Source organism: Brochothrix campestris FSL F6-1037, assembly GCF_000525915.1.
Classification (GTDB): Bacteria; Bacillota; Bacilli; order Lactobacillales; family Listeriaceae; genus Brochothrix; species Brochothrix campestris.
This window is the reverse complement of the sequence record NZ_AODH01000036.1, coordinates 1-50518: the sequence shown is the minus strand read 5'-3', so window position 1 is coordinate 50518 and position 50518 is coordinate 1. Positions and strand designations below refer to the sequence as shown.

Below are 50518 nucleotides of genomic sequence, written 5' to 3'. Positions count from 1 at the left end.
GATAACGCTGTAGCGGAAGCAACATTCAAAGTGTTTAAAACAGAATTCGCAAACCAAGCTCACTTTTCCAATCTTAATCAGCTGGAACTTGAATTAAATGATTACGTTCATTGGTTTAACAACATCCGTATTCATGGAACATTGGGTTATTTAACGCCTACCGAATTTAAATTACAGCCCTTATAATTTTTGTTCAATTTACTGTTGCCATTCCAAATTACCTATAGTATGTGTACTAGATGACGGTGTTAGTTTTCCTGCCAATTTAAATAATTGTATAGTAGATTCATGGTATGCAAATGGAGTACATGGTAGTACTTGTGAGCATGGGACAAAAGTTGCGAGTAGGGTTATATTTGGCGATAAATTAGATAAGCAAGAAAACACTGATGTACATCAATATATATTAACTCAAACAAAATAAAAATGATTAATGCTGAAGGTGTCAGATATATAAAAGAAAACATCAATCGGACAGCGAATGGACAACGGGTGGACAGTGAACGGACAACTACAAAAAGCATTGAAGACAACGCTAGCGAATTATTCGGAGAAGACAAAGAAAAAATCCGGACAGAAGACGGACAAGTATCGGACAGCGAGCGGACAACTTTTTTTATCAAACAGATTGAACAAAAAGATGTACAGATTCAGTTGCTACAACAAAGTATTGAAAAAAAATCAAAATCTATTAGATCAACAACAACGTCTAGCCTTACAAGATAAAAAGCTACTGGAAGAATATAAAGCTGAGATAAATGAGCTGAAATCTCTTAAAGCGCCGGAAGATGATATGAAACAAGAGAAAGAAGGAATACTAAAAGAAGAAGTTGAAAGGCTTAAAAAACAATTAAATGATTTAGAAGAACAAAAGTTGGAAACAGAGGAACAAGAAGAATTTAAACCACTACCTAAAAAATGGTGGCAACTATGGAAATGAGGGAGATACAATGGGGCATTCTGAACAAATGATTGAAAATCAATTCATTCAAATTTTAAGTGAAAAAGAGAACCAGTGGACTTATCGACCAGATCTTAAAACAGAAGACGCTTTATGGCAAAATTTTAGAGGTCATTTAAACAGAATTAATTTATCGTTATTAGAAGATAAATTATTAACAGATAAAGAATTTAACCAAGTGAAAGTAGAGTTTTCACGTTTAACTGGTACACCATTTTTAGCGTCCCAACGGCCCATTACTTCATTCTTATACGACTAAAAATGCCATGGATGATGGGGCTGTTTTAGGGTTTCAAGTAGAATATCATTTCATTGCTATGATGGAACAGTTAGGATATTACATTAACTTACATATGTAAAACGCTATTAGGGGTGATATTATGTCAAGTATATTGGTTTTAGAAGATGATGTAAATGTAAATCGAGGAATAACATTTTCTTTGGAGAAATCTGGAAATATTGTTTTTTCTGCTGAAACAATACAAGCTGCAAAAAGTGTAGCTGTTGTTAATAAAATTGATCTCGTTATTTGTGATATGAATCTTCCGGACGGAAATGGGCTTGATTTTATAAAGTGGATGAGGCAGCAAAATAAGGCATATATTATTTGTCTTACTGCATTAGACCAAGAGATAAGTCAGGTAATGGGGTATGAAGCGGGTGCTGATGATTATATCACGAAACCTTTCAGCCTATCCGTACTGCTTCTAAAAATTGAAGCCTATTTCAATCGTATCAAAAGCAGTAATGAAGAAAATGAAATAATATCAAGGGACATTCGAGTGCTTCCAAGAGAGATGAAAGTTCTGGTCAAAGGCAAGGAAGTGGTATTGACGAAGAACGAATGGAAGATGCTTACTTTATTTTTGAAATATCCAAAACAGGTTCTTTCTAAAAAGCAGATATTAGAAAATATATTTGATATTGATGGAGAATTTGTAGATGAGAATACAGTTGCCGTGAATGTGCGGAGGCTTCGTGAAAAAATTGAAGAAGATCCAGCAAAGCCAGTGTATTTGAAAAACATACGGGGACTTGGTTATGTATGGAATCAGGAAGTGGGTTAATCTGGTGGCAAGAGGAAAACGAAAGAAACAACAAATCCTACAGCTAATAAGCATAGTCATGTTTGCATATATTTTTAGCAACTGTTTGACAACATGGGTATATTACCAGAATTACAATAACAGCATGAACATCTTGGCAGAGATCGCTACTAAATCTGGGCAAGATGGAGTTGATATTGTGATAGATATTCTAAAAGATAACAATTTAGATTCGATAGAACAAGGAAAACAGTTGCTGGAGAAGTATGGTTATTTGAAGAATGTTGAGAATGTTTTATATCAACAGTTCTTACAGAACATAGCGGTAACAGCGGGTGGCACATTCTTTTTGTTTGTCATACTTTTTTCTTTGTTATGGCTTTGGCAAAGAATGATCCTACAAAAGGATAAAGCCAGATTTTTGCAAATAGAAAACACACTTGTGAATTTTCGAGAAAACAATTATGAAGTAAAACTGGAACTAGACGATGACGATGAAGATGAGCAGGAAAAAATCAAATATCAATTGGATGTACTTGGACATTATATGAAGTTGCTGAAAGAAGAAGCGCGATTGGAAAAGGAAGGAACGAAAGAGCTGGTTTCTGATATATCGCATCAATTAAAAACCCCCGTCGCAGCATTAGATGCCTGTTTTAGTGTATTGCTTCGAGATAATCTAAGTGAAGAAGAACAAAAAGAGTTTCGAATAAGGTGTAGAAATGCATTAGACGGTTTGGAAGTACTGCTGCAATCATTATTGCAGATTTCAAAAATGGAAGTAGGATTAATTCAAATTGATAAAAAAAAGCTTCCTCTTTTAGAAACAATAATTACTGCTGTGAATCGTGTCTATCCGAATGCAATAGAGAAGGACATTGAGCTAGTTTTTGACTTTGATGAAACATTAGAAAACTATGAGATTATGCAAGATAAAAAATGGTTGAGTGAAGCACTTATCAACATTTTGGATAATGCTATTAAGTACAGCCCGACTCATTCCGAAATAGCGATTCGATTACAAAAAAGAACTGGGATTGTACGTATTGAGATTGAAGACCAAGGGATTGGTATACCGAAGGAAGAATATCATAAGGTATTTCAACGCTTTTTCAGAGGCTCCCTGCCAGAAGTAAAAGAAGAAAGTGGTTCTGGGATTGGATTGTTTCTTTCAAGAGAAATTATCGAGCAACATCATGGGACGATAACAGTGTCCTCTAATTTCGACATGGAAGTTGGATTTAATCATAGACATGGCAGTAAGTTTGTTATTCAACTGCTAGAGAAAAAGTAGAAGTCTTACGAAACCGTAAGACTTCTACTTTTTTTGAAAGTGAAATGAAAGATTCACTTGATAAGATAGGAGCAAAATTAGAACATGGAGGACTGTTAAATGAGTGTCATATTAGAAACAAATCAACTTAGTAAGTTTTATGGAACAAATAAAAATCAAGTGAAGGCAGTAAATAATGTAAGCACTAAGATTAATCGGGGGGAATTTGTTGCCATTGTAGGTAAATCTGGCTCTGGCAAAAGCACACTACTCCATATGCTTGGGGGACTTGATATGCCAACGGAAGGCAAAGTTCTATTATCGGGAAACGATATGTATCAGATGAGCGAGGATCAACTGGCAATTTTTCGTAGAAGAAAAATCGGCTTTATTTTTCAAGCATATAATTTGGTTTCAGCCATCAATGTTTGGGAAAATATCGTGTTACCTTTAGGGCTGGATGGAAAAAAAGTCGATGAAGTATATGCAAATGACATCATTACCACACTAGGTATTGAGAATCGGATCCATAACCTCCCGAATACATTATCTGGTGGACAGCAGCAGCGAGTCGCAATCGCAAGAGCCTTAATCACAAAACCAGAAATACTTTTTGCAGATGAACCAACCGGTAATCTTGATTCAAAAACAAGCGACGAAGTAATTGGCCTGCTAAAAATGACGGCAAAAAAATATGGTCAGACCATCGTGATGATTACACATGATGATGAAATTGCACAGGTAGCAGACCGTATCTTAATCATTGAAGATGGACAAGTGGTGGATTTCCGATGAATACAATTACTAAAATCGCATTCAACAATAACAAGCGGAATAAAACGAGAAGTATCCTTATCATATTTGCTATTTGTTTAACGACAATGCTACTTACTATTATCAGCACTATTGGAAATGGCGTTATTAACCTACAAAAAGAAAATGCAGCGGACAGATATGGAAGAAATTATGGACTGTTCTTATCTGTAGATGATACGCAGTTACAGGAAATCGAACGACGAGCTGAAATAGATACGGTCGGGCTGATGTCTACAGCAGGTATCTTAAAAGGGAATGAGAAAGGCGCATTTGTTAGTGCAGACGAGCATGTCCGAGAAATGCTACCTTACAATCAAGAATATTTACTTTCGGAAGGATCCTATCCAAAGAGTCCACAGGATATTGCTGCAAGTAAAGCTTTCTTTAAGTCGCAAGGCTATGAGCATGTGAAAATTGGAGATAGTATTCGTCTTGAATATCGTTCTGGAATGAACGAGGAATATAGTAAGCAAGATTTTGTAGTTAGTGGCATTCTATTTGATCGAGAGGCATATAAAGCTAAGTCTTCCTATATAGTATTCACTTCTTCCGATTTTTATGATAGTCAATTTGTAGAAAACGAGCGAGCATACAATGTCTATTTTACATTGAATGATTCTGTCCATGTTTCTATGAATAACATTGATTCAGTGCTTACGAACATTGCAGATTCTTCCGGAATTGATAGCAAAAACCTGATTGTAAATGATTATTTCTTGTCTTGGACACTAGAGCCGAGCTATGAAATGATTGCGGTATGTGGCATTCTAATCTTAGGGATTGTGCTGTTTTCGGTTGTTGTTATCTATAATATTTTTCAAGTGGGTATCGCTCAAAAGATACAGGAATACGGAAAAATCAAAGCCTTAGGTGCAACAAAAAAGCAGATGAAACAGTTGATTTTTCGAGAAGGTATGATTCTTTCAGTGCTTTCAATACCTATTGGATGGGTACTTGGATTTTTTATGGCAAAAGTAAGCTTTGGTTGGTTAATCGAACAAGGGAATATGGCATCTATTGGAATACCAAATAGTCAGGTACCATTATTTTCAGCCACATTGATGCTAGTTAGTATTCTGATTTCATTGCTAACAGTGATATTAGCACTTCGAAAGCCGATGAAAATTGTTTTTTAAAATATCTCCTATTGAAGCAACACGATATTTGGAAAACTCAACAAAAAAGAACCATGGAATGCGGAAAGGCCAAAAAAAATATATCTGTATTCTCTTTGGCAATGGCAAATGTAGTTGGTAATAAGAAAAGAACAATCGGAACGATTCTTACAATGGGTCTTGCTTGTGTATTATTTGTGATTATCGCAAACTTTGTAGGAAATATCGATACGGAATACGAAGCAAGAAAAGGCATGAATCACGGGCAATTTGAATTGAAGCTTGATTATTCTTATGAGTGGGATGAAGCTTATCCAGAAAATAATCTGGATTCGATTCTTAAAAAGAATCCATTGAATGACACACTTATTGCAGAAATTGAGCGTATACCAGGCGTTAATAAAGTGCTAACGAGAGAAATTGCTGTTGCAAAAATAAATGGTTCAAAGCAGGTCGTCTCGATTGTGAATAAAGAAGATTTTGAAAAGATGCGATATGAAGGCGACCTTGGCCCAATGGATTATAACGAGGCTGTAAGAAATGGAGATGTTTTCTTCGGTTGGTCTATGTGGATGGCGTCAGATGGCTATTCATTGAATGATCCGATGACTTTTGAATTAGATAATGGGACAGAAGAATTTACTTATAAAGGAAATATTGATGGTGCATTTACAAGTGCGGATACCTATCTTGTCATCCCAGAGGAGGTCTATCAAGCGATGCAGCCAGAAGGGGTATCCTATGGCTATATCTGGATTGATACGGACGAAGGCGATGTAGCTTCGGTGGAGCAAAATGTAAGAAACCTAATTGCAGATACATCTTATGTCAAGTTTAAAACTTACCATGATGAATTGCAGACAGCTGAATTCGCAAGTACCATGATGAAGTTGGGAAGTTATTTATTTATGGCAATTGCAGGCTTGATTGGATTTATGAATCTTGCCAATACAATGATTATAAATATCATAACAAAAAGACAAGAATATGGCGTATTGCAAGCTGTTGGAATGACGAACAAGCAATTAAATATTGGCTTGCAGCTACAAGGCTTGATTTTCACACTAGGAACAATATTCGTCTCTCTTGTTGTAGGATTACCGATTGGATATCTACTCTTTTCTTATGCGAAGGTGAATGGCGTATTTGGAATGAATGTTTACCATATTCCATTTATACCTATTCTGGCGATGATTTTGGTGGTTAGTTTCTTGCAGATTGTACTATCTTTTGTTTTAAGTCATAATCTGAAAAAAGCAACTTTGGTTGAAAGAATCCGTTATCAAGGTTAATAGATGTAATTTTCAAATAGGAATTAAAGAAAAATTCATTATAAGCAAAATTTAGCCGACATACTAATATGTTCCCGAAAATGGGAAGATTGATAAAAAGACCCTCGATTTGTTCCTACGAACGTTCGAGGGCATTTAATATACATGCAATTTACTCGTGCCATGTTTAAGTTGCTATAAAGCTAACATTAAAATAAGAGCGAAATAGAAAAAATGGCGAACCTTCACGGTACGCACGACGAATGGCCGGCTGACTGAATTTTTCAGTTAGAGATATTAATTGGAGGAAATTTGAAGCTTTCACATGTGAATTCTTTGAAAAACAAGGATATTATATTGAAATTGATGACGGAATTGATGCAAGAGTTTGGTTGAAAGAGAATGAATAGTCTGGACCACCAACTATTCTTATTCAATGTAAGAGGTATAAAACAAAAATTGAAAAGATGGTGGTAAAATCTCTTTGGGCGGATATTCAAGAGTACGGTGCAGAATCTGGACTTATCGTTACAATAAGTTCCCTGTCTCCGGGTGCTGAAAAGGTATGTACAGCAAGAAATTATCCTATTCCTCAAGCAAATAGGGAAACACTAAAACAATGGGTTAATGTTATGAGAACTCCATATAAGGGTGTTTTCACGGCAGAATAACTTACATATATTCTTAAAAAAATTAAGCGATTTTGCTGAAGATTGAATCACAGATTATGATCAATCTTTTTTATAAAAATTGTACAATGGTTCACAAAGAAAGAAACCGTTTTGATCAAACTTTTTTCAAAACGGTTTCTTTTAATTTTAGGAGAAATATGGGTTTTGTGAGGTATCTTTGATCAAACTTTATTCCAAACCGACATCAACAGTGTATAAATTGGAAACATCGTGCTCGCGACTATTTCCCGTTGCTGACATGTTTTCTGAAATGTGAAAGATTCTGCGTGGAATTAACTGAAGAAACGAAAGCATCTTACAACCGGTTAGAATTAATGAAATTGGAACGGGCGAAATTGCCGAAGTTCTAGTTGAAAGTGAATGAAGCTCAATCACTTCAAAATTTTTAAGGATACACAAAAAAACGATCCCCCTGTCTGTCATAAGCAGGGGGATCGTTTTTTTATTTAGTCAAGAACGCAATGACTCAAAAAAAATGGGATGAAGTAGTTTGGTCAAATAGGCATCAAGCACCTGTGGTTGTTCTTGCTTACCGTTTTTGAGCCAATAGACGAGGATTGAACCAATCGTATGGGCATAGACTGGAAAAACAATCTCGAGCGGTACAGGAAAAACTTCGACATCGATGAGAAATTGCAGGTCAGCTCCTAAAATTTGTTCGACGACCGTGCCGACCAGCTGATTGAAGTGGCTATCGTCTTGGTTATTCAAGGCAATCTGCCACAATAAATCATAATTTTGCTGTTGCGCAAACATTTGAAACGGCTGTAGCAGTCGCTTTTTTCGTTGGTCAATTGTAATGGCATCGGTTAATGATATCTCAGCAAAAAAGAGGTCGTATTTATCGGTGTAGTAGTGATAAAAAGTGGAACGATGAACCATCGCTCGTTCGCAAATTTGTTTAACAGACACTTCCGCAAACCGTTTATTTTCAGTTTTTATTAACGTTAAGAGGCTATCATATAAAAGTTTTTTGGTGCGACGTACGCGTAAATCGGGCAAAAATACCACCCTCCTTTCGGCTAAAGTTACTTCGATTGTAACCCGGAAGGCGACAGATATGCAACTGTGTCGGATAACTATACAGTAGTGCGAAATTGACTGTTTTATTCTAACTAGTATTTTCATATAATACAAAGATACTATTAAATAACGAGAGGAACGTGTCACATGCAAGCAGCACAACAAAGCAGTAAATGGTCACCGATTGAATTGAAGAAGAAACAGCGTACCGGCATATTAGTGGCCCTCATTATTGGGGCCTTTGTCGCAATGCTCAATGAGACATTACTCGCGAATGCCTTAAACGTCTTAATGGGCGAATTTAAAGTAGAGGCGACAACGATTCAATGGTTGTCAACTGCCTATATGCTCGTCGTGGGGATATTAGTGCCGATTACGGCGATTTTACAAAAATGGTGGACGACCCGCCAAATGTTCTTAACAGCGATGATTGTGTTCTTTGTCGGAACAGTAATTGCGGCCTTTTCACCAACGTTTGGCTTGTTACTCGTTGGTCGGATTGTGCAAGCGCTCGGAACAGGCTTGATTTTGCCATTGATGATGAATACCATCCTCATTATTTATCCACCCGAAAAACGCGGGGCCGTGATGGGAATTATGGGACTTGTCATCATCTTTGCACCAGCGATTGGTCCGACCATCTCAGGTTTGATTATCGATAATCTAACATGGAAATGGTTGTTTTACTTAATTATTCCGTTTGCCTTACTGTCGATTTTAATCGGTCATAAATTTTTAAGTAACGTTTCAACCGTAACGAAACCAAAAGTGGATTATCTATCGATTTTTCTCTCAAGTATCGGTTTTGGTGGCGTTGTATACGGCTTTAGTTCAGCAGGCAGTGCGAGCTGGGATGCCCTTGAAGTATACGGTACGATATCAGTCGGTGTGATTGCCTTAATCATTTTCGTTTTCCGTTCATTAAAAATTACCAACCCGATTTTAGATTTACGTGCCTTTAAGTTTCCAATGTTTAGTTTAACAGTCATTTTAATGGTTGTTGTGATGATGGCGATGTTTTCATCGATGACGTTATTACCGATGTTCTTGCAAGGTGTGTTAGTCATGACCGCCTTCACTTCAGGCTTGATTATGTTGCCTGGTTCAGTGTTAAATGGTATTTTAGCACCGATTACAGGTAAGTTGTTCGATAAATTTGGCCCGCGTGTGCTAATGGCACCCGGCTTATTATTAGTCGCAGCAGCAATGTTCTTCTTCTCACGTCTCGGACTGGATTCAAGCACCGGTGAAGTGATTGCGATTCACATGCTGTTGATGGTCGGATTAGCCTTAGTGATGATGCCGGCTCAAACGTTTGGACTCAATCAATTAACAGCTGATTTATACAGTTCAGGTTCAGCGATTATGAACACGATGCAACAAGTGTCTGGCGCAATTGGCACAGCCCTGTTCATCTCAGTGATGTCGTCGCAAACGGATAACTACCTTGAAACAAAGGTTACTAATCCCCAAGATCCACAACAATTAGCAGCGGCAGCCTTACACGGGTTTGAAAGTGCCTTCCAATTAGGAATGGTGTTAGCTCTCATTGCCTGTGTCATTTCATTGTTTATTAAAGCCGCTAAAAAATAACGAGTACAGCCCCTTTCTAAGCTAGGTATCACTTAGAAAGAGGCTGTTTTTTTAGTTGAGTGCTTCACGTGCAGCCACAGGGACTTTATCACGAGGCACTTCATTGTATGTATTCACATGGCCACCTTTGGTGCTGAGTTCAAGGTAGTGGTCACGTTTTAGTTCATGATCAGCCGTAAATGAGATTGGGCGTGTGTTGCCATTGGCTTTAGCCCCCGTTTGACTGTAGGTGGCCGTGCCATAACCATTGATTGATTCGGCCTCTGTTGTCTTAACATAGAGTACAGATTCTTGTACTAGTGGATTTAACTGATCGATGAGTGCCGCAAATTCGCTGCTGCTATTTTTGGTGAAAAAAAGCGCGCCTCCGAGGACTGCTCCGATTATAAGGACGAGTATAAGTAAGGCTTTAATTGCTTTCATAAGTAGATGTGCTCCTTTAGTAGTTGATAGCTTAAGTATAACGGCACGAACTATTAGAAACATCGGACGTTAGTTGTAGCGCGACCAAGACTTAGTGCGGATATGCTATACTGAAAAAAAGGAAGGAGTGTGGCTAATGGCAGTGTTTGAAGCCTATATCGCAGACTTACCAGCTGAACACCAAGGACGGGTAAGTGAGGTGCTCAATTGGATCGCGACAACGTACCCGCAATTAGAGCAAGAAATCAAATGGAAGCAGCCGATGTTCATCGACCATGGCACCTTTATTATCGCTTTTAGTGTGGCGAAGCACCATTTAGCTGTTGCGCCGAAGGGGAGAGTATCATTCATTTCGCAAGCGACATTGCTGCGGCAAACTATCAGCCGGGCAAAAAATTTATGCGGATTAAATGGGAGCAAGCTGTTGATTATGATTTGTTGAAGCGGATAATTGAGTTTAACATGCTCGAAAAAGCGGCGTGTCAAACCTTTTGGCGAAGCTAAAGATGGCAATACAGTGAACAATTGGCCTAAGCGTTGTTGTTCAGCAGTATCAGTGGTACGATTAGTTATAACTAATGATAACAAAGGAGCTGTAATATGAGAAAACTTGTGATGACTGCATTTGTCTATTGTTTATTGGGCTTAGCCTCTGGTGTTTATTACCGTGAATTCACTAAATACAATGACTTTACGGGCGACACACAACTGAGTGTGCTACATACCCATCTACTCATGTTAGGGATGTTTATGTTTTTAATTGTGCTACTACTTGAAAAAGCATTTGCCCTAACAACGAGCAAGAACTTTAAATTATTTTACTACTTATATAATGCTGGCGTGCTCTTAATGGCGACGATGTTTACTATTAAAGGATCAATGACGGTGTTAGGTAAAGAGACTGGGGCAGCTTTAGCGGGTGTTTCAGGCATGACCCATATTTTATTGACCGTTGGTTTAGTCTACTTATTCATCGTCTTATTCGAGAAAACAGCTAAAAAAACGTAACCAAAAACGGCAGAACTGACGAACGGAGTCAGTTCTTTTTTTTATGAAATAGACAGTAAAAAAAGAAACAAGCGACTTGCTTTTTTATCACTTTACATGTAAACTGATGATATCGAAAACAAATAGGAGGTTATTAAAATGAACGAACTAATAGGGATTCATCACGTAACAGCAATTACAAGCAGTGCCGAACAAAACTACGCATTCTTTACCGAGGTATTAGGCATGCGCTTAGTAAAAAAAACAGTCAATCAAGATGATATCCAAACGTATCATTTGTTTTTTGCCGATGATAAGGGCAGTGCGGGCACCGATATGACATTTTTTGATTTTCCGGGCATCCCGCAAGGACGTCATGGAACTGATGAAATTCGGCGGACGAGTTTTAGAGTGCCAACCGATGCGTCATTAAATTATTGGCAAGCCCGTTTTGAACGTTTAAATGTTAGCCATGGTGAAATTACAACGCAATTTGGAGTAAAAAACTTACCGTTCGTTGATTTTGATAACCAACAGTATCAACTTGTGTCTGATGAAGGTAATCAAGGCATTGAAGCTGGAACACCATGGCAATTAGGTCCGATTCCGTTAGAACATGCAATTACAGGTTTAGGACCGGTACAAATTATCACTCCGCAGTTTAGTGATTTTAAACAATTGCTCGAAATTGTCTTTCAGTTTAAAGAGGTGGCACAAGCAGCTAACGCTCATCTGTTTGAAATGGGTGTTGGTGGTAATGGGGCGAGACTAGTAATTGTCGATCAGCCAAATGAAGCGGTCGGTTACCAAGGTTATGGCACAGTTCATCACGTAGCGTTTCGCGTCAAAGACCGTGCGTCCTTAGATGAATGGACCGAGCGACTCCATGGTTTTGGACTACGTACCTCAGGTTATGTCAATCGTCATTTTTTTGAGTCACTCTACACCCGTGTGAGCGGTAATATCTTATTTGAAATTGCGACTGATGGACCGGGATTTATGGGCGATGAACCGTATGAAACCCTCGGTGAAAAATTATCATTACCACCATTTTTAGAAGCGAAACGGTTTGAAATCGAACAACAGGTGCGCCCGATTAACACAATCAGAAGTACACGCACATTTGATAAACAGTAAGTCTATCTAGTGGTGAACAGATGGGTAATTATGGCAGATATGTGAATAATGATTGCAAAAAAAGCTTTAGCAAGTTAAAGTAAGAGTGGTATTACTATTACACAGAGGAGTTTGTCACGATGGAAAAAAACACAATTGGTTCACTCATTTGGCTTCGCTTAATTCGCTTTACCCATATCAGTAATCAACTTTCGAATGACTTTTTAAAGCCGTTTGGTTTAACCACCGCTCAATTTGACGTACTAGTACAAATTCAAGTGTATAAATCGCTGACTCAATCGGAGTTAGCCCAAAAGGCGACGGTGACACAGGGTGGTATTTCACGCATGCTCAGTCGTCTGGAAAAAGAAGGTTTTATTAGAAAAACGCAAGATTGGAAAACTAAATATATTACGTTGACTGCTCTAGGTGAAGACATTGTTAACAAGGCGATGCCACATCAATTAGCTTTTCAAAGTTCCTTTTTTGAGGAAGCACTCACAGTAGAAGAACAAAAAACAATGTATCGTTTAATGACAAAGGTTCATAAAAATAGCTTAAAAAAAAGGGAATACTCAGAAATAAACACAGCATAAAGGAGTGAAACGAATGCCACTAATAGATGGTCATCATCATGTATCGATGTATACGAAGAATGTGCAAGCCAATAAACGTTTTTATACACAAACATTAGGGTTACGCCTCGTTAAACAAACAGTCAATCAAGATAACCCGACGATGTACCATCTTTTTTATGGCGATGCAACGGGGGCACCAGGAACGGAACTGTCGTTTTTTGAATTGCCGCGCTCAGGACATACTGTTGTTGGGACAAATCGGATTGCCCGTATTGGCTTAAGTGTGGCTTCACATGAGAGTCTCTTGTATTGGCAGGCGCGCTTTTTAACGATGGGGGTGACACATAGCGCTATTAGCGCTGATGGCACATCACTGTCGTTTGAAGACGATGAAGGTTTGACTTTCGTCATAGTCGTGGCAGCTAAGGCGAGACGTTGGCAAGCGTGGTCGCGCTCACCTGTGCCTGCTGACCACCAGTTACAAGGCATTCATACGATGGCGGTGGAAGTGAAACATCCGGAACGTTTTGCCACCTTTTTAGAAACTGTGCTTGATTATCGTTGCCTTGGTAATAATGGTACTGGCAAACGCTATCAATCGGTTCGTCAAGGTGGTGTCGGTGATATTACCGTCTATCAACGCGAAGGTCGGATGCAAAAACCGGGAAAAGGCAGCATCCATCACTTGGCTTTAACCGTCGCAGATGAAGCGAGTCTGGCGCGAATTAACGACCGTCTGCTTGCTTTTGGTTACGATACAACCGGAATTGTTGATCGCCATTTCTTTAAGAGTGTGTATGTGCGCGAACGCAATGGGATTTTAATTGAATTAGCGACAGATGGTCCAGGTTTAATTGCGGCTGATGCGCCACTGATTGGCAGTGAAATTGAACTGCCACCGTTTTTAGAACCGCAGCGAGAACAAATTGAACAAAACTTAATACGACTGGATGAGGAGGAATAGTATGGCACAATTGAACATTAACACAGCAAAGGGAATGGAATTTGGGTTGTACTCGATTGGTGATTTGACACCTAATCCGCATACAGGTGTTGCGATTTCAGCGCAACAACGCATTCATGAATTAGTGCAAGCCAGTCAATTGGCCGATCAATCGGGCTTAGATGTGTTTGCAGTGGGTGAAAGTCATGAACATTACTTCACGACTCAAGCACATACAGTGATACTCGGGGCTATTGCCCAAGCGACAGAACGAATTAAAATTGCCAGCTCGGCTTCGGTTATTAGTACAGCTGATCCTGTGAGACTGTATGAAGACTTTGCAACGATTGATTTGCTTTCAAATGGTCGTGCTGAAATTGTAGCAGGTCGTGGTTCACGAATTGGTGCCTATGATTTATTAGGGTACGACGTACAAGATTATGAAGAGTTATTTGAAGAAAAATTAGAGCTGTTATTACAACTCAATCGAGAAAAACGAGTGATTTGGGAAGGGCAATTTCGAGCGCCACTTAACAACGCGACGATTCTTCCTCAACCAGTCGACGAACGCCTGCCAATTTGGCGAGCTGTTGGTGGGCCGCCAGCCAGTGCGATTAAAGCAGGAGCTGCTGGCGTACCGATGATGTTAACAACGCTCGGAGGACCTGCAAGTAACTTTAAAATAGCAGTCGATGCGTATCGGGAAACGGCAACGGCCAATGGTCATGATATTACAAAACTACCGTTAGCGACGACGTCGTTATTTTATGTGGCAGAGAACTCACAGGATGCATTACGCGAGTATTATCCACACTTAAATACAGGGATGCAAGCTATTCGTGGTGTCGGCTATCCAAAACAACAGTTTGCCCAAGCGATTGATACCCGTGATGCATTAATGGTCGGAAGTCCGCAGCAAATCATTGAAAAATTATTGTATCAATACGAATTGTTTGGCCAACAACGTTTTATGGCACAGATTGATTTTGGTGGCGTACCACTCGCTAACATTGAACGTAACATTGAACTCATTGCAACGCAAATTATGCCAGCAATTAAGAAATATACAGCAAAATAAAGGGGAACACAGCGAGATGAAAATTATTGGATTAGCAGGCTCTAATGTCGGCAAGAAAACACGAACAGCGATGGATGTCGTCTTGAAACTGATGCGAACAAACTATCCGAGTGCAGAGGTTGAACTGCTAGACTTAGCAGACTATCAAATGGTCTTTAGTGACGGCCGAGATTATCGGAGTTATACCGGTGACACCTTAAAAGTAACCGAAGCTATCATGGCCGCAGATGCGATTATAATTGGCACACCGATTTTTCAAGCGTCGATACCGGCAACCTTGAAAAATATCTTTGATCTGTTACCCGTCAATGCCTTTCGTGATAAGGTTGTCAGTTTTTTTGTGACAGCCGGCTCACCGAAACATTTTTTAATCGCTGAACATCAGTTGAAACCAATCCTTTCGTATATGAAGGCAAGCATTGTTGAGACGTATGTGTTTATTGAAGAAAAAGATTTTTTACGCAATGAACTTATCAATGATGACAGCCATTTTAGACTGGCACGCTTAGTCGAAGATACTTATCAATTAACACTACTGCGCGAACGGCTACGGATTGAAAAAGACGCGGAGTATGATTTTTAGAGTTGAAAGTGGAATAAAAGTGGAATCAGCTCGTTCAACTTCGCAGATATTGGAGTGTAAAAGAATAGCGACTATTTCGCGTCGCTGACTTTTGCATGAAATATCCTAGAAGTTAGCTGATGAAACTAGAAGAATAAAAGTGGAATCAGCTCGTTCAACTTTGCAGATATTGGAGTGTAACAGACCGCGAATCATTTCGCGGTCTGTTTAATGTAAGAGCTTTGAACTGACGATTTTCAATAGTTGTTTGGACATGTAATGTGCACTGTATTTAAAATCACTTTCAACCCAAGTAACAATTAAGCCGAAGATGGCATGTGCTTGGTAACTCGCTAATAAGTCTAAATCAATTGTTTGATCATCGAGTTGTTGATTTATTTCGACAAGTGACAGTCGTTTAAGTTCAGACGTTATACGCTTTTGGAATAATAAAAAGCTTTCCTCCGCCAAAATAAGTTGGTAAAACGAAGCATGTGCTTCAACATGATTGAATATTTTGATTGATGAAGCAGTTAAGCGTTTGAAATCAAATATTTCTTCATTTTCTAAAGGTGAACGATACGAATTAATTAAATCGGTAATGACCTCGGTTATAATGTCATCTAAAATTTGTTCCTTACGTTCGTAGTTAGCATAAAAAGTGCCACGGTTTAAATCAGCGACTTGAACAAGTTTTGAAATGCTAATGTCATGTAGTCGTTGTGTCTTAAGGAGCGTCAGCAAGGCGGTTTGCAGCGCTTGTTTTGATTTACGAATGCGGCGATCGGTATAAGAATCTTTAGTCAACAGTGACACCCCTTTTTGTTGGATAAGTTAGTTAAGCACACGAAAAATGTAAGCGTGTTCACAAACGGACGATAGCATCTGGATTTGCTGATTGTGGAACGAATTATAATTGATTATACTAAAGATAGTAACAAATAACAAACAGTTGTTGATTATCTAAAATAATTTAATGGAGGGATTTACAATGAAATTAGCAGGGAAAGTAGCCGTTGTTACAGGCGCAGCTTCAGGTATGGGAAAAGCAATTGCAGAACTTTATGCAACTGAGGGAGCGAAAGTTGTTGTCTCCGATTTGAATTTAGATGGCGCGAATGAAACAGTTGTAGCAATTAAAAGCGCGGGCGGTGAAGCTTTAGCAATTAAGACGAATGTTGCAAGCTTAGAAGATATTAATACGTTAATCGATACGACGGTAGAAACTTATGGTCAAGTCGATATTTTAGTTAATAATGCCGGTATTATGGATGGGATGGAACCAGCCGCTGATATTACCGATGAGCGTTGGGATCTTGTGTTTGAAGTAAATACAAAAAGTGTGATGCGAACAACACGCAAGGTCATTCCTTTTTTTCAAAAACAAGGATCAGGTGTTATCGTTAATATTGCCTCAGCTGGGGGCTTATTCGGAGCACGAGCAGGTGGTACGTATACAGCCTCTAAACATGCAGTTGTCGGTTTTACCAAAAACACAGCTTTCATGTATGCCGATGAAAACATTCGGACGAATGCGATTGCACCCGGTGGGGTTGCAACGAACATCGGCTCATCGATGACGAATATTAATCCATTCGGTGCCGGTCGCCAACAATTAGGAATGGCGATTAACCCACGGATGGGTACGGCAGCAGAAATTGCGAAAGTAGCGTTATTCCTTGGTAGTGATGACTCAAGTTTCGTAAATGGTCAAATAATCGCAGCCGATTCAGGTTGGAGTGCCTACTAGAACGAAAGCAATTTAAAGCCGTTCTAAACTGCAGTAATTGGAGAAAATAACATCTCGACTATTTCCCATCGTAACTTTTCCATGAAATATCATCGAAGTTAGTTGATTAAACGAGCGGATAGAACAATATTTCCATTCAATCTAATCAGCTCGTAAACAAAGTCGCTTGATTACTTTTCACAGAAAAAGCAGTGTAATTCGATTTTGTTTACAATCTGAAGCACCGACAATGACTGTCGGTGCTTTTTTGAATGGTGATTGACAAAGACCACTTACAGGTACATAATAGCTCTGTATTAGTTTCGCTAACTAACTAATTAAACAATAGGTTAACAGCTGAAACGGTAATAAAAGGGAGCGTTTAAGAAAAATGAAAAAAGAAAAATTATTTACGAAGGATTTTATATCTACTTCGGTCGTTACATTCGTGTTAATGCTATCAATGTACTTGTTATTAGTTATTATGACAAGTTATTCAATTGAAAAATACGATGCCTCTACCAGTTTAGCGGGATTAGTATCGAGTATCTTTATTATCGGTTCGTTATTCGGCCGTTTAGTTGCAGGCCGTTTTATTACGCAGATTGGGACGCATAAAATGCTATTGATGGGTCTCGTTATTGTTGTCGTGACATTAATGCTTTATTTTATCCCAACGAATATTTACGTTTTAATGCTTATCCGTTTAATTCATGGTTTAGGCCTCGGGTTAGCAACGACGGCAACTGGGACAATTGTTTCCCAAATTTTACCACCGAGCCGCAGTGGTGAAGGAATTGGTTACTTCAGCTTGAGTACTGTGTTGGCGACAGCGATTGGACCACTAATCGGGATTGCCTTGCTCGGTCATTTTGGTTACACAAGTATTTTTGTGTTCTCATTCGTTGTTGGTATTATTAGTTTAGTGCTAGCCGGCTTTATTAAAGCGCCAGTCATTGTTGCTAAAGCACATCAAAAAGGTTTTCGCTTTAGTGACTATTTTGAAAAAAGAGCGTTACCGATTTCAATTGTGATTTTTTATGCCGCCTTTGCTTACTCTGGCATCCTCTCATTTATTACAGCTTATGCGAATGAAATCAAGCTCGTTCAAGCGGGAAGTTTTTACTTTTTAGTTTATGCTCTAGCTATTTTAGTATCACGCCCGTTTACTGGCCGTCTCTTAGACAGTAGAGGGGGCAACAGCATTATTTATCCCGGATTGATTTTATTTGCTGGCGGTTTATTCCTTTTGAGTCATACGACAACAACAGTGCTCTTTCTTTGTGCCGCTGTTATTATCGGTTTAGGTTATGGAAACTTACAATCAACGACACAGGCGATTGCTGTTAAAGTCACACCAAAAGAACGGATGGGCTTAGCAAATTCGACCTACTTTATCTTTTTAGACTTAGGTTTAGGGTTTGGTCCGTTCGCTCTCGGCTATTTAGTACCGACGTACGGTTACAGTGGTGTGTATTTGGCCTTAGCTATCTTTAGTTTGATTGGTCTTGTGTTATACTTTTTCTTACATGGTCGTAAAGATCACGACTTATTATTTCCAAATGGAAGAAAGTAAGCGTTGAAGTGAAAGAGGTGTCGTTATGAATCAGCATCGGGAATTATTTTTAGCCTTTTCACGGTTGCAACAACCGTATCGAAAACATTTAAATGAACGTCTAGAAAAAATTAATTTATCGAGTGCTCAATGGTTTGTGTTGTATTTCATTTCAAACGAAGGACCACAAACAGTCAGTGCAATTGCTACGCATCAACACATTGAACGTCCAACATCAACCAAAGTTGTTCAAAAATTAGTCGAAAGTGGTTATGTCGAAGTGACCCCAGGAGCAGATAAACGGGTGAAACATGTTTCTTTAACCACTGAGGGAAAAAATATTTGTGACGATGTCGAAGCATATTTGAGCAACTACCAACAAGAACTAGCGGCTGATTTCACGCAGGAAGAACAGGCGCTCGTCACCCGCTTTTTAAAAACAGTAATGAACAAACTATAAAAAAGAAGGTTTTAGCAGATGGAAAAAGAGAGATTATTTACCGGCAATTTTATTGCTACCTCCGTCGTCAACTTCGTTTTAACACTCTCAATGTATTTAATGCTGGTGACGATGGCAAGTTATGCAATGAGTGTGTATCATGCTTCGACAAGTCTTGGTGGGCTCGTCGCGAGTATCTTTATTATTGGCTCAGTCATTGGACGTCTCCTTGCAGGTCGATTAATCAATCAGCTTGGTTTAATCCGTATGCTCTGGTTTGGCATGGCGCTATTTTTAGTGATGACGCTCTGTTATTTTTTTGCAACATCACTTGTATCACTCATGGTCGTACGTTTTTTTTCATGGCCTCGGTTTTGGTGTGGCAACGACAGCGACGGGAACAATCATCTCGTTAATTATTCCAGCTAGTCGTGCCGGTGAGGGCATTGGTTACTTTAGTTTAAGTACAGTTGTTTCGACTGCGATCGGCCCTTTAATCGGCATTGCGATGATGAATCGTCTCGGATTCACAAGTATTTTTACCTTTTCATTTATCATCGGTGTATTATGCTTAATCGCGATGTTCTTTGTTAAGGCACCTCCACTAAAAAAAGTGCAAAGTTTAAAAGGCTTCAAACTCAGTGATTACGTTGAAAAATCGGCATTACCAATCGCGCTTGTGATGTTCTTTATGGCATTAGGTTATTCCAGTGTGCTCTCATTTATGACGAATTTTACAGCTGAATTAAAGATGATTCAAGCGGGGAGTTTATATTTTCTCATCTATGCCTTAATTGTCTTAATCTCACGACCGTTTTCAGGACGCCTATTAGATAGTAGAGGGGCTAATGTCATTGTGTATCCATCCTTGCTTTTATTCGCTTTAGGATTTGCGATTCTTAGTCAAGCAACAACAATGTCGTTTGTCTTGTTAGCGGCTTTAATTATGGGCTTAGGCTACGGTAATTTTCAGTCAACAACGCAAGCCTTAGCCGTTAAACTGGCTCCGAAAGAACGGATGGGTTTGGCAAATTCAACCTATTTTATTTGCCTCGACTTAGGCTATGGTATTGGTCCGTTTTTATTAGGATACATCATTCCTGCCTCTGGTTTTCACGGCGTCTACTTAGGACTTGCATGTTATGTGTTACTTGGAATGGGGCTCTATTATGTGTTACATGGTCGTAAAGAAAGACAGTCAACCTAAAACGTCACATTATCCTCACATAATAGTGGTCTTATTTATGCTAAAATTAAACCATAAAGGATTCGGAGGAATTGATATGGCAGTAAGCCTTTTACTTATCATCGCGTTAGGATTACTCATTAGTGTTATTTTTTGTGTGAAAGTTTGGCGGACGAAATAGTCCTTAACATAGAATACTGCTCAAAAAAGACAGTTGCCACGTGGCAACTGTCTTTTTTTGAGCAGTATTACAGAGCTTTTAAACAAGAGTCGTTATAATGGGGAAGAAGAGAAAGTAATGCGTTTTGAAAGGAAGAGAGAAAGTGAATATTGTCGGATTAACAGGTGCTGTCGTTGGTAAGAAAACGCGAATAGCGATGGATCATGCGTTAACAACATTACGAAATAGGTACCCATTACATCAGGTAACCTTAATTGATATTAGTGACTATGAGCTTGTGTATAGTGATGGAAGACCCTATGAGACCTATACAGGTGATACACGCTATGTTACTGAAACGTTGATGGCTGCCGATGCAATTATTGTCGGAACACCAACATTTCAAGCCTCAATTCCCGGTGCGTTAAAAAATGTCTTTGATTTACTACCGATTGATGCCTTGAAGCAGAAGAAGGTCGGGATTATTGTCACAGCGGGATCACAAAAACATTTCTTGATGGTAGAACAACAGTTAAAACCGATTTTATCTTATATGAAGGCGGATTTACTGCCATCCTATGTTTTTTTAGAAGAGGCAGACTATGCGAATGATGCGATTATCACCCCGAACTGTTTACAGCGTTTAGAGGAACTGGCTCTTGCACTCGTTACGGGTGCCGAACAGTTAGAGCGAAAAGTGAAAGCAGCTCATTAAACTTTGAAGCTATTGGAAGGGTAAGGCAAGCGACGATTTGCCGACGATGAAGTTACTGTGAAATAGCCAAAAAGGAGTGAATCAGTCGTTACTGATTTACTCCTTTTAATTTATGGTCTATAAGTTTTTACTCATTTCAACATGTGGAATAGCTTCTTCGTAAAAAACAGCTGAGACGGTTTCGTAGCCGAGTTTATTATAGAAAACCTCAGCCTGTGTTTGTCCATGAAGAATTGCTCTAACTTGCTGATGAGCACGCGCATGTTCTTCAAGTCCGTCGATAATTAAACGTCCCATGCCACCTTTCCGATGATTTGCAAGCACACAAATTCGTTCGAGTTTAGCGGTATCATTTGCGATAAATCGTAGCCGAGCCGTACCAACGGGGCGCTCACCGTCAGTTAAGAGAAAATGATGAGCAGCGGTTAAAGTATCGTAGGCGTCAAGTTCATTGTCGGGGGCAACACCTTGTTCATCAACAAAAACCGCCATCCGAATTGCGAATGCAGCCTGTAGTTGTTCTGTGGTCTTAATCTCAATCAGTTTCATCAAAATCCTCCTAAGTATTGAAAGTTATGCTCAATTATAGCATAAAAAACACAGCCGCTTTCGGCTGTGTCCGATTGTATATCAAGTCGATAGCATTGAAAATAATTAAAAGTAAACGCCTTTTTACGAACAGCTAAGACTAACAGTCTTAGTTAATAAAGTCCGTCGGTCGCTTCTTTTGTGCTAATATAAATGTTTTTTGATTGTGAATAAGCATCGAGCATCATCTTATGTGTTTCACGACCAATGCCTGATTTCTTAACACCGCCAAAAGGAGCTCCGGCTGGAATTTGGTTATACGTATTGACCCAAACACGGCCTGTTTCCATGCCACGTGCGACCTTAAGTGCGGTGTTAATATTTGTCGACCACACACCGCCTCCTAAACCATAGTCAGAATCATTAGCGAGTGTGATGACCTCGTCGATTGTTTTGAATTTAATGACCGTTGCAACGGGGCCAAAGATTTCTTCTTGAGCGACGCGCATATCATTTGTAACATTAGCCAATAAGGTGGGCGCTAAAAAGGCCCCGTTACGATTGCCGTTAACTTCTAAGGAAACACCACCTGTAATCAAGGTAGCCCCCTCAGCTTCACCAATGGCAACATAGTCTTTGATTTTTTCTAGTTGACGCATATTCACTTGGGCACCCATTTGCGTATCCATTTCCCACGGTAAGCCAACCTTAACCTTTTCGAAGGCAGTTTTTAAGGCAGCGATGAACTTGTCATAAATACCTTCTTGGACAAAAATACGTGAACCGGCACAACAAACCTGACCTTGGTTAAATAAAATTCCCAGTTGAGCCCCTTCAATAGCACGATCAAACGGCATGTCATCGAAGAAAATGTTGGCTGATTTCCCACCTAATTCCAAGGTCGCAGGAATGAGCCGTTTGGCAGCTTGCTCCGCGACTTCGTAACCAATTTCAGTCGAACCAGTGAAGGCAAGTTTGGCAAAGCCGTCGTGTTTCAACATGTAGTCCCCAGAGTCAGAACCACGACCTGTTATTAAGTTAACGACTCCAGCAGGTAGTACTTGATCCAATAGTTTGAATAATTCAAGCAAGCTCAGACTTGTTGAAGAAGAGGGGTGAATTACTAAGGTGTTTCCTGCAGCAATCGCAGGTGCTATTTTCCAAGCTGCCATTAAGATAGGGAAGTTCCAAGGGACGATTTGCCCAACAACACCAATTGGTTCACGTAAAACGAGCGATAATGTATCTTCATCAAAGTCTTTAACACTGCCTTCTTCAGCACGGATAACACCCGCAAAATAGCGGAAGTGATCGGCAGCTAAGGGTACATCAACCGTTGAGGTTTCTCTAATTGGTTTACCATTATCGAGCGTTTCAATCATGGCTAACTTATCGGTATTAGCATCAATTAGGTCAGCGATTTTAAGTAACATTTTACTGCGGTTTACAACATCAACCTTTTTCCAACTTTTGAAAGCAAGATGGGCAGCTGCGACCGCTTGGTCAACATCAGCATGTGTCGCATCAACGAATTCAGCTAATGGTTCACCATTACTTGGGTTTTCGGCAGTAATAAATCGGGCATCATTTGCTGTTTGCCATTGTCCATCAATATATAGTCCGTAACGTTTGTCAATAAGTGTTGTCATCATAAAACTTCCCTTCGTAGTTGAATTGAGTATGTAGTGAAACGTGACGCTTCTCTTTTGGTAAGCGCTTACAAAGTAAAGTATAGTACAGTTCATGCTATTTGTAAAACAAAGGAGCTTAACAAAAAACAAGCTAGCAAGGTTAATAAAAGTGCTAGCTTGTTGCCTAGTAATTAACAGTGAGTGCGTTGTTGTTAATAGAGTCCTTCTGTTTCGGTTTTGGTACTAATATAAATATTTTTTGTTTGCGTATAAGCAGCCAACATCATTTTATGGGTTTCGCGTCCAATCCCAGATTTTTTCACACCGCCGAAAGGTGAGCCAGCAGGGACTTGGTTGTAAGTGTTGACCCAAACGCGTCCAGTATGAAGACCACGTCCCACTTTAAGTGCTGTGTTGAGATTAGTTGTCCAAACACCACCACTGAGACCATACTCCGAGTCGTTAGCGAGTGCAATGACCTCATCAATCGTCTCGAATTTTATGACAGTAGCAACCGGTCCGAAAATTTCTTCGCGGACGACACGCATTGAAGGTGTCACATTGGTGAGGAGGGTCGGTGCTAAAAAAGCCCCATTAGCTTGTTCATCAATCGCTAGCGTTACGCCACCAGTTAAGAGTGTTGCGCCTTCTTTTTGACCAATTGCAATATAGTCAGTGATTTTTTTGAGTTGACGTTGATTAACTTGAGCACCCATTTGAGTCTCTTTCTCCCAAGGGAGTCCCACCTTTACTTGTTCAAATGCTTTTTTCAGTTCGGCAATGAAGCGGTCATAAACACCGGCTTGAACAAAAATACGTGAGCCAGCACAACAGACTTGACCTTGATTATATAAAATGCCGAGTTGTGCTCCTTCAAGCGCACGATTAAACGGCATGTCATCAAAAAAGATATTGGCTGATTTTCCACCAAGCTCTAAGGTTGCCGGTATCAGCTTATTGGCAGCATGTTTAGCGACCTCGTAACCAATTTCAGTTGAACCGGTAAAGGCGAGTTTAGCAAAACCAGGATGTTCTAACAGTGCTTGCCCCGATTCTGAGCCACGGCCGGTAATTAAATTAACGACACCTGGAGGTAACACCTCTGCCATTAATTTGAACAACTCGAGTAAACTTAAACTTGTGGCTGAGGAAGGTTTAATAACTAAGGTATTACCAGCAGCAAGGGCGGGGGCCAGCTTCCAAGCGGCCATTAACAAAGGGAAGTTCCAGGGAATAATCTGACCTACAACCCCAATCGGTTCGTTTAAAACAAGCGAGAGGGTATCATTATCAAAGTCTTTGACGCTGCCTTCTTCGGTGCGAATGACACCGGCGAAATAACGGAAGTGATCAGCTGAAAGTGGCACATCAATCGTTGTTGTTTCTCTAATCGGTTTACCGTTATCGAGCGTTTCAATTAGGGCGAGCCGCTCACAATTAGAGTCGATTAAATCAGCTATTTTCAAGAGCATGTTGCTTCGGGTTACGACATCTACAGCTTTCCAATCATTAAAGGAAGCAGTGGCAGCGACAACTGCGTTATCAACATCAGTCGCAGTGGCATCAATAAACTGTGATAATATGTCGCCATTACTTGGATTAGTAGCGTTCATAAAGATGGCTCCTTTAGGAATAACCCATTCACCGTTAATAAATAAACCGTATCGTTCATCTAGTCTTGTTTGCATTTCACATCATCCTTTCGATTTGAAGTAATGGTAGAAAACGCTTACAAGTAAAGTTTAACGAACTGTAATCTGTTTGTAAAACGAAACAGCTTGCGAACAAAAAAAGATGACCGAATGGTCATCTTGAATGGTGTCTGTATCTTAAACAGTATACATGCTTTTCTTGCGGAAAATCTTTTGCTTTTTGAGGACAGTGTCGACGCCACCGATTAAAACAATTGATCGTGTATCAATCACCTTTTTTAAGACTGAGGCAGTAACGCCGCGTAATTGTTTCCCCATGACGACACCAACGGCATCATGACGGCCAATTGAGCAAACAGTGCCTTTTGGTCGATAAATAAACTCTTTTAGATTGCCCCCTTTGAGTAAGGCTGCAATATTGTTGGCGGCACAATCGGCTTGCTGCATTGCGATTTGGGCAGTAGTTGGATAAGGAAAGCCGGTTGTTTCATCCATCACAATGGAACAATCCCCAATCATCATTACATCTCGACAATCCGGTACCGTTAAGTTTTTATGAACCAAGACACGTCCACGATCGGATGTGAAGTTTGAGTTTGTAATAACAGAACTACCACGAACACCACCGGCCCAAACAAACATATCAGCAGGTTCAATCGAACTCGTTGCCGCGTCACGGTCAAGTTTATGATAGACGCTATCGACCGTTATTTTAGCAACACGACCTTTAATAAAGGTGACGCCTTTTTTCTCAAGTTTCTTAATGATGTAGTTACTTAATTCAGGTGAAAACATCGGTAAAACATTTGATTGGATACACGATACTTTGACCTGATTGCGTTTTATATTCGCTGCTTTTGTAAGGAAGGGCAGTTGTTCGACTAGTTCACCGATATATTCGATGCTTGTGAAACCTGCACCACCAACAACAATTGAGAGCGTTTCTTCGGGCTGTAATGCCCGTAATTTTTCATTTAATTGGTCATAAATATTTTTGACAGATGGAATATTTGTAATTTGATACGCATAATCATTTAATCCATCAATGCCAAACGATTCAAATTCAAAACCGAGGGCGATGAGTAGATAATCATAAGTGAGGGCTTCGTGATTATCAAATAAAACCATTTTTGTTTGATGATCGATTTGTGAAACTGTCGCTTCAATAAATGTTGTGTAATGAGGGTCGACAACACTTGAGACAGGATAACAAATATCGCCGGGATTAGCAGCTCCCGTTGCAACTTCATGTAAGGCTGTTTTTTCACAGTGATAACTGTGTTTATTAACTAAAATAAGCTCAGCATCTGGCTTTAAGTCTTGTAATCTTTTTAGTGCCCGTAAACCACCATAGCCAGCACCTAAAATGACGATTTTTTTCTTACCCAACCTACTCAACTCCTTTTGCCATTGATGACAAAAATTTGACACAACCTTAGTATAACGCAGTTGTAAGCGTCTTACAATTTAAAAAAACAACATGATTTTGATAAGTATCTTTCATTATAATTTATCAAATGAAATATCTGAAAATATAAATTAATGCATAAATGTATAAAAATACGAATAAAAAGGCTGTATTTTGTATAAAAACATCATTTTATTTATAAAAAGGACTTGACGTGCATAAATATTACAGGTAATATAATTAAATATAGAAGCGAAATGATAAATGATAAACTAAAAACAAATAGATGGGGGAAATGAAAAATGAAAAAAGTTATAATAATGATGATGACGGCATTATTGGTTGTGTTAGCGGCTTGTGGTGCGAATGCAGAGGCACCAACAAAGAAAAGTGAAGACGGCAAGAAAACAATTGTGATGGGTACAAGTGCCGATTATCCACCATTTGAATCTGTTGATACAAAAACAAATGAAATCGTTGGATTTGATATTGATGTTGCAAAATACATCACAAAAGAATTAGGTTACAACTTAGAAATTAAAGATCAAAAATTTGGTGGTTTAATTGCTGCCTTGAATAAAGAAAGCGTTGATTTCGTTATGGCGGGTATGGTTAAAAACGAAGAGCGTGCGAAACAAGTTGATTTCTCGAGTGTTTATTTCACCTCACATCAAGTTGTGTTAGTGCCAAAAGGTAGCGACATTAAAACAACAGCCGATTTAAAAGGTAAAAAAGTCGGCGTTCAAATCGGTTCGACACAAGCTGCTTTAGCTGAAGACTTGAACAAAAAAGCACCAATGAAAGTGGAACAATGGGATAAAGTAAACGAGATGGTTGAAGCAATGGCTGGTAACAAACTCGATGCGATTATTACAGTAGACACTGTTGCCTATGGTTATACGAAGGATTCAGATCGTTTAGCACAGTTTAATGTTGAAGATGATTCGTTAGAAACAGGTGACCCAATGTCAATCGCACTTCCTAAAGGCAGCAAATTAACAGCTGACTTCAATAAAGTATTGAAAGAAATGGAAGAAAATGGCGAAATGGATAAATTAGTTGAAAAATGGATTAAAAGTGGCGGTCAATAAGCATCGCAAAAATTGGAAGGAGTGAACGATGGCATGCAAGGTATGATAGACGTTTTTAATCAGTTAAAACCATCGATTCCTTATATATTAAACGGTGTGTGGGTTACGTTACAAATTGCCTTTTTCTCCGCTTTGTTTGGCTTTATATTAGGAATCATCTTAGCAATCTTCAAAATTAGTAAATTGAAAGCATTGAGCTTATTCGCTCGTTTTTATACTTCGATTTTTCGTGGCACACCGTTAATTATGCAATTATCACTCGTATACTTAGCGTTACCACAATTATTTCACTTCGATATTGAACCATTAACAGCTGCAATCATTACCTTTTCTTTGAATTCAGCAGCTTACATGTCTGAAATCATCCGTTCTGGATTAAATGCGGTTGATAAAGGGCAGTATGAAGCAGGTAAGGCTTTGGGCGTTCCTTATGGTAAACTAATGTTAGATATCATTTTACCGCAGGCAATCAAAAACATCCTACCGGCTTTAATGAATGAGTTTATTACGTTAACAAAAGAATCAGCAATCGTATCAACCATTGCTGTAACAGACTTAATGCGTCGTGCAGAAATTGTCTCAGCAAATATGTACATGTACTTCCCACCAATGATTGTGGCATTTATTGTGTACTACTGCTTAACAATGATCTTGACGTTCATTGGTTCGTTAATTGAAAGGAGACTGGGTCGCAGTGATTAAGATGGAAGCCGTTAATAAAAGTTTTGGTAAATTACATGTTTTAAAAGATATCACGACAACAATTAATGATGGTGAAGTTGTCACAATTATTGGACCATCAGGCTCTGGCAAATCAACCCTCCTTCGGACAATCAACTTGCTCGGTGAACCAACGACGGGTGCTATTTTTATCGATGAGCAAAACATCACATTATTAAAAGAGAAACAAGTGATGCAAATGCGTAGTGAAGTCGGCATGGTGTTTCAACACTTTAATTTATTCCCTCATAAAACAGTGCTTGAAAACATTACCTATGCTCCGATTAAGGTCCGTAAAATCGAAAAGGCACAGGCTGTAAAAGAGGCTGAAGCATTGCTACAACAAGTTGGCTTAGCCGACAAAGCCGATGTGTACCCATCGAAATTATCAGGTGGTCAAAAACAACGGGTGGCAATTGCACGTGCCTTAGCAATGAAACCGAAATACCTCTTGTTTGATGAACCGACTTCGGCGTTAGATCCAGAAATGGTTAAAGAAGTACTCGAAGTGATTCAATCATTAGCCACAACAGGTATTACAATGGTGATTGTTACGCATGAAATGGCCTTTGCTGAACGCGTATCGAGTAAAATTATTTTTATGGATGAAGGCAAAATTATCGAGGAGACAGAACCAAGTATTTTCTTCGAAGCACCACAATCTGAACGTGCTAAAATTTTCTTAGAAAAAGTATTGTAAGCCAAACTAAAGCTGTTAGAAATAGTAATTTCGAACGTGCTAACAAAAATGTTAGCACGTTTCTTATGTATAAAGGAGAGTACTTATGCCAACCTATAACACCTTATTATTCGATGTCGATGACACGTTGCTCGATTTCGCAGCGACAGAAAAAGCGGCCTTAATTAAATTATTTGCTCACGAACAAGTCACTTTATCATCTGCCATTGAAACACGCTATCAAATAATCAATCATCACCTGTGGCGTCGCTTTGAACAGGGCCAAATATCGCAACAAGAAGTTGTTTCTGGTCGTTTCCAGCAACTCTTTGATGAACTCGGAATTGCACGAGATGGGTCTGTTTGTGATGAGCGTTTTCGCGAGTATTTAGCAGAAGGGCATTTTTTAATCGAGGGTGCAAGACCATTAATTGAAAAATTACATCAGCAGGTCGCGCTTTATGTTGTAACGAATGGCGTCTCAAGTACACAGTATCGTCGCTTAACTGATTCGGGTTTGATGCCTTATTTTAAAGATGTCTTTGTATCAGAAGATACTGGGTTTCAAAAACCGATGTCGGGCTTCTTTGATCATGTATTTGAACGGATTCCGCAGTTTAATAAGGCAGACACAATGATTATTGGTGATTCGCTCACCTCTGATATTAAAGGCGGCAATATGGCGGGGATCGCCACCTGTTGGTATAATCCGGCACGTAAAGATAGTCAGGGTTATACGCCAACATTTGAAATAGCACATTTAGATGAAGTCATAGGGCTCACGCTATAAGTCGTAATAGGTTAAATGCCCCGTTTAATTTGCTATAATAGAATCATTGAACAAATAGAGTATTCACTAGGAGGAAATAGATGTTAGATTTAAAACTAGCTGCAAATTACCATGGTTTTAAGTATGAAGAACGTGAAGAAATTGCTGAAATCGAATCAGTGGTTCACCGCTTTACTCATAATAAGAGTGGGGCAAAACTGCTTTATATCGAAAATGATGATACAAATAAAGTGTTTTCGATTTCGTTTCGGACGCCACCAGAAGATGACACCGGCGTGTTCCATATTTTAGAACACTCTGTTTTATGTGGTTCTAAAAAATACCCATTAAAAGAACCTTTCGTCGAGTTGGTAAAAGGGTCGCTTAATACGTTCTTAAATGCAATGACGTTCAGCGATAAAACGATGTATCCGATTGCGAGTCAAAATGACAAGGACTTCCAAAACTTAATGGATGTATATTTAGATGCGGTTTTTAATCCTTTATTGACTGAAAAAGAAACGATTTTACAGCAAGAAGGTTGGCATCATGAGTTAACGCGTGCGGATGCAGATATTAGTTATAAAGGTGTTGTCTACAATGAAATGAAGGGTGTCTTCTCATCGCCGGAACAAATCTTGATGCGCAGTATTCAAAAATCACTCTTTCCTGATACACCATACCGCTATGAATCAGGTGGCGATCCTGTTGCAATTCCTTCGTTGAGTTATCAACAATTTGTTGCGGATTATAAACGTTTCTACAACGCATCTAACAGTTATATTACGCTTGCAGGAGACCTTGATTTACTAGAAAAGTTAGCATTCTTAGATGAAGCTTATTTAGCACAGTATCAACAGGTAGAAAATACGACAGCTCTTCCTTACCAACTTGCATTAGGTGATTTAAATGTTGAGGTCAAGCAGTATGCAGTATTGCCGACTGAAACATTAGAAGATAAAACGTACCTCAGTCTAAACTATGTTATTTCTGATATTTTTGATGCTGAAAATTACTTCGCTTTAGACGTATTAGAGTATATTTTATTAGAAAGTTCAGCTGCACCATTGAAACAAGCTTTACTTGATGCCAAATTAGGTAATGATGTGTTTGGGATGTATGAAAATGGTGTGCTACAACCGTTCTTTAGTATTGTCATTAAAAATGCCAATGCGAGTGATCAAGCACGCTTTCAAACTGTTGTACGAGAAACGTTACAAAAACTCGTGTCTGACGGTATCGACAAAGAGCTGATTGAATCAGCGATTACCTTGAAAGAATTCCAATTGCGTGAAGCTGATTTTGGCTCAATGCCAAAAGGGTTAATCTATTCGATGCGTGCGATGGATAGTTGGTTGTATGATGGTAAACCAACGACACATTTACAATATGAAAAAACGTTGGCAGGTGTTAAAAATGCCCTTCATTCGCCTTATTTTGAAAAGTTAATCGATCGTTATTTCCTCAATAGTTTACATGAAAGTCTAGTGATTGTTGAACCATCACATACATTGGCTGATGAACTGAATGAGGCAGTCGCAGCTGAATTGAATGACTTTAAAGCGGGGTTAACAGAAGCCGAAGTTGCTCAACTTGTTGCAGACAATCAAACGCTGAAAGCGTTACAAGAAAGTGTGGATACGGAGTTCGATTTACAAAAGCTACCGATGTTAGCACGCACTGACGTTGAACCGCAAGCGACCGATTATCCAATCGCTTTGAGCGCAGCTGATCAAATCCCAGTGATGTTCTATGAAACCAATACAAATAAAATTGCTTATTTGACACTGATGTTTAATACATCTCATATCGCACAAGCTGATATTCCTTATCTTGGGTTACTCGAAGATTTAGTCGGACAACTTGCAACAGGTAAATATAGTTATGGAGCGCTTTCGAATGAGTTGAACATTGTGACGGGAGGAACTAGTTTTATAACAGTATTTTGAGTGAAAAAGTACCGTCTGAAAAATTCCAAACGTATTTTGCAGTTAAAACAAAAATCCTGCAAGGAGGCATCCGTTCGGGCTTAACTTTTGTGATGGACATCTTAAAAGACACGCGCTTTGAAGATCAAAAACGCATCACTGAAATTGTCCAAATTATCAAGTCGCGCATCGAAATGAGTATGAACCAAGCCGGTCATAATATTGCTGCTGCTCGTTTAGCATCGTATGTGGAACCTGTTAGTAACTATTCAGAAGATATTCGTGGTTTAGGTTACTATGATTTTATTTGTGAATTAACAACTGCATTAGAAACCGATTTTGCCACGGTTCAATTAAAATTGAATGAGTTACTTACGCAATTAATTAGTAAAGAAGCATTAAGTGTCGCGATTACGGGTGACCAAGTGATTTATGATGAAGTTGTGGCAGCTCTTGCGACGATAGACTTACCTCATAGTGATAACAAGGCTGATGCCAATCGAACGTATCCGTTAAATCCTTCAATTAACGAAGGCTTAAAAACGTCGAGCAAAGTACAGTATGTTGTTAAAGGTGGTCTCATTGATCAGACCAAATATCCATATTCCGGTCATATTACCGTCTTGAAGAAGATTTTATCGTATGATTATTTATGGAACCAAGTGCGTGTCTTAGGTGGCGCCTATGGATCGGGCTTTGTGATGCAAGACAATGGCAAATGGTTATTCTGGTCATATCGTGATCCAAACTTAGTCGACACGTTGGCCGTGTATGATAAAGTGGTCGCTTATTTACGTGCCTTTGATGCGAGTGATTACGAAATGACAAAATACATTATTGGCACAATGGGAAGCATGGATATGCCATTATCAGCCCGTCAAAAAGGCGCACGTGCAGTGGCACGCTACCAAAAAGGTCTGCAATTGGCTGATATCCAACAAACCCGTGATGAAATATTGAGTACAACAGCAGCCGATATTCGTGAGATGGCAAACATGTTTGCAGATGCTTTAGAAGATGCAAAAGTATGTGTGTTTGGGAACAGTGATCAAATCGATGCCCAAAGTGAGTTGTTTGATCACCTCCGTGAACTGTAGTTTGTTCAATTTTTAATATTCTAGTAGATGTTTAATTAGACTTTGTCTACAATCTGAAACGTATACGCATTAGTCGTATACGTTTTTTTAGGTTGAGGGCAACGCAAACGGTCGGATAAATGCTAAAATAGAAGTAGAAGCACGATAAAGGGGCCGATTACAATGAACATTGGTGAAAAGATTAAGGCAGAACGTTTAAAACGAGGCTATACACAAAAAGAATTGGCTGAACGCATTAAGGTTAATCCCTCTGCGATTAGTAAATATGAAATGAACCGTAACCGACCACCACTCAATATTTTAGTGGCGATTGCCCAAGAGGTCGGCACACCGGTGAACTACTTTGTTGATGACGTCAATGGTTTACGTGATGAAACAATTAATTCGACATTCCCACTGCTCGATAATCCAGAATTAGAGGCGTGGTACTTAGAACTACCCTATCGTTTAACACGTGAGCAATTACAACTATTAAAGCAACTTTCAAATCAATTGGAGACGTGGCAAATTTCAGAAAAAAAAAATAATTTTTTTTTTTAAGGTTGTTAGAATAGGTAATGAAGCGGTTACAACTGTAATCGTTTTTTATTTTGACGTTGACAATAATGTTTCCTTAGGGCAAAATATACAGTGTAGAAACAAAGCGAATAAAACAGTGTATAAACGAAGGAGATGTTGTGAATGACACATAAAGTAAAAGACGAGCATCACTCAGTCGTGGAACATGCGAATGGTGCCAGTTTAGAAGAGATTAACAACACCGTAGCGATGCCTGAAAAAGGTGGTTTCTGGAAAAAGTTAGCAGCCTATAGTGGACCAGGTGTATTGATTGCCGTTGGTTATATGGATCCTGGGAATTGGATTACCTCGATTGCAGGTGGTGCTCAATATGCCTACGCTTTACTGTCAGTTATTTTGATTGCTAGTGTTGTAGCGATGTTATTACAAAGCATGGCCGCCCGGTTAGGGATTGTTACAGGGATGGACTTAGCACAGGCCACACGTAAGGCAACCAGTAAACCCGTCGGTGTTGTTCTATGGATTATTACCGAGTTAGCAATCATGGCAACAGATATTGCCGAGGTTATCGGTGGTGCTATCGCCTTACATTTATTGTTTGGGATGCCTCTCATAGTCGGTGTAGCGATTACAGCCCTTGATGTAATGCTATTGCTGTTGCTTTCAAAAGTTGGTTTTCGTAAAATTGAAGCGATTGTAGCGACCTTAATTGCAACCATCTTCATTGTCTTTTTATACGAAGTTATTTTAGCGAGTCCAGAATGGGGACCGATGCTAAAAGGCTTTATTCCTGACCCACAAATTGCGTTACAACCAGGAATGTTATTATTAGCATTAGGTATTGTTGGTGCAACCATCATGCCCCATAACTTATACTTACATAGTTCGATTATTCAAGCGCGTCAGTTTAAGCGGACGAAAAAAGGTAAAAAAGAAGCGATTCGCTTTGCAACCATCGATTCAAACATTCAATTAACAGTCGCGATGATTGTTAACTGCTTATTGCTCATCTTAGGAGCAGCAATGTTTTATGGATTGGATAGTGAACTAGGCCGTTTTGTCGAATTATACAATGCCTTAAGTGATAATAAAATCGTCGGTGCAGTCGCGAGTCCGGTGTTAAGTACCTTGTTTGCGGTTGCCTTATTAGCCTCTGGTCAAAACTCAACCATTACTGGTACGTTATCAGGTCAGATTGTTATGGAAGGCTTTATCAAAATGAAGATTCCAATGTGGCTCCGTCGTGTTGTAACTCGTTTGTTAGCGATTATTCCAGTCATTATTATGGTAATTGTTTTCAACGGTCAAGATGCAAAGGTGGAAGAATTACTTATTTACACACAGGTGTTCTTAAGTATTGCCCTCCCATTTGCGATTATTCCATTAACGATTTTCACAAGTAGTAAAAAGTTAATGGGGGAATTTGCTAATCCGACATGGATGAAATACACCGCGTGGATTATCGCGATTTTCTTAACAATTTTGAACATATATTTAATTTACGGAACCTTTACTTAAGGCTAGTCAACGTTGTCAGTTTTTTATTGTGAAAAGCTGATGACGTTTTTTTATACTGTTTTAGCCTAAAAGACTTGATTTTCAATCGTTTTTTGGTATACTAAAGAAGTAATAAATAAGGAGTAATTAGCGGGTGTAGTTTAGTGGTAAAACTACAGCCTTCCAAGCTGTTGTCGTCGGTTCGATCCCGATCACCCGCTTAATGAACATAAAGCACTGCCGGGTTATTATTAACTGGTGAGTGCTTTTTTTTGATAATAAAGGGCACTGGGGGTGAAAAGATGGTGGATACGTTAAAGGACGAAATCAAGGCTTATGCAAAAACAATTGGCATTCAAAAAATCGGTTTTACAACGGCGGACTACTTTCAAACGTTAGAAAAGCGCTTAAGCTTTGCCCAAGAGCATGATTTATTAACTGGTTTTGAACATCCGGTCATTGCAGAACGGGTCAACCCCAGTCTCATTTTCGAGCAACCGCAATCGATTATTGCGATTGCCTTAGCCTATCCCAATCAGATGGATAATACGTTACGAAGTAAGCGTGGCGAGTGGCGTGGTGTCTTTGCGCGTGCCTCATGGGGGGTCGATTATCATACCGTCTTGCGTGAAAAACTGGCTTTATTAGAAGCGTTTATTAAAACAAAGGTGCCAGAAGCGCGTACAAAGTCGATGGTCGACACCGGGGAGTTATCCGATGTGGCAGTGGCCGAACGGGCAGGGATTGGCTGGCGGGGCAAGAACACGCTTTTAATCACACCAGAGTATGGTAGCTTTGTTTATCTCGGTGAAATGATTACCAATATTGCGTTTGAACCAGATGAACCGATGGGTGACCAGTGTGGGGAATGCACACAGTGCATTAAGGCATGCCCAACAGGTGCCTTGCTTGGTGATGGCAAGATGAATGGCAAGGAATGCTTGAGTTATCAAACCCAAACAAAGGGGATGATGCCGGAGCGATTCCGTGATAAACTGCATAATCGTCTTTATGGCTGTGATACCTGTCAGGTCGTTTGTCCGTATAATCGTGGCAAAGACTTTCACCTTCATCCGGCGATGGAGCCTGATGAGGCGAAGGTGAAACCGTTATTGAAACCATTGCTGACGATTTCTAATCGCGAGTTTAAAGAAACATTTGGACCGATGGCGGGGTCGTGGCGAGGAAAAAAACCACTCCAACGCAATGCGATTTTAATTTTAGGACGCTATAAGGACGAAACGGCAATTCCTGATTTGGTCAATTGCTTACTGGCTGATCCTCGACCAGTCATTCGAGGCACTGCTGCCTATGCCTTAGCTAAAATTGGTGGTCATATTGCCTTAGAGGCACTTCAAACCGCTCAACAAGAAGAAACAGATGACGAAGCACGCGCTGAAATTACAGCGGCATTATTAAACTTATCTCAGAAAGAAGGATGAACATAACCATGAATCATATTGTCTTATTCCAACCCGAAATACCAGCTAATACAGGAAATATTTCCCGCACGTGTGCCGGCACCAATACAGCCTTACATTTAATCCGCCCACTCGGATTTTCAATTGAAGATAAGTATTTAAAACGAGCAGGACTCGATTATTGGGACAGTGTTAATTTATCAATGCATGATTCATTAGAGGAGTTATTTGATAAATACCCTGACGGCAAATTTTATTTCATTACAAAATTCGGTGAGCATACATACAGCGACTTTGATTACAGCGATACAAGCTCAGATATTTTCTTCGTTTTCGGTAAAGAAACAACTGGTTTACCGGATTCTGTGTTGCGTGATCATCGTGAAAATTGCCTCCGCATTCCGATGTCAGATAACATTCGTTCGTTGAACTTGAGTAATACAGCAGCGATATTAACATACGAAGCGTTGCGTCAACAAAACTTTCAACATATGAATGTTGAGGCGCCAACGTATGATCATATTGTATTCGAGAAGGATTAGTAGTAATCCAAAAAAAGTAGCAAACCAAAAAGGTTTGCTACTTTTTTTAAAATAATTAGTGCGTTGTTAAATTATGGTGTATTTATAATTACGCAAAAGATGGATTAAGAGTGGACAATACTTACAGTTAATGTCTCATTATGTTATTTTAAAAGGGGATTTGCAAAAAAAACGACTGGAATTCATCGTCAAGAAGTATTTATTAAACGGCACAATCAGAAGAAATTGTTTATGATGTTTTTAAAAGAGGGGGGAACAGATGAAAAAAATACAGGCTGTTAAAGTGTTAAAACAATTCAATTTACGATTTAAATACGCGGATCAGTTATTTATTCGTGCGTTTATCGTGCCAGAAATCTGGTCGTTCAAAGAAATGGAAAAGTATTTACGAAAAACGTTTAATAAAAAAGACATCCATATCCTAAATCATCGTCAAGTAAAAGTATATGCCATCCAAGAAAACCTCTCTAAATCTAGAGTAAATAAAGCAGACACGATAAGCGAATATTGGAATGATGGTTTGCAAAGAGATATAGGAATTAAGTTAGAGGATGAGTGGATTGTTGTCAATTATATTACAGATACAAAAATAACTGTGGAGTCTTTTTTAGAGCTACTTAAAAAGCTGTATCCGTATTTACTGAGAATTGAAATGTTATATCAAGCTGAATGTTTAATAAAAAACGATTGTTTTGAATGTGATGACTTAGGTGATTACAGATAAAGCTGAAAAAAGGAGCCACTTAAGATGGCTCCTTCCTTTCAAATGGATTACATAAACAAGGTGAAAATATAATATACGAGCCCAGCAACTGCGGCTGAGATAGGTAAGGTAATGACCCAAGTGATAACCATGCGTTGGGCTGTATCCCATTTAACACCACGGATTCGGTGTGATGAACCAACACCAAGAATAGATGAACTAATAACATGCGTCGTACTTACGGGCAATCCTAAGCCAGTCGCAGTGAAAATAACAGACATCGAACCAAGGTCAGCAGCTACCCCGTTAACAGGTTTGATTTTCATAATCTTACTACCGACGGTTTTAATGATTTTCCAACCACCAATTGAAGTCCCAACTGCCATTGCAGTCGCGCAGGCTACCTGTACCCAGAAATGGACGCCATCAGCATCTGTTTGGTACCCATTAGCAATTAAGGCTAATGTAATGATACCCATTGATTTTTGGGCATCATTGGTACCATGAGCGTAGGATTGAAACGCAGCCGTTAGTACTTGTAAGTAACGAAAACGGCGGTTAGTCGCATCTAAATTAAAGTTTTTCAAGGTTAGCTTGAAAATTGTATAGATGATATAACCAGCAGCAAAGGCTAAGAACGGTGCTAAAATTAGAGCTTGGATAATTTTAGTGAATCCAGCGTAGTTAAGCGGTGACGATTGACCAGCTATAAAAGCAGCAGTTAAGGCTGCTCCGGCGATCGAACCGATTAATGCATGTGAAGAACTACTTGGAATTCCAAAATACCAAGTCAATAAATTCCAAATGATAGCAGAGATAAGCGCTGCTAAAATAACGATGTCACCATGTGGTAAGGCAAATGGATCAACAATATCTTTTGTTAACGACTTTGCTACACCTGTAAATGAAATCGCGCCTAAAAAGTTCATAATGGCTGCCATAATGATGGCGTGTTTTGGTTTAATTGCTTTAGTAGAAACACTCGTAGCAATGGCGTTCGCTGTATCATGGAAACCATTGATAAAGTCAAACACAAGCGCTGCAGCTACAATCGCAATTGTAATGATTAGTATATTATCCATAGATTATATAATTCTCCTTAATTAGGCGTTCTTCATAACGATGGTTTCAAGCGTATTAGCAACTGATTGGCAATCATCTGCAATATCTTCTAAATCTTCGTAAGCTTCACGGTATTTGAAAAATTGAATCGGATCAGTAATGTTATCATTTAAGTGACGGATTGAATCACGGTAAATATCATCACAGATTGATTCGTAATCCTTAATTTGAATCGCTAATTCACGGACGTTTTTAAGCTTTTTATCAAAGATATAACCAGTTGCTACAGAGATATCAGCTGTTGCTTTTGAAAGGTTTTCTAAAAACTTCGTAATGTATTCATCTTTTGGTGAAATATTGTACATTTCAAGGATGAAGGAAGCTTGTTCGAAACCATCTAAAATATCATCTAAGCGGTTTGTTAACTCAAGCATGTCTTCACGCTCAATTGGTGTAATAAAGGCGTTGTTTAACTCTAAGATGATTTTATGAACAAGCGTATCACCTTTAAGTTCATATTCTTTCATGACTTCTGCAAGTTTACGTAAATCATCTTGTGATTCAACTTGACACTCGCTGAAATATTTACCGGCCTCATTGATATTTAATGAGATTTCATGTAATAAATGTGCAAAACGATCTTTCTTATTCTTGAAAACCATTTTTTTATTCCTCCATTATATGAATATGTAATTTGTATTTACTAATTTATTAATTTATTATGACACCCAATTCAGCAAAGTACAATCTAATTCTAACATAAAAACAAAAACATTAGTGCTTTCTTAACAAAATCTTTACATTTGAAAAATGTCGTATTTTTGAGTAACGAATAATAACAAAAATAATGATATGAATTAGCTTGAAATCTAACTTTTACGGTCTTTTTCAAGGACTAATTGATTGGATTAATAGAGATACACGAACAAATGCGGTAAACTAGAAATTAGCAGGGATGTTTTAGTGAAAAAAGGAGGGAATCAATATGGAAACAATCTATTCAAAAAGAATCGTATTAAATAACGGTGTCGAAATGCCCCAAATTGGGTTTGGTGTCTTTTTGATGGAAAATCAACAACCCATTGAAGATGCCTTAGCGAGTGGTTATCGTGCGATTGATACTGCTAAACGTTATGAAAATGAGCGATTAGTCGGTGCAGCAATCCAAACTTCTGGCATTGCCCGTGATGAATTGTTTATCACCTCAAAAGTATGGGATGCTGATCAGGGGTATGATGAAACCTTGCAGGCATATGAACGCTCTTTAGCGGAATTAAAACTTGATTATTTGGATTTATACATGATACATTGGCCGATGAAAGCACATTTTAATGACACATGGCGGGCAATGGAAAGGCTCTTATCTGAAAAACGGGTTCGTGCCATTGGTGTTTGTAACTATGAACAACCGTTACTCGAACGTTTGATTAAGGAGCACGATATTATTCCGGCTGTTAATCAGGTTGAAACACATCCTTATTTTGCGCAAACAAACTTAATGGCTTATTTAGCAGCACATCATATTCAACATGAAGCATGGGGACCATTAGGTCAAAATAAAAGTGATGTGCTACAAAATGACGTGCTGCAAAAATTGGCACGACATCATCAAAAATCGCCGGCTCAAATTATTATCCGTTGGCATTTACAACGAGGGTCAGTTGTTATTCCTAAATCACAAACGAAACAACGGATTCAAGCTAACATAAGTGTAGCTGATTTTGAATTATCAAGTCATGAAATGCGGTTGATTAATGAGTTGAATAAAAACGAACGTGTCAGTCATGACCCAATGATTCGATATGAGCAGTCATAGAAAAAATCTCGTTTTTTATAAAGGGCCCCCTTTTTGTATAGCACATTTTGAAAAACATAGGCAATTTTTTCAGCACCTGTCTGTATTTTACAGACGGTAGCTTCTTTAAATTGTATTGACCACGATAGTAAATGTCAGATAACGCTTAATTTCTCATTTCACTTCTGCTATTGTGTGCATCTGTTAATTTTAACCTCATCCTTAAAGAAACTAAGAAACGAGTCTTGTACATTATGATTGTATTTTAAATTTTTCATGAAAGCTTTTTAGGCAGTTTAATCTGTTCCAATTTCTTTTTTTATTATAAACACAAAAACCCTCTAAGATGCGCTTTTTAAGTGGCGATCTTAGAGGGTTCATTTTATTAGATATTAAGCTTTTTTAGGCTTCTTCTGCTACACTCTTCGTTATTTCAATGAAGGAAATATGATGATCTTCTATCTCTTTTAGTGTGAAGAGATAGTTATCACAAGTAAGAGAGTCGCCTTGTTTTGCATCGAATTTTTGCGTTAAGAACCAACCGCCAATTGTATCAACATCCTCATCTTCGAGGTCGACGTGTAAAAGATTATTGATTTCATCAATGAGAACTTTACCTTCAACAACATAATGGTTATCAGCAATCTTCGTAATTTCAGCGATTTCATCATTATCAAATTCATCGCGAATATCTCCGACAATTTCTTCGAGAATATCTTCAGCAGTAACAAGTCCTTCGGTACCACCATATTCATCGAGTAAAATCGCAATATGGTTACGTTCTTTTTGCATTTTCAGCAGTAAGTCATTAATCGGAATTGTTTCAATGACACGAATAATCGGTTTTACAAGAGAAGCAATTGTATCACTCGGTTGTAACTCACCTGTTACATAAATACTCAATAAGTCTTTTAAATTAAGGACGCCGACGATATTGTCTTTATCGCCATCGATAACCGGGTAACGAGTATAGCGTTCAGATAAGGTAGTACTCGCTGCTTCTTCTATTGTATCTGTAATAGACAAGGTAACGATTTCTGTTCGAGGAACCATCACTTCTTTCGCTAGACGTTCATCAAATTCGAAAATCTTATTCAAATACCCGTATTCGGATTGATTAATTTCCCCACTCTTAAAACTTTCGGTTGCGATAAACCGTAGTTCTTCCTCAGTGTGGGCAACATCATGTTCCCCATTCATATCTAAGCCAAACAAGCGGCTTATGGCACGAGCAGAGTGGTTTAAAAACCAGATAAACGGATACATTACACGATAAAAGACATTTAACGGTTTCGCAACAGCCAATGTTACTTGCTCTGTTTTTGTAATTGCCATTGTTTTTGGAACGAGCTCACCAACAACAACATGTAAATAAGTGATGATTGAAAAGGCGATAATAAACGAAATTAAACTAACAGCGGCTGCAGGGAGATTAAAATAGTTGAAAACAGGTTCAAGTAAATGTGCAATCGTCGGTTCGCCGAGCCAACCAAGACCTAAAGATGTTAGCGTAATACCGAGTTGACATGCCGATAAATAGGCATCAAGATTGTTATGAATTTTTTTTGCCATCTCGGCATTGGGATGACCTTCTTCAACCAGTTGTTCTAAACGACTGCCTCGCATTTTTACAACCGCGAACTCTGTTGCAACGAAAAATGCTGATGCTAGTATTAAAATCACAATAGCCAATAAATTAAATATCAAATAAGTGGATCGCTATTCGAACTGAATAGGATCCAAACACCTCCTAGTAGTTTTTTAAAATAATGATTCAAGATGAATTGTATATATGAGTTAACGAATGGCAATAGTCCGATAGTTAACTAGCGTATAGACAATAACATCTTTAATAAAGTAGTAATAGGCATTAATGAGCCTAATAATTAGTTTTTCTGCCCCATCGGAATAATCCCCCCTCGTGTAAGTTTGAAAATTAGTGTAGCTATTATTTAATTATATAGTAGTTGATATAGCAAGGCAACTATTAGGAATAGCGATTTGAGAATGGCTATTAGAAAAAAACAACGACGAGTTTCTCAATATAATGAAATTGTTTGATAGAAGCAAAGAGCTCACATCGTCATCTTCGATTATCCTATGTTTTTATGATAAGATGAATTAATACCAAAACGAATGAAGGATGGCTTAAAAAGAATGGATGACAAATTATGAAAAATGAACAAATTAATTTTTTTAAATATGAATAATATTACTCGTAAGTGGGTACTGTTCTGGCAAAAATATTACGTGACTAAAATCGTTATTATTACTATTCTAACGGTTGTCTTTTTGACAATTTTATACTTCACATTTATGGCTAAACAAGCAAATGTTAATGGGCTAAAAGCTGCGCTTGAAACAACGACAGGTCTTTACGATAAAGATAGCGATAAGGCGACAGAGGTGTCATCACGCAATGCAACTTTTGTCAAAATTGATAAAATATCTCCTAATATTAAAAACGGCCTTATATCTATAGAAGATAGACGCTTTTATACTCATAATGGCTTTGATATTCGTGGGATGGCTCGAGGTGTTGTCGGTTTACTAACAACGGGTCATATTACAGGTGGAGGATCGACTATCACACAACAACTTGCGAAAAATGCACTACTAACCGATAAACAAACATTAAAGCGAAAAGTTGAAGAATTATTTTTAGCAGCTGAAATTGAAAATAAATACACAAAAGATGAAATTTTAGAAATGTATTTGAATACGGTCTATTTTGGTAATGGTGAATGGGGCATCGAGAATGCGTCGCAAAAATATTTCAATAAAGCGGCTAAGGATGTTTCAATTGAAGAAGGTGCACTGCTAGCAGGGTTGGTTCAATTACCCTCTTCTTACGATCCAACAAAGTACATTGAAAAAGCGACAACGCGTCGAGATCAAGTGTTAAAAGCAGAATTAGAAAACGAAAAAATCACGCAGGAACAGTATGATACAGTTATTAAACAAGCCATTGTTTTGAATACGAAAGAAACGACTACAGCACAGACTAAATATCCGTTTTATACCGACGCTGTCTTGAATGAAGCTATCAATAATTATGGTTTGTCACAAGATGATTTACTTACAAAAGGTTACAAAATTTATACGATGATGGATCAAAACCTCCAAACAGCGATGGAAACAGTCTACAACAATGATTATAACTTTCCGAGCGATATGAACGGCGAGATGGTTCAAAGCGGTGGTGTGATGATGGAACCAAAATCAGGAGGAATATATGCACTAGTCGGTGGTCGTGGCGAACATGTCTTTAGAGGCTTTAATCGAGCAACACAATTGCGTACGCAAGTGGGGTCAACAATGAAACCGTTAGCTGTTTATGTGCCAGCACTCGAGGAAGGATTTGAAACAACTGACCAACTCCAAGATAAGTTCACTGACTTCAACGGTTATAAACCAACGAATATTGGCGGAGTTTATCAAGGGAAAATGCCGATGTATGAAGCAGTGCAAAATTCGATTAATCTACCGGCTGTATGGTTACTCAAAAAAATCGGTCTGAACACTGGTGTTAAATCAGTCGAACGATTTGGTCTTTCAGTCGCAAAAGCAGATGAAAACTTGTCTTTAGCTTTAGGTGGTACAAAAACAGGCTATTCACCAATGACGATGGCGCGGGCCTACGCTACTTTTTCAAACGAAGGTAAATTACCAGAAAAAGGGCATCTAATTAGAAAGATTGTTGATGCGAGTGGCCGAATCATTGTCGATAATGAAGAAACAACGAGTAAAAAAATCATTTCTGAAACGGTTTCGAAAGATATGACTTCGATGTTGTTAGATGTTGTGAAAAGCGGAACAGGTCAAGGTGCAGGCGTTCCAGGTTATGATATAGCAGCGAAAACAGGCTCAACTCAGGTGGATTGGACAACGGATGGAACCAAAGATCAATGGTTTGTTGGCTATACTCCTAACGTTGTACTATCGATGTGGATGGGCTTTGATAATACAGATGAAGAACATTATTTGCAAACTGACAGTTCATCAGGTGTTGTTAGTGTTGCGGGTAAAATCTTAAGTCAATCATTACCACAAATGAAAAACGAGAGCTTTGATATTGAAAGTGCTGCGACAGCAGAACAAGAACGCCAAACGACCAAGGAAACAGAAGAAAAAGGTATCTTTGATAGTGTGAAAGACACAGCTGACTCAGTCGGATCAGGAATAAAAAAAGGTGCTCAAAAAACGAAGGATTTCTTCAATTATTTTTTTGGTAACTAGTAGAAGTTTTTTGTGTTATCGAAATTGAAAACATGGTATAGTAATTATGAAATCGACTAGGAGGAATGCATAATGTCTGAAAATCTTTATGATATCGCAAACAATTTAGAAAGTAACTTACGTCAATCGGAGCAATACACTGAACTGAAAAATGCTTACCAAGTTGTCAAGGATACACCAGCATCGCAAGCATTATTTGATCGATTCCGTGTGATGCAATTAGAATTACAACAAAAACAAGTACAAGGCCAAGAAATTACTGAGACTGAAGTTGAGACTGCGCAAAAATTAGCGCAAGAAGTACAAGAAAATGAACATATTTCAGCCTTAATCGAATCAGAACAACGCATGTCGGTTGTAATTAATGACTTGAATGAAATTATTACACGTCCGTTACGTGACTTATATCAAGAAGAACCAAAAGCGTAAAGTTAAAGAGTGAATTACAAGCAAAGCAGTCACCCCTCGGTGACTGCTTTTTTGTGTGGGATAGTATTCTCTTTAAGGGGTAAGGTTTTTCGTGTTATACTAGAACATATATTCGTATCGAGGGGGATGGGTGATGAAAGACCTACGATTTATGCACATTGCTGACTTGCATTTAGATAGTCCGTTTGTCGGCTTGAAGCAGTTACCACCGCTCATTTTTCAAACAATGAAAGAGAGCACATTTAAGGCATTAACCGAACTCGTTACAATCGCAATCAATGAAGATGTAGAGTTTGTAATTATTGCCGGTGATATTTATGATGAACAAACACAAAGTATTCGTGCTCAGGCGCGTTTTATAGCAGAGATGCAGAGGCTAGAACAGGCTGATATTGCAGTGTATGCTGTAACCGGAAATCATGATTACCGTGGCAATCATGAGGTGGCGTTAAGTCTTCCGAGTAATGTAACGTTGTTTCCGAGCGAAACAACAACTGTGATTCACGAGTTAGGTGATGGCAGATCAGTCGCACTGCATGGTTTTAGTTATGACCGACGCCACATTAAAGACCGACGTGTCGATACCTATGTTAAGGATAAAACAGCATCTTATAATATTGGGATATACCATGGCGAAGAGCTAACTGAAGGTGGGAACTATGCACCATTTTCAATAGATGAGTTATTAGCAAAGCAGTTTGATTATTGGGCATTAGGTCATATTCATAAACGAGCAGTATTACATAAAGAGCCAATGATTGTTTACCCGGGCAATATTCAAGGTCGTCATCGTAAAGAAACGGGGCAAAAAGGTGGCTATTTGGTCACTCTAAATGAACTGAAAACGAAACTGTTATTTAAAGAAGCAGCTGCAATTGTATGGCACGAATGTTTTTTGGAAATCGAGGCAGATATGAGTCTAGATCATTTGTTGCAAAAATTAACTGAGCAAGTTGATGCTGTACGTCAGCTTCAAAAGGGGCAGGCCTTTTTAAGAATCGTCATTCGTTCAAATCGGAAATTAGGAAAGATAGTGCAACAAAAAATTAATAACAATGAAGTATTGGAACGGTTGCAAGATCTTGAACAAGAGCGTGATGATTTTGTCTGGGTTTATCAGATTGAACAACGATTAAACACTGATGTTTCAGCCAGTTGGTGGCAAGAAGATAGCGCCTATCAAACGCATTGGTTGGGTGCTATTAATCAATTGAAAGAAGCACAAGCATTTAATGATAGTATTCAAGAGATGATAATGCAACGTCTTGCTCGACGCTACATCGAAGTGCCTACTGATAGCGAACGCGAGCAGTTAATAACAGAGGCAACCTTGCTGATTGGGCAGTTGATTGCGGAGGAAGGTGAAACAAAATGATTATTAAACAGCTTGATGTGTATGGCTACGGTAAATGGCGTCAAATAACGTTTCCAACTTTTGGAAAAACACAATTGATTTATGGACCAAATGAAGCAGGGAAATCAACAATGATGGCCTTTATTGAAGCTATTTTATTTGGGTTTCCAACAAATAAAAGCAGTGAAAGACGATTAGAACCGAAGGATTACGATGGATTTGGCGGTCGGATAACGGTTGCAACCGATACCAATGAAATCGTCATGATTGAACGGAAGAAAGGCAAGGCGACTGGTGATGTCACCCTTTATTTTGCTGATGGTTCACGGGGCGATGAAGCCGATCTTGTGAAATTATTGCAAGGAATGACGAAGCAGATGTTTAAGGCCATCTATAGTTTTGATATCCATGGTTTACAAAATGTGCAAGCCTTAAAAGAATCTGATTTCAATCGTTATTTATTGGCAGCAGGGACAGTTGGTTCAGATGTATTGTTAAGAGTCGATACTCAATTGCAAAAAAAAACGTGAAGATATTTTCAAACCAAATGGACGCAAGCCAAGCTTAAATAAGAAACTAAATCTTTTAAAAGATTTAGAACTGAAGTACAAGCAAGCAAAGGCAAATAATGGTGCTTTTTCACAGCTTACAGAGCAAGCGGGTTTGCTTGAACGACAGCTAGAGCAATCCCAGAAAAAAGAGGCTGACTTAAGCATACAACAGGAACAATACACTGACTACTTAAGCAAATGGTCAGTATTTGAAGAAGCGGAAAAAGGCCAACAAACGTTAAAAAAAACTTGCGGTTACTCGTTTTCCAGCAGATGGATTTGAACAGATGAAGGCGTTGGTGACAGAACGAGAACAGCTGGAAAATGAGGCTTATAAACTGGAATTATCTTTAAATCATGTGTTGCGTCAAATGGTTGAAAGCAACCAGTTTGAAGGACTAGAATGGGATGAAATTGAACCTTATTTAGCAGATTGGTCACTTTTTCAAGAGCGTGAACGTCGCTTAACAGCATTAGGAACAGAGGCTATAAACGAACAGTTATCGCGTCAAATAATAACTGATCTGACCGAAGCTAATCTAGCAGAGGTGACACAATTGGTACAAAAATATGAACGCTTACAATGGCAGCTACAACAAAAGCAGCAAGAAAGTCAATCGCTGCTCGCTAAAATTGAACGGCAACAATTAAATTGTGATGAAATTGAAGAAAAGCTACAAGATGAGAGTGATCAAACTGACGTAACAAAAGCACCGTTGATTGGTAGAGGTGTTTATGTCAGTGTTGGAGCGATCATTGTTAGTGTTCTGCTCGCTACAGTTATTCATCCGCTGTTCTATTTGATGGCTTTGGGCGCGCTTATTCTACTGTTTAAAAGCTATAGTAGTTATCGTACGAAACCAGGAAAACTCGTGGAATCGAGTTCAACTCATACCGAGTGGGAAAAAATTTGGCAACAGCAGTGTGCCGTATTAGATGAACTGCAATTTGTAAAGTCAGAACATGATCGAACAAATGAAGGATTACTGGAGCAAAGTGAAGTTATTTGGCAAAGTTTAGCCTGTTATGCCCAACAAGCAAAACTGTCTCTTTCGCCGACGGAAACAGACGTCTTTTTAATCGCCTTCAACAAGCGACTTAACGAACAACGACACTGGCACCAAAAACAAGCAGAACAAAAGCAAATGACTGAGCTGATAATGGCACAAAATCAGTGGCTAAATGGGTTACAACAGGTGACAGCGGCTGTGAAGGATGAGCTAGATTGGGCTAATGTTCCAGCCACACTAGACCGCTTGTTGACTGAGCAAAAGGCCTATCATCATCAGACCGAAGCTGCGATTAATGCACGACAAGAAAAAGAGCAGCTACTCAACAATAAGACGCGCGTTGAGGCAACACTTGTTCGTAATGAGGAAAAACAAGCAGCTTTGTTGGCTGAAGTCAATGTGCCTGATATAGCAGCCTTTTATCAGAAGGCAGAACAAAAAAGACAAGCAGAGACAATTAAGACACGTTTGATGGTGCTACAGATGCAAGTCAGCAATAATGAGCGCAAAGCATTACGACAATTCGCTTCGAAAACAGCTATTTTAAAAGCATTAGCCAATCTAAAAGAACAGCGTCTAACGATCCAGAAAGAGCGCCAAATAGCACAAAAAAACTTACTTGAATTGAACCATCAAATTCAATTGTTAACAAAAGGTGAAGTTTTCGCGGATATAGCACACGAATATTTTTTACTAAAGGCTGAAGTAGCTAATCTCAGTCAGGAGTGGATGCGCTATAAAACTGCACAAACAATTGTCAACGAGATGGTCGAACGACTGCAAGCTGAACGACTTCCACGGGTACTGAAAAAGGCGAGTGAATTCTTAAGTTATTTAACGGAGGGACGTTACTATCGCATCGACTTTTTCGCGGATGAACTGCTCGTGCAACGACAAGATAATTTTCAATTTAAGGGTGAAGAATTGAGTCAAGGAACAAAGGAACAGTTGTATTTATCGATTCGATTTGCCTTTATTGAGGTGTTGGAATCGGCAATATCCTTACCGATTATAATTGATGATAGTTTTGTTAACTTCGATAAACGTCGAACAGACTTAATTATGAAATTATTAGACCGTATTAAAGATAAACAACAAATCATCTATTTTACCTGTCATGCCTATATGAAAGATTACTTGCCGGCTGAACAATGTTTGGATTTAACGACCTACCGCCAAAATGACACGGAGTCTGAATACTAACGTTTTTTTATAGTGACGAGCATTATGTTATAATAAGGGTAACGATTATGATTACGAAAGAGGAGATTTTGATGCAAAAGAAGTTGTTAGAGTACAATGTTGGTGAGGCTGTTGAGGCCTATGCTTTTATTAAAAGTGCTCAAAAAGGAATTGCTACAAATGGAAAACCTTTTTTATCGATTGTGTTCCAAGATAAATCAGGTGAGATTGAAGGGAAATTATGGGATGTTTCTGATGAAGATTTGAAACGTTACATACCTGAAAGTATTGTAAGTGTGGTTGGTGAGGTGCAAAATTATCGTGGACAAAAGCAAATGAAAATTAAAGGTTTACGTGAAACGAGCGCGTTAGACAGTGTATCGGCCGATCAATTTTTAAAAACAGCTCCAATAAAACGAGATGAAATTCAACAAGAACTGATGCATTACTTATTTGCGATTAAAAATGCGAACTTACAACGTGTCACGCATTATCTTGTGAAAAAGTATGAGGCAGAATACTTTAGTTATCCAGCTGCGATGCGTCACCATCATGAATTTGTCTCTGGTTTGTCATTCCATTCGTTATCGATGTTGCGCATTGCTGATCAGCTCCAACAACAGTACACTGAATTGGATGCCGATTTACTCTATGCGGGTATCATCTTACATGATTTAGGGAAGGTGATTGAATTAAGTGGCCCAGTGGCAACGACGTATACGATCACTGGTAATCTGTTAGGTCATATTTCAATCGTGTCGAATGAAATTGCTAAAGCAGCAGCTGAATTGCAAATTGACAGCGAAGAAATCGTCGTCTTACAACATATTATTTTATCTCATCATGGTAAAGGCGAATGGGGCAGTCCTAAACCGCCACTAGTGATGGAGGCTGAGTTGATTCATCTGATTGATCAAATGGATGCCTCATTAAATATGTTAACGAAGGCGCTTGCTCATACCGATCCAGGAACATATAGTGAACGGATTTTTGGTTTAGATAACCGCTCGTTTTATAATCCGAAGTACAATAAAGAAGAGTAATAGACTTAAATAAAGAGTGTCAGTGATTTGTAATCATTGCCACTCTTTTTATTATATGCCGCCGATAGTAAAATTAAGCGAGACAAATAAAAAAGCCATTTTGTGCGACACTCAAAATAGTTCCGACCAAAGAATTATTTTGAGTGTAGACAAATGACCTATAAACATCTCTACACCAAATGTACTTGTAATGATAGAAGCCTATTTCCAAACGAAACAATCTGTTTTAACCGGATTGAAGATACTAGGATGTTCAAGACAAACGATTGATAATGTCTACAATTTTTTAAAGAAAAGTTCCTCGGCCAGTGCTTTTTATCAAAAAACACAAAGAAAATAAAACATATTGTGGCAGACGACCGATCATTTTAAGTACGGATCAACAAACTTACATTCAGAAAAATGAC

At 38.8% G+C, this 50518-nt stretch carries 50 protein-coding genes, 1 tRNA gene and 1 pseudogene; 42 read left to right on the top strand and 10 right to left on the bottom strand.

What is annotated here, in order from left to right; genetic code table 11:
- The 9 genes from BCAMP_RS08345 to BCAMP_RS15085 all read left to right on the top strand — a co-directional run.
- Positions 1 to 186, top strand: a 186-nt coding sequence (locus tag BCAMP_RS08345) for an IS3 family transposase (RefSeq protein WP_035314978.1), incomplete at its 5' end; no start/stop codon positions are given.
- Positions 187 to 499: 313 nt separating this feature from the next.
- A complete protein-coding gene (locus BCAMP_RS14390; RefSeq protein ID WP_051456981.1) occupies positions 500 to 940 on the top strand; it encodes a hypothetical protein in 441 nt (146 codons plus the stop codon).
- 10 nt (positions 941 to 950) lie between these two features.
- A complete protein-coding gene (locus tag BCAMP_RS08335) occupies positions 951 to 1220 on the top strand; it encodes a PDDEXK family nuclease (RefSeq protein WP_035314977.1) in 270 nt (89 codons plus the stop codon).
- 121 nt (positions 1221 to 1341) lie between these two features.
- Positions 1342 to 2028: a response regulator transcription factor gene (locus BCAMP_RS08330; protein WP_035314976.1), complete on the top strand. Its 687-nt coding sequence runs from the start codon at positions 1342 to 1344 to the stop codon at positions 2026 to 2028.
- A 124-nt stretch (positions 2029 to 2152) separates the two neighbouring features.
- The gene (locus BCAMP_RS08325) at positions 2153 to 3301 is read left to right on the top strand and encodes a sensor histidine kinase (protein WP_232217959.1); all 1149 of its coding nucleotides are present in this window, start codon (positions 2153 to 2155) and stop codon (positions 3299 to 3301) included.
- A gap of 99 nt (positions 3302 to 3400) precedes the next feature.
- Positions 3401 to 4075 carry an ABC transporter ATP-binding protein gene (locus BCAMP_RS08320; RefSeq protein ID WP_035314974.1) on the top strand — a complete coding sequence of 225 codons (675 nt, stop codon included), beginning with the start codon at positions 3401 to 3403 and terminating at the stop codon, positions 4073 to 4075.
- Positions 4072 to 5232, top strand: coding sequence for an ABC transporter permease (locus BCAMP_RS08315; protein ID WP_035314973.1), 1161 nt, complete (start codon positions 4072 to 4074; stop codon positions 5230 to 5232). The genes BCAMP_RS08320 and BCAMP_RS08315 overlap by 4 nt, the downstream gene beginning before the upstream one ends.
- Positions 5233 to 5243: 11 nt before the next feature.
- Positions 5244 to 6503, top strand: coding sequence for an ABC transporter permease (locus BCAMP_RS08310; RefSeq protein ID WP_198015753.1), 1260 nt, complete (start codon positions 5244 to 5246; stop codon positions 6501 to 6503).
- Between the two features lie 404 nt (positions 6504 to 6907).
- Entirely contained in the window at positions 6908 to 7153 is a 246-nt protein-coding gene (locus BCAMP_RS15085) for a restriction endonuclease (RefSeq protein ID WP_408605188.1), read from the top strand.
- Positions 7154 to 7624: 471 nt separating this feature from the next.
- Here the strand turns inward: BCAMP_RS15085 and BCAMP_RS08300 are convergent, their stop codons facing one another.
- The gene (locus BCAMP_RS08300; RefSeq protein WP_035314971.1) at positions 7625 to 8176 is read right to left on the bottom strand and encodes a TetR/AcrR family transcriptional regulator; all 552 of its coding nucleotides are present in this window, start codon (positions 8174 to 8176) and stop codon (positions 7625 to 7627) included.
- A gap of 168 nt (positions 8177 to 8344) precedes the next feature.
- On the opposite strand from BCAMP_RS08300, the gene BCAMP_RS08295 reads away from it, so the two are divergent.
- Positions 8345 to 9790: an MDR family MFS transporter gene (locus tag BCAMP_RS08295; RefSeq protein ID WP_051456980.1), complete on the top strand. Its 1446-nt coding sequence runs from the start codon at positions 8345 to 8347 to the stop codon at positions 9788 to 9790.
- A gap of 51 nt (positions 9791 to 9841) precedes the next feature.
- Here the strand turns inward: BCAMP_RS08295 and BCAMP_RS08290 are convergent, their stop codons facing one another.
- The gene (locus tag BCAMP_RS08290) at positions 9842 to 10213 is read right to left on the bottom strand and encodes a YxeA family protein (RefSeq protein ID WP_035314970.1); all 372 of its coding nucleotides are present in this window, start codon (positions 10211 to 10213) and stop codon (positions 9842 to 9844) included.
- 136 nt (positions 10214 to 10349) lie between these two features.
- On the opposite strand from BCAMP_RS08290, the pseudogene BCAMP_RS08285 reads away from it, so the two are divergent.
- The 7 genes and pseudogenes from BCAMP_RS08285 to BCAMP_RS08255 all read left to right on the top strand — a co-directional run bounded on the left by BCAMP_RS08285 (position 10350) and on the right by BCAMP_RS08255 (position 15498).
- Positions 10350 to 10717: pseudogene (locus BCAMP_RS08285) on the top strand (iron chaperone).
- Between the two features lie 96 nt (positions 10718 to 10813).
- Positions 10814 to 11221: a DUF2871 domain-containing protein gene (locus BCAMP_RS08280; protein ID WP_035314969.1), complete on the top strand. Its 408-nt coding sequence runs from the start codon at positions 10814 to 10816 to the stop codon at positions 11219 to 11221.
- 138 nt (positions 11222 to 11359) lie between these two features.
- Positions 11360 to 12337, top strand: a complete 978-nt coding sequence (locus BCAMP_RS08275) for a ring-cleaving dioxygenase (RefSeq protein WP_035314968.1) — start codon at positions 11360 to 11362, stop codon at positions 12335 to 12337.
- Between the two features lie 119 nt (positions 12338 to 12456).
- Positions 12457 to 12912, top strand: a complete 456-nt coding sequence (locus BCAMP_RS08270; protein WP_035314967.1) for a MarR family winged helix-turn-helix transcriptional regulator — start codon at positions 12457 to 12459, stop codon at positions 12910 to 12912.
- A 13-nt stretch (positions 12913 to 12925) separates the two neighbouring features.
- Positions 12926 to 13858: a VOC family protein gene (locus BCAMP_RS08265; protein WP_035314966.1), complete on the top strand. Its 933-nt coding sequence runs from the start codon at positions 12926 to 12928 to the stop codon at positions 13856 to 13858.
- A gap of 1 nt (position 13859) precedes the next feature.
- On the top strand, positions 13860 to 14915 hold the full coding sequence (locus BCAMP_RS08260; protein WP_035314965.1) for an LLM class flavin-dependent oxidoreductase: 1056 nt from the start codon (positions 13860 to 13862) through the stop codon (positions 14913 to 14915).
- A 16-nt stretch (positions 14916 to 14931) separates the two neighbouring features.
- Positions 14932 to 15498, top strand: coding sequence for an NADPH-dependent FMN reductase (locus BCAMP_RS08255; protein ID WP_035314964.1), 567 nt, complete (start codon positions 14932 to 14934; stop codon positions 15496 to 15498).
- Positions 15499 to 15705: 207 nt separating this feature from the next.
- On the opposite strand, the gene BCAMP_RS08250 is transcribed toward BCAMP_RS08255, so the two are convergent.
- Complete coding sequence (locus BCAMP_RS08250) at positions 15706 to 16284, bottom strand: TetR-like C-terminal domain-containing protein (RefSeq protein WP_051456979.1); 579 nt, start codon at positions 16282 to 16284, stop codon at positions 15706 to 15708.
- Between the two features lie 184 nt (positions 16285 to 16468).
- Here BCAMP_RS08250 and BCAMP_RS08245 point away from each other — a divergent pair, with 184 nt between their 5' ends.
- The 6 genes from BCAMP_RS08245 (at position 16469) to BCAMP_RS08225 (ending at position 21261) form a co-directional block, all read left to right on the top strand.
- Positions 16469 to 17227 carry an SDR family oxidoreductase gene (locus tag BCAMP_RS08245; RefSeq protein WP_035314963.1) on the top strand — a complete coding sequence of 253 codons (759 nt, stop codon included), beginning with the start codon at positions 16469 to 16471 and terminating at the stop codon, positions 17225 to 17227.
- A gap of 370 nt (positions 17228 to 17597) precedes the next feature.
- The gene (locus tag BCAMP_RS08240) at positions 17598 to 18782 is read left to right on the top strand and encodes an MFS transporter (RefSeq protein WP_035314962.1); all 1185 of its coding nucleotides are present in this window, start codon (positions 17598 to 17600) and stop codon (positions 18780 to 18782) included.
- Positions 18783 to 18807: 25 nt separating this feature from the next.
- Positions 18808 to 19221, top strand: a complete 414-nt coding sequence (locus BCAMP_RS08235) for a MarR family winged helix-turn-helix transcriptional regulator (protein ID WP_035314961.1) — start codon at positions 18808 to 18810, stop codon at positions 19219 to 19221.
- An 18-nt stretch (positions 19222 to 19239) separates the two neighbouring features.
- A complete protein-coding gene (locus BCAMP_RS14385) occupies positions 19240 to 19629 on the top strand; it encodes an MFS transporter (protein ID WP_232217958.1) in 390 nt (129 codons plus the stop codon).
- Positions 19580 to 20407, top strand: coding sequence for an MFS transporter (locus BCAMP_RS08230; protein ID WP_232217957.1), 828 nt, complete (start codon positions 19580 to 19582; stop codon positions 20405 to 20407). Before BCAMP_RS14385 ends, BCAMP_RS08230 begins: the two co-directional genes overlap by 50 nt.
- Positions 20408 to 20709: 302 nt before the next feature.
- On the top strand, positions 20710 to 21261 hold the full coding sequence (locus tag BCAMP_RS08225; RefSeq protein ID WP_035314960.1) for an NADPH-dependent FMN reductase: 552 nt from the start codon (positions 20710 to 20712) through the stop codon (positions 21259 to 21261).
- A gap of 117 nt (positions 21262 to 21378) precedes the next feature.
- Here BCAMP_RS08225 and BCAMP_RS08220 read toward each other — a convergent pair whose 3' ends face one another.
- From BCAMP_RS08220 to BCAMP_RS08205, 4 genes are all read right to left on the bottom strand, one after another.
- Positions 21379 to 21810: a GNAT family N-acetyltransferase gene (locus tag BCAMP_RS08220; RefSeq protein ID WP_035314959.1), complete on the bottom strand. Its 432-nt coding sequence runs from the start codon at positions 21808 to 21810 to the stop codon at positions 21379 to 21381.
- Between the two features lie 152 nt (positions 21811 to 21962).
- Positions 21963 to 23438, bottom strand: a complete 1476-nt coding sequence (locus tag BCAMP_RS08215) for an aldehyde dehydrogenase family protein (protein ID WP_198015754.1) — start codon at positions 23436 to 23438, stop codon at positions 21963 to 21965.
- 194 nt (positions 23439 to 23632) lie between these two features.
- Positions 23633 to 25108: an aldehyde dehydrogenase family protein gene (locus BCAMP_RS08210; protein WP_035314957.1), complete on the bottom strand. Its 1476-nt coding sequence runs from the start codon at positions 25106 to 25108 to the stop codon at positions 23633 to 23635.
- A gap of 141 nt (positions 25109 to 25249) precedes the next feature.
- Positions 25250 to 26461, bottom strand: coding sequence for an NAD(P)/FAD-dependent oxidoreductase (locus BCAMP_RS08205; RefSeq protein ID WP_035314956.1), 1212 nt, complete (start codon positions 26459 to 26461; stop codon positions 25250 to 25252).
- A 321-nt stretch (positions 26462 to 26782) separates the two neighbouring features.
- Here BCAMP_RS08205 and BCAMP_RS08200 point away from each other — a divergent pair, with 321 nt between their 5' ends.
- From BCAMP_RS08200 to BCAMP_RS08145, 12 genes are all read left to right on the top strand, one after another.
- A complete protein-coding gene (locus BCAMP_RS08200) occupies positions 26783 to 27571 on the top strand; it encodes a transporter substrate-binding domain-containing protein (protein ID WP_035314955.1) in 789 nt (262 codons plus the stop codon).
- A 33-nt stretch (positions 27572 to 27604) separates the two neighbouring features.
- Positions 27605 to 28273 carry an amino acid ABC transporter permease gene (locus tag BCAMP_RS08195; protein WP_156921194.1) on the top strand — a complete coding sequence of 223 codons (669 nt, stop codon included), beginning with the start codon at positions 27605 to 27607 and terminating at the stop codon, positions 28271 to 28273.
- A complete protein-coding gene (locus BCAMP_RS08190) occupies positions 28266 to 28991 on the top strand; it encodes an amino acid ABC transporter ATP-binding protein (protein ID WP_035314954.1) in 726 nt (241 codons plus the stop codon). Before BCAMP_RS08195 ends, BCAMP_RS08190 begins: the two co-directional genes overlap by 8 nt.
- A gap of 85 nt (positions 28992 to 29076) precedes the next feature.
- On the top strand, positions 29077 to 29760 hold the full coding sequence (locus BCAMP_RS08185) for a YjjG family noncanonical pyrimidine nucleotidase (RefSeq protein ID WP_035314953.1): 684 nt from the start codon (positions 29077 to 29079) through the stop codon (positions 29758 to 29760).
- 80 nt (positions 29761 to 29840) lie between these two features.
- A complete protein-coding gene (locus BCAMP_RS14755; RefSeq protein ID WP_084038711.1) occupies positions 29841 to 31688 on the top strand; it encodes an insulinase family protein in 1848 nt (615 codons plus the stop codon).
- The gene (locus tag BCAMP_RS14750) at positions 31685 to 32764 is read left to right on the top strand and encodes an insulinase family protein (protein ID WP_035314952.1); all 1080 of its coding nucleotides are present in this window, start codon (positions 31685 to 31687) and stop codon (positions 32762 to 32764) included. The genes BCAMP_RS14755 and BCAMP_RS14750 overlap by 4 nt, the downstream gene beginning before the upstream one ends.
- Positions 32765 to 32926: 162 nt before the next feature.
- Positions 32927 to 33304, top strand: a complete 378-nt coding sequence (locus BCAMP_RS08170) for a helix-turn-helix domain-containing protein (RefSeq protein ID WP_035314951.1) — start codon at positions 32927 to 32929, stop codon at positions 33302 to 33304.
- 141 nt (positions 33305 to 33445) lie between these two features.
- Entirely contained in the window at positions 33446 to 34801 is a 1356-nt protein-coding gene (locus BCAMP_RS08165) for an Nramp family divalent metal transporter (protein WP_035314950.1), read from the top strand.
- A gap of 129 nt (positions 34802 to 34930) precedes the next feature.
- A tRNA-Gly gene (locus BCAMP_RS08160) sits at positions 34931 to 35001 on the top strand.
- 81 nt (positions 35002 to 35082) lie between these two features.
- Positions 35083 to 36222 (top strand): tRNA epoxyqueuosine(34) reductase QueG, encoded by a 1140-nt coding sequence (queG, locus tag BCAMP_RS08155; protein ID WP_035314949.1) that lies wholly within the window; start codon positions 35083 to 35085, stop codon positions 36220 to 36222.
- Positions 36223 to 36230: 8 nt separating this feature from the next.
- Positions 36231 to 36743: a tRNA (uridine(34)/cytosine(34)/5-carboxymethylaminomethyluridine(34)-2'-O)-methyltransferase TrmL gene (trmL, locus tag BCAMP_RS08150; protein WP_035314948.1), complete on the top strand. Its 513-nt coding sequence runs from the start codon at positions 36231 to 36233 to the stop codon at positions 36741 to 36743.
- A 259-nt stretch (positions 36744 to 37002) separates the two neighbouring features.
- Positions 37003 to 37467, top strand: a complete 465-nt coding sequence (locus BCAMP_RS08145; RefSeq protein WP_035314947.1) for a hypothetical protein — start codon at positions 37003 to 37005, stop codon at positions 37465 to 37467.
- A 47-nt stretch (positions 37468 to 37514) separates the two neighbouring features.
- Here BCAMP_RS08145 and BCAMP_RS08140 read toward each other — a convergent pair whose 3' ends face one another.
- Positions 37515 to 38528 carry an inorganic phosphate transporter gene (locus BCAMP_RS08140; protein ID WP_035314946.1) on the bottom strand — a complete coding sequence of 338 codons (1014 nt, stop codon included), beginning with the start codon at positions 38526 to 38528 and terminating at the stop codon, positions 37515 to 37517.
- Positions 38529 to 38549: 21 nt separating this feature from the next.
- A complete protein-coding gene (locus BCAMP_RS08135) occupies positions 38550 to 39170 on the bottom strand; it encodes a DUF47 domain-containing protein (RefSeq protein WP_035314945.1) in 621 nt (206 codons plus the stop codon).
- A 323-nt stretch (positions 39171 to 39493) separates the two neighbouring features.
- Between BCAMP_RS08135 and BCAMP_RS08130 the strand changes: the two genes are divergently transcribed.
- The gene (locus BCAMP_RS08130) at positions 39494 to 40324 is read left to right on the top strand and encodes an aldo/keto reductase (protein ID WP_035314944.1); all 831 of its coding nucleotides are present in this window, start codon (positions 39494 to 39496) and stop codon (positions 40322 to 40324) included.
- A gap of 381 nt (positions 40325 to 40705) precedes the next feature.
- Here BCAMP_RS08130 and BCAMP_RS08125 read toward each other — a convergent pair whose 3' ends face one another.
- Entirely contained in the window at positions 40706 to 42010 is a 1305-nt protein-coding gene (locus tag BCAMP_RS08125) for a hemolysin family protein (RefSeq protein ID WP_035314943.1), read from the bottom strand.
- Positions 42011 to 42481: 471 nt separating this feature from the next.
- Here BCAMP_RS08125 and BCAMP_RS08120 point away from each other — a divergent pair, with 471 nt between their 5' ends.
- The 6 genes from BCAMP_RS08120 (at position 42482) to yhaM (ending at position 50111) form a co-directional block, all read left to right on the top strand.
- Positions 42482 to 44542, top strand: a complete 2061-nt coding sequence (locus BCAMP_RS08120; protein ID WP_051456978.1) for a transglycosylase domain-containing protein — start codon at positions 42482 to 42484, stop codon at positions 44540 to 44542.
- Between the two features lie 72 nt (positions 44543 to 44614).
- Positions 44615 to 44971, top strand: coding sequence for a YlbF family regulator (locus tag BCAMP_RS08115; RefSeq protein WP_035314942.1), 357 nt, complete (start codon positions 44615 to 44617; stop codon positions 44969 to 44971).
- Between the two features lie 133 nt (positions 44972 to 45104).
- Complete coding sequence (locus BCAMP_RS08110) at positions 45105 to 46346, top strand: metallophosphoesterase family protein (RefSeq protein ID WP_035314941.1); 1242 nt, start codon at positions 45105 to 45107, stop codon at positions 46344 to 46346.
- Positions 46343 to 46855 (top strand): AAA family ATPase, encoded by a 513-nt coding sequence (locus BCAMP_RS08105; protein ID WP_035314940.1) that lies wholly within the window; start codon positions 46343 to 46345, stop codon positions 46853 to 46855. Before BCAMP_RS08110 ends, BCAMP_RS08105 begins: the two co-directional genes overlap by 4 nt.
- A gap of 308 nt (positions 46856 to 47163) precedes the next feature.
- Complete coding sequence (locus tag BCAMP_RS08100; RefSeq protein WP_035314939.1) at positions 47164 to 49089, top strand: ATP-binding protein; 1926 nt, start codon at positions 47164 to 47166, stop codon at positions 49087 to 49089.
- Between the two features lie 71 nt (positions 49090 to 49160).
- On the top strand, positions 49161 to 50111 hold the full coding sequence (yhaM, locus tag BCAMP_RS08095) for a 3'-5' exoribonuclease YhaM (RefSeq protein WP_035314938.1): 951 nt from the start codon (positions 49161 to 49163) through the stop codon (positions 50109 to 50111).
- Positions 50112 to 50518 lie beyond the last annotated feature (407 nt).

Excerpts from the sequence above, each read along its gene's own strand:
- BCAMP_RS08210 (WP_035314957.1), bottom strand. The coding sequence starts at position 25,108 with ATGCAAACAAGACTAGATGAACGATACGGTTTATTTATTAACGGTGAA.
- BCAMP_RS08240 (WP_035314962.1), top strand. The coding sequence starts at position 17,598 with ATGAAAAAAGAAAAATTATTTACGAAGGATTTTATATCTACTTCGGTC.
- BCAMP_RS08335 (WP_035314977.1), top strand. The coding sequence starts at position 951 with ATGGGGCATTCTGAACAAATGATTGAAAATCAATTCATTCAAATTTTA.
- BCAMP_RS08115 (WP_035314942.1), top strand. The coding sequence starts at position 44,615 with ATGTCTGAAAATCTTTATGATATCGCAAACAATTTAGAAAGTAACTTA.
- BCAMP_RS14385 (WP_232217958.1), top strand. The coding sequence starts at position 19,240 with ATGGAAAAAGAGAGATTATTTACCGGCAATTTTATTGCTACCTCCGTC.
- BCAMP_RS08255 (WP_035314964.1), top strand. The coding sequence starts at position 14,932 with ATGAAAATTATTGGATTAGCAGGCTCTAATGTCGGCAAGAAAACACGA.
- BCAMP_RS08120 (WP_051456978.1), top strand. The coding sequence starts at position 42,482 with ATGAACAAATTAATTTTTTTAAATATGAATAATATTACTCGTAAGTGG.
- BCAMP_RS08165 (WP_035314950.1), top strand. The coding sequence starts at position 33,446 with ATGACACATAAAGTAAAAGACGAGCATCACTCAGTCGTGGAACATGCG.
- BCAMP_RS08140 (WP_035314946.1), bottom strand. The coding sequence starts at position 38,528 with ATGGATAATATACTAATCATTACAATTGCGATTGTAGCTGCAGCGCTT.
- BCAMP_RS08315 (WP_035314973.1), top strand. The coding sequence starts at position 4,072 with ATGAATACAATTACTAAAATCGCATTCAACAATAACAAGCGGAATAAA.
- BCAMP_RS08220 (WP_035314959.1), bottom strand. The coding sequence starts at position 21,810 with ATGAAACTGATTGAGATTAAGACCACAGAACAACTACAGGCTGCATTC.
- BCAMP_RS14755 (WP_084038711.1), top strand. The coding sequence starts at position 29,841 with ATGTTAGATTTAAAACTAGCTGCAAATTACCATGGTTTTAAGTATGAA.
- BCAMP_RS08325 (WP_232217959.1), top strand. The coding sequence starts at position 2,153 with ATGAACATCTTGGCAGAGATCGCTACTAAATCTGGGCAAGATGGAGTT.
- trmL (WP_035314948.1), top strand. The coding sequence starts at position 36,231 with ATGAATCATATTGTCTTATTCCAACCCGAAATACCAGCTAATACAGGA.
- BCAMP_RS08130 (WP_035314944.1), top strand. The coding sequence starts at position 39,494 with ATGGAAACAATCTATTCAAAAAGAATCGTATTAAATAACGGTGTCGAA.
- BCAMP_RS08170 (WP_035314951.1), top strand. The coding sequence starts at position 32,927 with ATGAACATTGGTGAAAAGATTAAGGCAGAACGTTTAAAACGAGGCTAT.
- BCAMP_RS08235 (WP_035314961.1), top strand. The coding sequence starts at position 18,808 with ATGAATCAGCATCGGGAATTATTTTTAGCCTTTTCACGGTTGCAACAA.
- BCAMP_RS08275 (WP_035314968.1), top strand. The coding sequence starts at position 11,360 with ATGAACGAACTAATAGGGATTCATCACGTAACAGCAATTACAAGCAGT.
- BCAMP_RS08185 (WP_035314953.1), top strand. The coding sequence starts at position 29,077 with ATGCCAACCTATAACACCTTATTATTCGATGTCGATGACACGTTGCTC.
- BCAMP_RS08280 (WP_035314969.1), top strand. The coding sequence starts at position 10,814 with ATGAGAAAACTTGTGATGACTGCATTTGTCTATTGTTTATTGGGCTTA.
- BCAMP_RS08290 (WP_035314970.1), bottom strand. The coding sequence starts at position 10,213 with ATGAAAGCAATTAAAGCCTTACTTATACTCGTCCTTATAATCGGAGCA.
- BCAMP_RS08145 (WP_035314947.1), top strand. The coding sequence starts at position 37,003 with ATGAAAAAAATACAGGCTGTTAAAGTGTTAAAACAATTCAATTTACGA.
- BCAMP_RS08245 (WP_035314963.1), top strand. The coding sequence starts at position 16,469 with ATGAAATTAGCAGGGAAAGTAGCCGTTGTTACAGGCGCAGCTTCAGGT.
- BCAMP_RS08100 (WP_035314939.1), top strand. The coding sequence starts at position 47,164 with ATGAAGGCGTTGGTGACAGAACGAGAACAGCTGGAAAATGAGGCTTAT.
- yhaM (WP_035314938.1), top strand. The coding sequence starts at position 49,161 with ATGCAAAAGAAGTTGTTAGAGTACAATGTTGGTGAGGCTGTTGAGGCC.
- BCAMP_RS08320 (WP_035314974.1), top strand. The coding sequence starts at position 3,401 with ATGAGTGTCATATTAGAAACAAATCAACTTAGTAAGTTTTATGGAACA.
- BCAMP_RS08200 (WP_035314955.1), top strand. The coding sequence starts at position 26,783 with ATGAAAAAAGTTATAATAATGATGATGACGGCATTATTGGTTGTGTTA.
- BCAMP_RS08110 (WP_035314941.1), top strand. The coding sequence starts at position 45,105 with ATGAAAGACCTACGATTTATGCACATTGCTGACTTGCATTTAGATAGT.
- BCAMP_RS08105 (WP_035314940.1), top strand. The coding sequence starts at position 46,343 with ATGATTATTAAACAGCTTGATGTGTATGGCTACGGTAAATGGCGTCAA.
- BCAMP_RS08135 (WP_035314945.1), bottom strand. The coding sequence starts at position 39,170 with ATGGTTTTCAAGAATAAGAAAGATCGTTTTGCACATTTATTACATGAA.
- BCAMP_RS08330 (WP_035314976.1), top strand. The coding sequence starts at position 1,342 with ATGTCAAGTATATTGGTTTTAGAAGATGATGTAAATGTAAATCGAGGA.
- BCAMP_RS08295 (WP_051456980.1), top strand. The coding sequence starts at position 8,345 with ATGCAAGCAGCACAACAAAGCAGTAAATGGTCACCGATTGAATTGAAG.
- BCAMP_RS08260 (WP_035314965.1), top strand. The coding sequence starts at position 13,860 with ATGGCACAATTGAACATTAACACAGCAAAGGGAATGGAATTTGGGTTG.
- BCAMP_RS08265 (WP_035314966.1), top strand. The coding sequence starts at position 12,926 with ATGCCACTAATAGATGGTCATCATCATGTATCGATGTATACGAAGAAT.
- BCAMP_RS08195 (WP_156921194.1), top strand. The coding sequence starts at position 27,605 with ATGCAAGGTATGATAGACGTTTTTAATCAGTTAAAACCATCGATTCCT.
- BCAMP_RS08270 (WP_035314967.1), top strand. The coding sequence starts at position 12,457 with ATGGAAAAAAACACAATTGGTTCACTCATTTGGCTTCGCTTAATTCGC.
- queG (WP_035314949.1), top strand. The coding sequence starts at position 35,083 with ATGGTGGATACGTTAAAGGACGAAATCAAGGCTTATGCAAAAACAATT.
- BCAMP_RS08215 (WP_198015754.1), bottom strand. The coding sequence starts at position 23,438 with ATGACAACACTTATTGACAAACGTTACGGACTATATATTGATGGACAA.